45 protein-coding genes (1 of these 45 cut by a window edge) are annotated in these 56,741 nt (G+C 73.6%); 21 read left to right on the forward strand and 24 right to left on the reverse strand.

The window, feature by feature from the left end:
* Positions 1 to 162 precede the first annotated feature (162 nt).
* A complete protein-coding gene (locus tag ACFY4B_RS08390) occupies positions 163 to 4,140 on the reverse strand; it encodes a hypothetical protein (protein WP_387966904.1) in 3,978 nt (1,325 codons plus the stop codon).
* Between the two features lie 178 nt (positions 4,141 to 4,318).
* On the opposite strand from ACFY4B_RS08390, the gene ACFY4B_RS08395 reads away from it, so the two are divergent.
* Positions 4,319 to 5,620 carry a cytochrome P450 gene (locus ACFY4B_RS08395; protein ID WP_387966905.1) on the forward strand — a complete coding sequence of 434 codons (1,302 nt, stop codon included), beginning with the start codon at positions 4,319 to 4,321 and terminating at the stop codon, positions 5,618 to 5,620.
* 72 nt (positions 5,621 to 5,692) lie between these two features.
* On the opposite strand, the gene ACFY4B_RS08400 is transcribed toward ACFY4B_RS08395, so the two are convergent.
* Together ACFY4B_RS08400 and ACFY4B_RS08405 are read right to left on the reverse strand one after the other, a co-directional pair.
* A complete protein-coding gene (locus ACFY4B_RS08400) occupies positions 5,693 to 6,313 on the reverse strand; it encodes an L-threonylcarbamoyladenylate synthase (protein WP_049650747.1) in 621 nt (206 codons plus the stop codon).
* A 113-nt stretch (positions 6,314 to 6,426) separates the two neighbouring features.
* Positions 6,427 to 6,840, reverse strand: a complete 414-nt coding sequence (locus ACFY4B_RS08405) for a Fur family transcriptional regulator (RefSeq protein ID WP_387966906.1) — start codon at positions 6,838 to 6,840, stop codon at positions 6,427 to 6,429.
* Between the two features lie 301 nt (positions 6,841 to 7,141).
* On the opposite strand from ACFY4B_RS08405, the gene katG reads away from it, so the two are divergent.
* Positions 7,142 to 9,358, forward strand: a complete 2,217-nt coding sequence (gene katG, locus ACFY4B_RS08410; protein WP_049650745.1) for a catalase/peroxidase HPI — start codon at positions 7,142 to 7,144, stop codon at positions 9,356 to 9,358.
* 72 nt (positions 9,359 to 9,430) lie between these two features.
* Here the strand turns inward: katG and ACFY4B_RS08415 are convergent, their stop codons facing one another.
* A complete protein-coding gene (locus tag ACFY4B_RS08415) occupies positions 9,431 to 10,126 on the reverse strand; it encodes a response regulator (protein WP_387966907.1) in 696 nt (231 codons plus the stop codon).
* Complete coding sequence (locus tag ACFY4B_RS08420) at positions 10,123 to 11,367, reverse strand: sensor histidine kinase (RefSeq protein WP_387966908.1); 1,245 nt, start codon at positions 11,365 to 11,367, stop codon at positions 10,123 to 10,125. The genes ACFY4B_RS08415 and ACFY4B_RS08420 overlap by 4 nt, the downstream gene beginning before the upstream one ends.
* Before the next feature lie 209 nt (positions 11,368 to 11,576).
* Here ACFY4B_RS08420 and ACFY4B_RS08425 point away from each other — a divergent pair, with 209 nt between their 5' ends.
* Both ACFY4B_RS08425 and ACFY4B_RS08430 read left to right on the forward strand, forming a co-directional pair.
* A complete protein-coding gene (locus ACFY4B_RS08425) occupies positions 11,577 to 12,344 on the forward strand; it encodes an ABC transporter ATP-binding protein (protein ID WP_387966909.1) in 768 nt (255 codons plus the stop codon).
* Positions 12,341 to 14,719 (forward strand): FtsX-like permease family protein, encoded by a 2,379-nt coding sequence (locus tag ACFY4B_RS08430; protein WP_387966910.1) that lies wholly within the window; start codon positions 12,341 to 12,343, stop codon positions 14,717 to 14,719. Before ACFY4B_RS08425 ends, ACFY4B_RS08430 begins: the two co-directional genes overlap by 4 nt.
* 89 nt (positions 14,720 to 14,808) lie before the next feature.
* Here ACFY4B_RS08430 and ACFY4B_RS08435 read toward each other — a convergent pair whose 3' ends face one another.
* The 5 genes from ACFY4B_RS08435 to ACFY4B_RS08455 all read right to left on the reverse strand — a co-directional run bounded on the left by ACFY4B_RS08435 (position 14,809) and on the right by ACFY4B_RS08455 (position 20,983).
* On the reverse strand, positions 14,809 to 15,309 hold the full coding sequence (locus ACFY4B_RS08435; RefSeq protein WP_387966911.1) for a histidine kinase: 501 nt from the start codon (positions 15,307 to 15,309) through the stop codon (positions 14,809 to 14,811).
* 81 nt (positions 15,310 to 15,390) lie between these two features.
* A complete protein-coding gene (locus tag ACFY4B_RS08440; protein ID WP_387966912.1) occupies positions 15,391 to 15,855 on the reverse strand; it encodes a DUF6193 family natural product biosynthesis protein in 465 nt (154 codons plus the stop codon).
* 158 nt (positions 15,856 to 16,013) lie between these two features.
* Positions 16,014 to 17,051 (reverse strand): JmjC domain-containing protein, encoded by a 1,038-nt coding sequence (locus tag ACFY4B_RS08445; RefSeq protein WP_380780232.1) that lies wholly within the window; start codon positions 17,049 to 17,051, stop codon positions 16,014 to 16,016.
* Positions 17,052 to 17,117: 66 nt separating this feature from the next.
* Positions 17,118 to 18,164 (reverse strand): cytochrome P450, encoded by a 1,047-nt coding sequence (locus ACFY4B_RS08450; protein WP_387966913.1) that lies wholly within the window; start codon positions 18,162 to 18,164, stop codon positions 17,118 to 17,120.
* Between the two features lie 539 nt (positions 18,165 to 18,703).
* The gene (locus tag ACFY4B_RS08455) at positions 18,704 to 20,983 is read right to left on the reverse strand and encodes a M9 family metallopeptidase (protein ID WP_387966915.1); all 2,280 of its coding nucleotides are present in this window, start codon (positions 20,981 to 20,983) and stop codon (positions 18,704 to 18,706) included.
* A 399-nt stretch (positions 20,984 to 21,382) separates the two neighbouring features.
* On the opposite strand from ACFY4B_RS08455, the gene ACFY4B_RS08460 reads away from it, so the two are divergent.
* Positions 21,383 to 21,985, forward strand: a complete 603-nt coding sequence (locus ACFY4B_RS08460) for a superoxide dismutase (RefSeq protein ID WP_049649981.1) — start codon at positions 21,383 to 21,385, stop codon at positions 21,983 to 21,985.
* 266 nt (positions 21,986 to 22,251) lie between these two features.
* Positions 22,252 to 23,280, forward strand: a complete 1,029-nt coding sequence (locus ACFY4B_RS08465) for a glycosyltransferase family 2 protein (protein ID WP_387966916.1) — start codon at positions 22,252 to 22,254, stop codon at positions 23,278 to 23,280.
* A gap of 50 nt (positions 23,281 to 23,330) precedes the next feature.
* On the opposite strand, the gene ACFY4B_RS08470 is transcribed toward ACFY4B_RS08465, so the two are convergent.
* Positions 23,331 to 24,806: a PLP-dependent aminotransferase family protein gene (locus ACFY4B_RS08470; RefSeq protein WP_387966917.1), complete on the reverse strand. Its 1,476-nt coding sequence runs from the start codon at positions 24,804 to 24,806 to the stop codon at positions 23,331 to 23,333.
* Positions 24,807 to 24,951: 145 nt separating this feature from the next.
* On the opposite strand from ACFY4B_RS08470, the gene ACFY4B_RS08475 reads away from it, so the two are divergent.
* The 3 genes from ACFY4B_RS08475 (at position 24,952) to ACFY4B_RS08485 (ending at position 28,113) form a co-directional block, all read left to right on the forward strand.
* Positions 24,952 to 26,187: a Tm-1-like ATP-binding domain-containing protein gene (locus ACFY4B_RS08475; protein ID WP_387966918.1), complete on the forward strand. Its 1,236-nt coding sequence runs from the start codon at positions 24,952 to 24,954 to the stop codon at positions 26,185 to 26,187.
* 52 nt (positions 26,188 to 26,239) lie between these two features.
* On the forward strand, positions 26,240 to 27,064 hold the full coding sequence (locus tag ACFY4B_RS08480; RefSeq protein WP_387966919.1) for a phosphoenolpyruvate hydrolase family protein: 825 nt from the start codon (positions 26,240 to 26,242) through the stop codon (positions 27,062 to 27,064).
* Between the two features lie 239 nt (positions 27,065 to 27,303).
* On the forward strand, positions 27,304 to 28,113 hold the full coding sequence (locus ACFY4B_RS08485; RefSeq protein WP_387966920.1) for an aminoglycoside 3'-phosphotransferase: 810 nt from the start codon (positions 27,304 to 27,306) through the stop codon (positions 28,111 to 28,113).
* A gap of 266 nt (positions 28,114 to 28,379) precedes the next feature.
* On the opposite strand, the gene ACFY4B_RS08490 is transcribed toward ACFY4B_RS08485, so the two are convergent.
* On the reverse strand, positions 28,380 to 29,570 hold the full coding sequence (locus ACFY4B_RS08490) for a methyltransferase domain-containing protein (protein ID WP_387966921.1): 1,191 nt from the start codon (positions 29,568 to 29,570) through the stop codon (positions 28,380 to 28,382).
* Positions 29,567 to 29,737, reverse strand: a complete 171-nt coding sequence (locus ACFY4B_RS08495; RefSeq protein ID WP_375874852.1) for a hypothetical protein — start codon at positions 29,735 to 29,737, stop codon at positions 29,567 to 29,569. Before ACFY4B_RS08495 ends, ACFY4B_RS08490 begins: the two co-directional genes overlap by 4 nt.
* A gap of 310 nt (positions 29,738 to 30,047) precedes the next feature.
* Between ACFY4B_RS08495 and ACFY4B_RS08500 the strand changes: the two genes are divergently transcribed.
* Genes ACFY4B_RS08500 through ACFY4B_RS08510 form a run of 3 tightly spaced genes read left to right on the forward strand, consistent with a single transcriptional unit; the run spans position 30,048 to position 32,098 of the window.
* Positions 30,048 to 30,899 (forward strand): helix-turn-helix domain-containing protein, encoded by an 852-nt coding sequence (locus tag ACFY4B_RS08500; RefSeq protein WP_387966922.1) that lies wholly within the window; start codon positions 30,048 to 30,050, stop codon positions 30,897 to 30,899.
* Between the two features lie 14 nt (positions 30,900 to 30,913).
* Entirely contained in the window at positions 30,914 to 31,483 is a 570-nt protein-coding gene (gene cyaB, locus ACFY4B_RS08505) for a class IV adenylate cyclase (RefSeq protein WP_387966923.1), read from the forward strand.
* Positions 31,484 to 31,516: 33 nt separating this feature from the next.
* The gene (locus ACFY4B_RS08510) at positions 31,517 to 32,098 is read left to right on the forward strand and encodes an HD family hydrolase (RefSeq protein WP_387966924.1); all 582 of its coding nucleotides are present in this window, start codon (positions 31,517 to 31,519) and stop codon (positions 32,096 to 32,098) included.
* A 73-nt stretch (positions 32,099 to 32,171) separates the two neighbouring features.
* Here ACFY4B_RS08510 and ACFY4B_RS08515 read toward each other — a convergent pair whose 3' ends face one another.
* The 4 genes from ACFY4B_RS08515 to mutA all read right to left on the reverse strand — a co-directional run bounded on the left by ACFY4B_RS08515 (position 32,172) and on the right by mutA (position 38,574).
* Positions 32,172 to 33,254, reverse strand: a complete 1,083-nt coding sequence (locus ACFY4B_RS08515) for a hypothetical protein (protein WP_387966925.1) — start codon at positions 33,252 to 33,254, stop codon at positions 32,172 to 32,174.
* Between the two features lie 236 nt (positions 33,255 to 33,490).
* Positions 33,491 to 34,477: a methylmalonyl Co-A mutase-associated GTPase MeaB gene (gene meaB, locus ACFY4B_RS08520; protein ID WP_387966926.1), complete on the reverse strand. Its 987-nt coding sequence runs from the start codon at positions 34,475 to 34,477 to the stop codon at positions 33,491 to 33,493.
* Between the two features lie 12 nt (positions 34,478 to 34,489).
* Positions 34,490 to 36,709, reverse strand: coding sequence for a methylmalonyl-CoA mutase (gene scpA / locus ACFY4B_RS08525; RefSeq protein ID WP_074002557.1), 2,220 nt, complete (start codon positions 36,707 to 36,709; stop codon positions 34,490 to 34,492).
* A complete protein-coding gene (gene mutA / locus ACFY4B_RS08530; RefSeq protein WP_387966927.1) occupies positions 36,706 to 38,574 on the reverse strand; it encodes a methylmalonyl-CoA mutase small subunit in 1,869 nt (622 codons plus the stop codon). Before mutA ends, scpA begins: the two co-directional genes overlap by 4 nt.
* Before the next feature lie 562 nt (positions 38,575 to 39,136).
* On the opposite strand from mutA, the gene ACFY4B_RS08535 reads away from it, so the two are divergent.
* The gene (locus tag ACFY4B_RS08535; RefSeq protein WP_074002559.1) at positions 39,137 to 40,222 is read left to right on the forward strand and encodes a C40 family peptidase; all 1,086 of its coding nucleotides are present in this window, start codon (positions 39,137 to 39,139) and stop codon (positions 40,220 to 40,222) included.
* 86 nt (positions 40,223 to 40,308) lie between these two features.
* Here ACFY4B_RS08535 and ACFY4B_RS08540 read toward each other — a convergent pair whose 3' ends face one another.
* The gene (locus ACFY4B_RS08540; RefSeq protein ID WP_387966929.1) at positions 40,309 to 40,824 is read right to left on the reverse strand and encodes a MarR family winged helix-turn-helix transcriptional regulator; all 516 of its coding nucleotides are present in this window, start codon (positions 40,822 to 40,824) and stop codon (positions 40,309 to 40,311) included.
* A 55-nt stretch (positions 40,825 to 40,879) separates the two neighbouring features.
* Between ACFY4B_RS08540 and ACFY4B_RS08545 the strand changes: the two genes are divergently transcribed.
* The 3 genes from ACFY4B_RS08545 to ACFY4B_RS08555 all read left to right on the forward strand — a co-directional run bounded on the left by ACFY4B_RS08545 (position 40,880) and on the right by ACFY4B_RS08555 (position 44,592).
* On the forward strand, positions 40,880 to 41,956 hold the full coding sequence (locus tag ACFY4B_RS08545) for an ABC transporter substrate-binding protein (protein WP_387966930.1): 1,077 nt from the start codon (positions 40,880 to 40,882) through the stop codon (positions 41,954 to 41,956).
* 126 nt (positions 41,957 to 42,082) lie between these two features.
* On the forward strand, positions 42,083 to 43,576 hold the full coding sequence (locus ACFY4B_RS08550) for an APC family permease (RefSeq protein ID WP_387966931.1): 1,494 nt from the start codon (positions 42,083 to 42,085) through the stop codon (positions 43,574 to 43,576).
* Positions 43,573 to 44,592: an acetamidase/formamidase family protein gene (locus ACFY4B_RS08555; protein ID WP_387966932.1), complete on the forward strand. Its 1,020-nt coding sequence runs from the start codon at positions 43,573 to 43,575 to the stop codon at positions 44,590 to 44,592. Before ACFY4B_RS08550 ends, ACFY4B_RS08555 begins: the two co-directional genes overlap by 4 nt.
* A 171-nt stretch (positions 44,593 to 44,763) precedes the next feature.
* On the opposite strand, the gene ACFY4B_RS08560 is transcribed toward ACFY4B_RS08555, so the two are convergent.
* The 3 genes from ACFY4B_RS08560 to ACFY4B_RS08570 all read right to left on the reverse strand — a co-directional run bounded on the left by ACFY4B_RS08560 (position 44,764) and on the right by ACFY4B_RS08570 (position 48,886).
* A complete protein-coding gene (locus ACFY4B_RS08560; protein WP_049650008.1) occupies positions 44,764 to 45,132 on the reverse strand; it encodes a BlaI/MecI/CopY family transcriptional regulator in 369 nt (122 codons plus the stop codon).
* A 215-nt stretch (positions 45,133 to 45,347) separates the two neighbouring features.
* Complete coding sequence (locus ACFY4B_RS08565) at positions 45,348 to 48,089, reverse strand: FtsX-like permease family protein (protein ID WP_387966933.1); 2,742 nt, start codon at positions 48,087 to 48,089, stop codon at positions 45,348 to 45,350.
* Entirely contained in the window at positions 48,086 to 48,886 is an 801-nt protein-coding gene (locus tag ACFY4B_RS08570; protein ID WP_117486990.1) for an ABC transporter ATP-binding protein, read from the reverse strand. Before ACFY4B_RS08570 ends, ACFY4B_RS08565 begins: the two co-directional genes overlap by 4 nt.
* Positions 48,887 to 49,246: 360 nt before the next feature.
* Here ACFY4B_RS08570 and ACFY4B_RS08575 point away from each other — a divergent pair, with 360 nt between their 5' ends.
* Entirely contained in the window at positions 49,247 to 49,981 is a 735-nt protein-coding gene (locus tag ACFY4B_RS08575; RefSeq protein WP_387966935.1) for an MgtC/SapB family protein, read from the forward strand.
* A gap of 86 nt (positions 49,982 to 50,067) precedes the next feature.
* Positions 50,068 to 50,745 carry a YoaK family protein gene (locus ACFY4B_RS08580; RefSeq protein WP_387966936.1) on the forward strand — a complete coding sequence of 226 codons (678 nt, stop codon included), beginning with the start codon at positions 50,068 to 50,070 and terminating at the stop codon, positions 50,743 to 50,745.
* A gap of 163 nt (positions 50,746 to 50,908) precedes the next feature.
* Here the strand turns inward: ACFY4B_RS08580 and ACFY4B_RS08585 are convergent, their stop codons facing one another.
* Positions 50,909 to 51,565: a hypothetical protein gene (locus ACFY4B_RS08585; protein ID WP_387966937.1), complete on the reverse strand. Its 657-nt coding sequence runs from the start codon at positions 51,563 to 51,565 to the stop codon at positions 50,909 to 50,911.
* A gap of 417 nt (positions 51,566 to 51,982) precedes the next feature.
* On the opposite strand from ACFY4B_RS08585, the gene ACFY4B_RS08590 reads away from it, so the two are divergent.
* Genes ACFY4B_RS08590 through ACFY4B_RS08600 form a run of 3 tightly spaced genes read left to right on the forward strand, consistent with a single transcriptional unit; the run spans position 51,983 to position 55,421 of the window.
* A complete protein-coding gene (locus ACFY4B_RS08590; protein WP_049656925.1) occupies positions 51,983 to 52,507 on the forward strand; it encodes a PadR family transcriptional regulator in 525 nt (174 codons plus the stop codon).
* Positions 52,504 to 53,196 (forward strand): ABC transporter ATP-binding protein, encoded by a 693-nt coding sequence (locus ACFY4B_RS08595; RefSeq protein ID WP_387966938.1) that lies wholly within the window; start codon positions 52,504 to 52,506, stop codon positions 53,194 to 53,196. The genes ACFY4B_RS08590 and ACFY4B_RS08595 overlap by 4 nt, the downstream gene beginning before the upstream one ends.
* Positions 53,193 to 55,421 carry an FtsX-like permease family protein gene (locus ACFY4B_RS08600; RefSeq protein WP_387966939.1) on the forward strand — a complete coding sequence of 743 codons (2,229 nt, stop codon included), beginning with the start codon at positions 53,193 to 53,195 and terminating at the stop codon, positions 55,419 to 55,421. Before ACFY4B_RS08595 ends, ACFY4B_RS08600 begins: the two co-directional genes overlap by 4 nt.
* A 26-nt stretch (positions 55,422 to 55,447) precedes the next feature.
* Here the strand turns inward: ACFY4B_RS08600 and ACFY4B_RS08605 are convergent, their stop codons facing one another.
* The gene (locus tag ACFY4B_RS08605; RefSeq protein WP_387966940.1) at positions 55,448 to 55,990 is read right to left on the reverse strand and encodes an NUDIX hydrolase; all 543 of its coding nucleotides are present in this window, start codon (positions 55,988 to 55,990) and stop codon (positions 55,448 to 55,450) included.
* A gap of 21 nt (positions 55,991 to 56,011) precedes the next feature.
* Positions 56,012 to 56,741, reverse strand: the 3' portion of a protein-coding gene (locus ACFY4B_RS08610) for an SDR family NAD(P)-dependent oxidoreductase (RefSeq protein WP_074002653.1). 722 nt of this gene lie beyond the right edge of the window; only the last 730 of its 1,452 coding nucleotides appear in the window; the start codon falls outside the window, past its right edge — the gene reads right to left on this strand; it ends in the stop codon at positions 56,012 to 56,014.

Below are 56,741 nucleotides of genomic sequence, written 5' to 3' on the forward strand. Positions count from 1 at the left end.
TGCCGCGGCCTCAGTGCCGGGCCGTGCCGGCCCGGCCGTCCGCGGCCCCCCCCCCCCCGCCCGACCGCCTCCCCCGGCCCCCTATTGGGGGGGGGGGGCGGGGGGGGCGGGGCCGCCGGGGGTGGGGGCGCCACGGCAGCGTTCGTGACGGGCGGGACGGGGTCAGGCCGTGAAGTAGCCGCTCAGGTCGGCGATCACGTGGGTGTCACCCCAGTTGTTGAAGAACGTCACCCGGCCGTCCACGACCGGGACGACGACCAGGTTGGCCCTGGTCTGCCCGGCCGTGAAGTTGAGGTTCGACACGCCGGGGCGGTCGGTGCCGTGCGGGTAGACGATCAGGTGGCCGTCCGCCGTCGGCTCGGTGACCGTGACGTTGAGGACCACGGCGGTGACGCCGCTGACCGGCACGCCTTCCAGGCCCGTCACCCGCATGCTGACGACGCCGCCGCCGCTCACCGCTCCGGCTCGGGCGCCGACACCGTTGCGGGTGTCCAGCAGCCGGACGGGGGTGGTGGGGGAGTAGGTCGAGCCGGAGTCGCCGTAGTAGCCGGTGACGTCGGCGATCAGGTCGACGTCGCCCGCGCTGTTGCGCAGGTCGACCCTGCCGTTGACGACCGGGACCGTCACCAGGTTGGCGACGATCTTTCCGGCTTCGTAGTTGAGGTTGGAGACGTTCGGCAGGGGCCGGCCGTCGGGGTAGACGATGATGTGGCCGGAGCCGGTCGGGTTGACGGCGGTGACGTTCATGACGACGGCGGTGACGCCGGTCGCCGGGACGCCCTTGACGCCGGCGACCTGGAGGCTGACCACGCCGCCCGCGCCGACCCGCTGGGCGGGGGCGCCGGTGCCGTCCCGGGTGTCCAGGAAGCGGGCCGGGGTGATCGGGGAGAAGGCCGATCCGGCGGCCCCGTCGGTGTAGTAGCCGGTGACGTCGGCGATCAGGTCGACGTCGCCCGCGCTGTTGCGCAGGTCGACCTTGCCGTTGACGACCGGGACCGTCACCAGGTTCGGGACGATCTTTCCGGCTTCGTAGTTGAGGTTGGAGACGTTCGGCAGCGGCTGGCCGTCGGGGTAGACGATGATGTGGCCGGAGCCGGTCGGGTTGACGGCGGTGACGTTCATGACGACGGCGGTGACGCCGGTCGCCGGGACGCCCTTGACGCCGGCGACCTGGAGGCTGACCACGCCGCCCGCGCCGACCCGCTGGGCGGGGGCGCCGGTGCCGTCCCGGGTGTCCAGGAAGCGGGCCGGGTCGATCGGGACGAACCGGCTCTTGGACGGGGTGGTGGCGGCGGTGACGGTGAAGGCGTCGGGGAGCGAGACCCCGTAGACGCCGTCGAGTTCGATGTTGTACTTACCCGGCGCCAGGCTCCTGGTGTCGAGCAGCACGTCGAGCGCGGTGCCGTCGGCGTTCACCGAGACGGTCTCCAGGAACTGCGTGCCGGAGGCACCGCTGCCCACCAGCTTCGCCTTGCTGCCCAGGGTCAGTCCGGTGCCCCGGATGACGGCCTGGACCCTCGTCCCGGCGGCCCCGGTGGAGGGGCTGACGGACGCCAGGACGGGCTGCGGCCGCGGTATCGGGCAGGAGGAGTCGCAGAGGCCCTGCAGGCTGTACTCGATCGGAAGGGCTGTTGTGACGGGGCTCATGATCAGCACGGCCTGGCCGGTGTCGGCGTTGTTCGTCGTCTGGCACACGCCGAACTGGCCGGAGTTCGAGCACTGGTGACTGTAGTAGCTGCGGTTCCAGTGGGCGCCGCTCAGCAGGTCGACATAGGGCTGCGGGCCGGTGGTGGCGCTGCTGTTGCCAACGATCTTGAAGGACTGCGAGGGCTTCATGTCGATCACCGCGCAGTACGCGGTCGAGTCTTCGGTGAACACTCCGCTGCGCTGTGGGAAGCCGTCGATCGAGACCGGATGGGCGGTGCACTCCGGCGCCCAGCCGTCGGTGGTGCCGACCTTCCAGGTGTCCACGCTGGTGTGGATGGGCTTGTCGTCGTACCCGGCGGCGAACAGGACCATGGTGTACGAGGTCGAGCCGGTGGCCAGGCAGCTGGTGCCCCACTGGGTGCAGACGTTCTTCCGGTCGGCGTCGAGCACGGCGGCGAGCACTCCCGGGCCGTACACGTTCCGGCCCGGCCGTGAGCCGATCCAGAACTTGTCCGTGGCTGCGGCTTCGACCCGGACGCACCGGGCGTCCAGGGCCGAGGTCAGGTCGAACCGGAGGGACGGGCCGCCGACGTTCGTCGAGGACGGGGTCAGGCACTGCGCGGTCGGCGAGACGTCACGCCGGGCGAGCTTGTAGCTGTCGGCCTCCCACGTCCGGATCGGGACCAGCAGCGCGGTGTACGGGACACCGGCGGTCAGGGCGCACGTCTTGGCGGAGTTGCCGTACGCAATGAACGCGCACGCCTCGCGCCCTGCCCCGTCCAGCACCTTCAGTTCGGCGGTGAGCTGGTTCTTGAGGTTGCTGTAGTCAATGACTTCGGACGTGGAGTGCTGGCCGGCCGGCAGGCTCAGGCAGACGGCCTGGTTCGAGCCCTGCGGCATCGGGACCTCGACGCCCCAGGTGCCGTCGAACCCGGTCTGAGGCCAGGCGGTGCAGCCGCCGGTCTCCTCGGTCCGGTGGACCACCAGTCCGTAGGCCTTGGACGGCGTGCCGGTCAGCAACACGCGGAACGGGGCGGCACCGGTCAGCTGGCAGATGCCGGTGGAGTCGCCGAAGTCGCACTGCTTGGCGCCCGAGGCGTCGACCACCTGACCGACGACCGCCGCGCCGTCCGCGGGCGGCCGGTTGAGCAGGTAGACGCCCTTGCCGGAGGCGGTCGGCAGGGTCAGGCAGAGCTGCTGGCCCGGCCCGCCGAAGGTGCCGGTGGCCGGACCGGCCGTCAGACCGGTGTCGTTGGCCGCGACGCAGCCCCGGGTCTCCTTGGCCGAGTGGAAGGCCATCCCGAACGCGCCGACCGGGGCCGTGTACGCGTCGACGGCCCAGGTGTAGTCGCCCGGTGCCAGGTCGCAGGAGCCCAGCGGGCAGAGTCCGCCCTGCACAGTGCCGTCGGTTGCGAACAGTTTTCCGGCGACGTAGCCCTCGTTCTTGACCGGGCCGAAGTCGTACCGCGCGGCCTCCGGGACGCGCAGCGTCCGGCACCGTGCGGTGGAGGTCAGGTCCGGGGAGACGCCGAAGGCCTGGGGCTCGACCAGCATGCAGCCGTCTGGGTGGGAGAGCCGTGCCGCGGAGAGGTCGTATGTCTGGGCCGCACCGTTGTAGCGCTGGGCGGTGATCCGGAACGGCGCGGTGCCGGTGAGCCGGCAGTCGGGGTAGGTCGACTTGTCGCAGACCTGGGCGCCGGTGGCGTCGTAGACGACGGGGGTCACGCCCGCCTGGGTGGCGTCGGTGCGGAGCACGTCGCCGGCGACGAGGTCGTTCACCCGGTAGCAGTCACCGGCCGAGCCGAGCGCCAGGGAACCGTGGAAGACGGTCGGGGCGCCCAGGGCGAGGTCGGTGGCGCTGACCGTCCGGCAGGCCGTGGTGGAAAGCAGCGGCAGGTACGAGAGCGCGAGACCGGTCGGCGAGCTGCTGCCGTTGCCGGCCTTCAGGGTGTACGTGCCCGCCTGGGTGGTGGCACACCGCAGGGTCTTGTTGCTGCCCCAGTTCGGGCCGACCGGGTCGTCGCAGGCCACGGTGGTGCCGTCCGGTGCGACCACGGTCGGGGTGACCGATCCCTGGGCGGGGACGATCTGCAGGAGCAGCAGGTCCTTCTGCTGCGGCAGGTCGAGGCTGAAGGCGGCGGTCGTGTTGGCGTCGACGGTGCAGTTCGCCACGGTGTTGGGCTGCAGCGCGGTCGGGCACGGGCCGCTCGGGTCGGCCTGCCGCAGCTGCTGGGCGAGGGCCTCCTGGTCGGCCTTCCGGTCCGGTGCGGCTGCCGTGGCGCCCGCGCCCCCGGTCGTGCTCGCAGCCGGGCTCGGGTCCGCCGGAGCGCCCGCCTGCGGCGAGGCGGCGGCTGGTGCCGGTGCCGCCGCTTGGGCCGGTGCGGCCTGGCCCATCAGTGAGGCCAGGACGGCCAGCAGGAGGGCTCCGGAGGCGGCTGTGCGGCCGCCGCCTCGCTCCTGTCTTACTTGTCTGCCGATCGGCAGCACGTTCATCTGATTTCCCCACCTTGGACAGGTCGTGCGCACGGAAAGCGCACATGTGATCGAGCGGGCGGAGTCTAGCGGGGCGTACACGGCTGGTGCCACGGGATAGAAGGCCCTGACCAGCCGGTTCCGATCCCTATGCCGAAGCCGTTCCGGCCGCCGGTGGCGTGACGTACCGTCCGTCGGTATGGCCCTCGATCAGGCGCACGTGAACCAGCTCTTCCTCCCGGACACCTACGCGCACGGCGTGCCGTACGAACTCCTGCGGGAACTCCGCGAGTTCGCCCCCGTCTGCTGGGTCGAGGAGCCCCCCGTCGGCGGGTGGCCGGGTGGGCCGGGGTACTGGGCGGTGCTGCGGTACGCGGACGTGAAGCACGTGCTGCGCAGTCCCGAGCTGTTCTCCTCGCACCTGGGGGCCACGCAGATCCGTGACCCCGACTCCCCGGCGGACCTGGCGTTCGCGCGGGCGATGATGCTCAACCAGGACCCGCCCGACCACTCCCGGCTGCGCCGGATCGTCGCCGGGGCGTTCACCCCGCGCGCCCTGGCGGAGCTGGCCGGGGCTGTGGACGGGCGGGTGCGGGAGCTGGTGGAGGAGGTGCGTCCGGCCGGTCGCGCGGACTTCGTGCGGCTCGCCGCCGACCTGCCGGTGTGGACGCTGGCCCGGGTGATGGGTGTGCCGGAGCAGGACCGGGGGTTGCTGCTGGACTGGGCGAACCGGGTGATCGGCTACCAGGACGCCGACTACGCCCACTCCGGCACCGCCGAGCCGGCCGCGCTCACCGAACTCGGCCGTGCCGCGCTCGCCCGCCGTCCGACCACTCGGACCGGTCCGGACGGCCGCCCGGTCAACCCCCGTTCCCGCGCCGCCCTGGCGGACATGTTCGCCTACGCCCACGGCCTGGCCCGGCGGCCCGCGCCGGGCGGCCTGTTCTCCCGGACGCTCGAAGCGGGGCTGACGGTCGAGGAGTTCGAGACGATGTTCTTCCTCTTCGCCGTCGCCGGGAACGAGACCGTCCGCAACGGCCTGCCGGGCGGCCTGTACGCCCTGCTGAGCCATCCGGAGCAGTACGAACTGCTATGCGAGAGAACGGAGTTGATCCCCACCGCCGTCGAGGAGATGCTGCGCTGGTGGCCGCCCGTCATGGACTTCCGCCGCACCGCGACGCGGGACGTGGAGCTGGGCGGACGGGCGATCCGGCGGGGGGACAAGGTGGTGGTCTACCACGCCTCCGCGAACCGGGACGGGGTGGTGTTCCCCGACCCGGACCGCTTCGACGTCACCCGTAGCCCGAACGACCACGTGAGCTTCGGGTACGGTCCGCACTTCTGCCTCGGTGCCCAACTCGCCCGCCTGCAGCTGAGGTCGGCGCTGCGCTGCCTGGTCGAGCGGCTGCCGGGGCTCGGGCTCGTGCCGGGGCGGCCGCCGCGGCGGCTGGTCTCCAACTTCCAGAACGGGCTCAAGTCACTGTGGGTCCAGTGGGGTTGAGACCGCCCTCCGGATGCGCCCGGTGTGCCCGGTGCGCCCGGTGCGCCCGGTGCGCCCGGTGCGCCCGGTGCGTCACTCGAAGCGCTCGGGGTCGCCGGCCCCGCGCCGGGTGATCTCCGCCTCGCCGCTGGAGAAGTCGACGACCGTCGTCGGCACCGTGCCGCAGTCGCCGGAGTCCAGCACGGCGTCCAGTTGGTGGTCGAGCCGCTCCTTGATCTCCCAGCCCTGGGTCATCGGCTCGTCCTCGCCGGGGAGGAGCAGGGTGCTGGAGACCAGGGGCTCTCCGAGCTCGGCGAGCAGGGCCCTGGTGACGACGTGGTCGGGGATCCTGACGCCGACCGTCTTCTTCTTCGGGTGCAGCAGGCGGCGCGGCACCTCCTTGGTGGCGGGGAGGATGAAGGTGTAGCTGCCCGGCGTCGCGGCCTTGATCGCGCGGAAGACGTTGTTGTCGATGTGGACGAACTGGCCCAGTTGGGCGAAGTCCATGCACATGAGGGTGAAGTGGTGGCGGTCGTCGAGGCGCCGGATCGACCGGATCCGTTCGAGGCCGTCGCGGTTGTCCAGCTGGCAGCCCAGGGCGAAACAGGAGTCGGTCGGGTACGCGATGAGGTCCCCGGAACGGAGGCCGGCGGCCACGGAGCCGATGGTGCGCGGCTGGGGGGACTCTGGATGCACGTCGAAGTACTTCGCCATTGGTCGACCCTAAGCGATCCCGGCCCCCGATCGGTGCACGGCGGGCCAGCGGGTACGGGCAGCAGGTACGGCCAGCGGGTACGGGCAGGGCGGACGGCCGGCCGCCGGAGCGGTCAGCCCGTGCAGTCCGGGCACAGCCCCCGGTAGGTGACCTCCGCCTGCGCCACGACGAACCCGAAGCGCTGCTCGGCCGGCAGGTCGGCCAGCGGGTCGCCCTGCGGGTGGACGTCGCGGATGGCGCCGCAGCCCGTGCAGACCAGGTGCTGGTGCGGGTGGTGCGCGTTCGGGTCGTAGCGCTTGGCGCGCCCGTCGGTGGCAACCTCGACGACCTCGCCCAGGGTGACCAGTTCGCCGAGCGTGTTGTAGACCGTCGCCCGGGAGATCTCCGGGAGGCGCTCGGCGGCCCGGGCGTGCACCTCGTCGGCGGTCAGGTGCACGTGCTCGCCGTCCAGGACCTCGGCCACGACACGCCGCTGGGAGGTGAGGCGCCAGCCGCGCCCGCGCAGCCGCTCCAGGAGGTCACTCATATCGGTTCACCTATTCAGGTAATGGGGAGGACCGGAGTTTACCAATGCGCTTCCGGTGCCCTCCGGATCCCGATCGGATATGGGCTTGGTGTCTTTCTTGACTTGGATTCCGTCCACCGTAGGATCGGCTCCGGCGCTAGCCTGGACAGCAGCAGCACGTGACTCCCGTCACCACTCCCGTCACCGCCGTGCGCGGTGCCGAGCGGGAACGCCACGGGGCGCACCAGGCCAGACCGCAGCAGTAGGTGCCGTAGGTAGCAGATGATGACACCGTGATCCGCCTTGTGAGGGAAGGATTCCCATGTCTGACAACCACGATGCAACCGGCGTAGAGGCGAACGCGGAGGGCTGCCCGGTGAACCACGGGCGCGCGCCGCACCCCACCCAGGGCGGCGGGAACCGCCAGTGGTGGCCGGAACGGCTCAATCTGAAGATCCTCGCGAAGAATCCCGCCGTGGCCAATCCGCTCGGCGCGGAGTTCGACTACGCCGAGGCCTTCAAGACCCTCGACCTCCCGGCCGTCAAGCGGGACATCCAGGAGGCCCTCACCACGTCGCGGGACTGGTGGCCGGCCGACTTCGGCTACTACGGCCCCTTCATCATCCGGATGGCCTGGCACAGCGCCGGCACCTACCGGATCAGCGACGGCCGCGGCGGCGCCGGCGGCGGCCAGCAGCGCTTCGCCCCGCTGAACAGCTGGCCGGACAACGCCAGCCTGGACAAGGCCCGCCGCCTGCTGTGGCCGGTGAAGAAGAAGTACGGGCGCGCCCTGTCCTGGGCCGACCTGATCATCCTGTCCGGCAACGTGGCCCTGGAGGGCATGGGCTTCCGGACCTTCGGCTTCGGCGGCGGCCGGGTCGACGAGTGGGAGCCGGACGAGGACGTCTACTGGGGCCCCGAGACCACCTGGCTCGGCGACGAGCGCTACACCGGCGACCGGCAGCTGGAGAACCCGCTGGCCGCCGTCCAGATGGGCCTGATCTACGTCAACCCCGAGGGCCCCAACGGCAACCCCGACCCGCTCGCCGCCGCCCGCGACATCCGCGAGACCTTCTACCGGATGGCGATGAACGACGAGGAGACCGTCGCGCTGATCGCCGGCGGCCACACCTTCGGCAAGACCCACGGCGCCGGCCCGGCCGACAACGTCGGCCCGGACCCCGAGGCCGCCCCCATGGAGCAGCAGGGCCTCGGCTGGAAGAGCAGCTTCCGCACCGGCGTGGGCGCCGACGCGATCACCAGCGGTCTGGAGGTCACCTGGACGGCCACCCCGATCACCTGGGACAACAGCTTCTTCGAGACGCTGTTCGGCTACGAGTGGGAGCTCACCAAGAGCCCGGCCGGCGCCTGGCAGTACAAGCCCAAGGACGGCGGCGGCGAGGGCACCGTGCCGGACGCGCACGTCCCGGGCAAGCGGCACGCCCCGAACATGCTCACCACCGACCTCTCGCTGCGCTTCGACCCGGTCTACGAGCCGATCTCCCGGCGCTTCCTGGAGAACCCGGAGGAGTTCGCCGACGCCTTCGCCCGCGCCTGGTACAAGCTGACCCACCGCGACATGGGCCCGGTCGTCCGCTACCTCGGCCCGGAGGTCCCCGCCGAGCACCTGCTCTGGCAGGACCCGCTGCCGGAGGTCACGTACCAGCGGATCGGCGCGGCCGACGTCGCCGACCTCAAGCGGCGGATCACCGCCACCGGCCTGTCGGTGTCCGAGCTGGTCTCCACCGCCTGGGCGGCCGCCTCCTCGTTCCGCTCCAGCGACAAGCGCGGCGGCGCCAACGGCGGCCGCATCCGGCTCCAGCCGCAGATCGGCTGGGAGGTCAACGAGCCCGACCGGCTGGCCACGGTGCTGCGCGCCCTGGAGGGCGTCCAGCGGGAGTTCAACGCGCAGGCCGGCGAGAAGCAGGTCTCGCTCGCGGACCTGGTGGTGCTGGCCGGCGGCGTCGGCGTCGAGCAGGCCGCGAAGGCGGCCGGCCTGGCCGTCGAGGTGCCGTTCGAGCCCGGCCGGGTGGATGCGCCGCAGGAGCTGACCGACACCGAGTCCTTCGCCGCGCTGGAGCCCAAGGCGGACGGCTTCCGCAACTGGGTCGGCAAGGGCAACCGGCTGCCGGCCGAGTACCTGCTGCTCGACAAGGCCAACCTGCTGGGCGTCAGCGCCCCCGAGCTGACCGTGCTGGTCGGCGGCCTGCGCGTGCTGGGCGCCAACCACGGCGGGTCCGCGCACGGGGTGCTCACCGGGACGCCCGGTGTGCTGACGAACGACTACTTCGTCAACCTGCTGGACCTGGGCACCAGTTGGAAGGCCACCTCGGAGGACGCGCACACCTTCGAGGGCCGGGACGAGTCCGGCCGGGTGAAGTGGACCGGCACCCGCGCCGACCTGGTCTTCGGCTCGAACGCCGAACTGCGGGCCGTCGCCGAGGTGTACGCGAGCGACGACGCCAAGGAGAAGTTCGTCGAGGACTTCGTCGCGGCCTGGGCCAAGGTCATGAACGCGGACCGCTTCGACCTGGCGTGATCCGCACCCGCGGCTGACGCGGCCGGCACGGCGGGAGCCCGGGGGCGTCAACCCCCGGGCTCCCGCCACGCGTTACCGCCCCTCGGCCGCGGACCCCACGCTCACCAGTCCGGTCTCGTACGCCGCGACCACCACCTGGGCCCGGTCCCGCAGGCCCAGCTTGCCGAGGATTCGGGCCACGTGCGTCTTCACCGTCGCCTCGGACAGCCCCAGCCGGGCGGCGAGTTCGGCGTTGCTGAGGCCGCGGGCGAGCAGCGCCATCACCTCCAGCTCGCGCGGGGTGAGCGTGCCCAGCTCCCGGTGCGGGGCGACGGCGGCGGCGCCCGGGTCGTCCGGGCGGGCGAAGCGCTCGACCAGGCGGCGGGTGATCGCCGGGGCGAGCAGCGCGTCCCCGGTGCGGACCAGCCGGACGGCGGCCGCCAGGTGCTCCGGGGTGACGTCCTTCAGCAGGAAGCCGCTGGCCCCGGCGGCCATCGCCGCGTAGACGTAGTGGTCGAGGTCGAAGGTGGTCAGCATGATGATCCGCGGCGGCTGCCGCGCCCCGTCCGCCAGGATCCGGCGGGCGGCCTCCAGCCCGTCCAGGCCGGGCATCCGGATGTCCAGCAGCACCACGTCCGGCCTGGTGCGCCGGACGGCGGCGACGGCCTGTTCGCCGTCCTCGGCCTCGGCCACCACGTCGATGCCCTCCGACTCCAGGATCAGCCGGAACCCGGTGCGGACCAGGGCCTGGTCGTCGGCGACCACCACCCGCAGCGGCTGCTCGTTCATGAACTCTCCAGGGGGACAAGGGCCTTGACGCGGAAGCCGCCGCGCGGCCGGGGGCCGGTGTGCAGGGTGCCGCCGTAGACGGCGAGGCGTTCGCGCAGGCCGAGCAGGCCGCGTCCGTTGCCGGTGGCGGCGGCGCCGGTGGGGCGACCGCCGGTGTCGGTGACCTCGACCAGCAGCCGCTCGGGGGCGTACTCGACGGTCACCGCGGCGTCGGCGCCGGACGCGTGCTTGACGGTGTTGGTGAGCGCCTCCTGGACCACCCGGTAGGCGGCCAGCTCGACCCCGGGCGGGACGGGCCGGCGCTCGCCGCGGACTGTCAGCTCGACCGGCAGCCCGGCCTGCCGGACGCCGTGGACCAGCGCCTCCAGGCGGCCGAGGCCCGGCTGCGGGCTGAGGTCGGCCCCGGCGGCCGGGTCGCCGGCGCTCTCCGAGTCGATGGTCAACAGGCCCATCACGTGCCGCAGTTCGGTCATCGCCGCGCGCCCGCCGGACTCCACCGCGGCCATCGCCTCGCGGGCCTTGTCCGGGGCGGTGTCCAGGATCTTGCGGGCCGCCCCGGCCTGGATCGTCATCATGCTCACGTTGTGGGTGACGACGTCGTGCAACTCCCGGGCGATCCGGGCCCGTTCGAGCTCCACCGCGCGCTCCAGCGCGGCCAGCTGCCCGCGCTCCAGGGCGGAGAGCCGCTCCCGCCCCTCGTCCACCCGGCGGCGCCACATCCGCAGTTCGTAGGCAACCGCGAACACCGGCACCAGGACCAGGACGGCCATCACCCCGTTGGGGAAGTGCGGCAGCTTGGCCGCGGCGAAGAGCACCACGAGGGCGGCGGTCGCGGCCGGCAGGCTCAGCAGCAGGGCCGTCGCTCGGCGCCCGTACGCGGCGGCGCTGTACGCGGCGACGATCACCGCCACGCCCGCCGCGTACGCGATGTCCTCCGACTCGTGCCGGACCAGCAGCGCGGCGGGCAGGACCACCCAGAGCACCGCCAGCGGGTGGCGCCGGCGCAGCACCAGCGGCAGCGGGACGAGCGGCACCAGCAGCAGCAACAGGCTGTGCCGGTCCGGATGGCCGGGGTTCTGCGCGATGGTCGCGTAGCGCCCGCCGGTGAGCGCGAGGAAGAGGGCCAGGGCCAGGTCGAAGGCCAGGCCGCGCCGGGTCGGCCGGGGCGGCGGCGGTCCGCCCGGGCCGCCGGCCAGCCGGACCGCCGCGCGCAGCCGCCGCACCGTCGGATGGTTGATCACCGGGACATTGTGGGGGCCGCGGGCGCCGGGGGACAGCCCCGCGGGTGGCGGGCGGCGGGTACACCCGGCGACTACGTCGGAAGGATGACGCCGCGCCCGGGTCCGCCGGACGTGGTAGCGATGGTGCGGCGGACGGCTGACGCGGGCGCGGGCCGCCCGTTCGTACCTTCGTCCTCGTCAGCAGGCGGGCAACGACGAGGAGCGGGGACATGAGCGGCGATCCGGTGATCGAACTGAACGGGGTGAGCCGTCACTACGAGGGCGCCCGGGCGGCCCTGGACGGGGTCACGCTGAGCGTGCGGGCGGGGGAGTCGGTGGCCGTGCTCGGCCCGTCCGGCAGCGGGAAGTCCACCCTGCTGAACCTGGTCGCCGGGCTGGACCGGCCGAGCGCCGGGACGGTCACCGTGGCCGGGGTGCGGGTGGACCGGCTGGGCGAGGCGGCCTCGGCCCGCTACCGGCGCGGCACGATCGGCATGGTGTTCCAGTTCTTCAACCTGCTGGACGACCTCACCGTGGCCGACAACGTGGTGCTGGCCGGCGAACTGGCCGGCGTCCCGCGCGCCGAGGCCCGGCGCCGGGCCGCCGAACTGCTGGAGAGCCTCGGCATCGACCGGCACGCCCGCGCCCACCCGGGCCGGCTCTCCGGTGGCGAGCGCCAACGCGTCGCGGTGGCACGGGCGTTGATGAACCGGCCGACACTGCTGCTCGCGGACGAGCCGACCGGGGCGCTGGACTCGGCCTCGGGCGAGGACGTCAAGGAGCTGTTCCGGGAACTGCACGAGGACGGGCAGACCGTCCTGCTCGTCACCCACGACCTGACCCTGGCCGAGGACTGCGCCACCCGCACCGTGCGGATGCGGGACGGCCGGGTCGAGGCGGACTCGGGTCCGGGTTCGACTTCGGGGCCGGACGTGGCTTCGGGTGCGGCCGCGGCTTCGACTTCGGGTACGGCTCCGGGCCCGGCGGTGACGGCATGAGCGCGCTCGGCAGGGTCGTCCGGGCCGGTGTGCGCAGGCGCCGGACGCAGTCCGTCGCGGTCGGGCTGGCCGCCCTGGTGGCCACCACCTGCTCCGTCCTCGGCGGCTCGCTGCTGGTCGCCTCCCAGGACCCCTTCGACCAGGCCTTCGACCACCAGCGCGGCGCCCACCTCACCGCGCGCTTCGACGGCGCCCGGGCGAGCGCCGACCAGCTCGCCGCCACCGCGCACGCCCCCGGGGTGGCGGCGGCCGCCGGGCCGTACCGCACCGTCACCGTCGACCCCGAGCCGGGCCCCGGCCTGGGCATGCCGCCCGGGGTGACGATGGGGCCGATGACCGTCGCCGGGCGTGGCTCGGCCACCGTCGGCGTCGACAACATCACCCTGGTCCAAGGGAGTTGGCCGCAGCAGCCGGGCGAGGTGGTGGTCGACGCCGGATACCACGACCAGCCGAGGGGTCTGGGCGGCAGCCTGCGGGTGCCCGGCCTGCCGGGGGCGCCGACCCTCAAGGTCGTCGGCCTCGCCCGCTCCGTCAGCCGTACCGCCGACGCCTGGGTGACCCCGGAGACCGTCGCCGCCCTCACCGCGCCCGGCAGCACCCCCGGCTACCAGATGCTCTACCGCTTCAGCGACGCCGGCAGCGCCGACGCCATGGCCGCCGACCGGGCCGCCGTCACCGCCGCCGCCCCCGCCGGGGCGCTCACCGGCGCCCAGTCCTGGCTCACCGCCAAACAGGGCTCGGACCGCAACACCGCGCTGTTCCTGCCCTTCATGGTCGCCTTCGGCCTGCTCGGCATGGCGATGTCCGTGCTGGTCGCGGGCAACGTGGTGGCCGGTGCGGTGGGCACCGCCACCCGGCGGATCGGCGTGCTCAAGGCGCTCGGCTGCACCCCCGCCCAGGTGGTGCGGGCGTACGTCGCCCAGGCGCTGGTCCCGGCCGCCGTCGGCACCCTGCTCGGGGTCGTCGTGGGCAACGCGCTGACCGTCCCGGTGCTCGCCACCACCGGCTCGCTGTACGGCACCGACACCTCCGGCCTCGCCCCCTGGGTGGACGTCGCGGTGGCCGGCGGGACCCTGGCCGCCGTCGCGCTGGTCGCCTGGGCCGCCGCCGCCCGGGCCGGCCGGCTGCGCACGGTGGACGCGCTCGCCGTCGGCCGGACCGCGGGCGGCACCCGGCGGGACGTCCTGGCCGCCCGCGCCGCCGCACTGGCCGCCCGGCTGCCGCTGCCCAGGCCGCTCAGCCTCGGCCTCGCCCAGCCCTTCGCCCGCCCGGCCCGCGCGGCCGGAATGCTCGCGGCGGTGCTGTTCGGCACGGCGGCGGCCGTCTTCGCGGTGGGCATGGGCGGGACGATGAGCTGGGTGCAGGAGGCGAAGACCCGCGACGCGGGGGACGTCGCGGTGCACCCGGTCCGGCCGGACGGCCCGCCCGGAACGGCGCCGGCCAGTCCCGTCCCGGCCGACCGGGCCGTCGTCACCGCCGCGCTGGACGCCCAGCCGGGCACCGCCGGGTACCTCGGCAACGGCACCGAGGACGTCACCGTCCCCGGGGTGGCCGGCGCCACCACGGTGACCGCCTTCGACGGCGACTCCTCCCGGGCGGGCTACAAGATGGTCAGCGGCCGCTGGTACCGGGGCCCGGGCGAGGCCGTCGCCCCGTCCACCTTCCTGACCGAGGCCTCCGTCAACCTCGGAGACCAGGTGACCTTCACGACCCACGGCCGGGCCGTCACCGTCCGGATCGTCGGCGAGGTCTTCGACCCGCACGTGCAGACCAACGAACTGCTCACCGACGCCGGCAGCTACCCGCCCGGAACGGCCCCGACCCCCGACTTCTGGTTCGTCAAGCTGAAGCCGGGCACCGACCGCGCCGGCTACGCCGCCGCCCTCACCGCCGCGCTCGCCCCGGCACACATGACCGCCGACACCGGCGGGCCGCACGGCTCCAGCGGCTCGATCGCCGCCCTGAACTCGCTCACCGCCACGCTCACCCTGCTGCTGCTCGTGGTCGCCGGGCTCGGGGTGTTCAACACCGTCGTCCTGGAGATCCGCGAGCGCACCCGGGACACCGGCGTCGCCAAGGCGCTCGGCATGACCCCGGCCCAGACCGTGGGCGTCGTCCTCGCCTCGGTCCTGCTGACCGGTGCCGTCGGCGGCGCGATCGGCCTGCCGGTGGGGCTGCTGCTGCACGGCCTGACGGTGCCCGCGATGGGACACAGCGCCGGGCTGAACTTCCCGCCCGCCGCGCTGGACGTCTTCGGCACCCCGGCGCTGGTCCTGCTCGGCCTCGGCGGCGTGCCGATCGCCCTGCTCGGCGCGCTGCTCCCGGCCGTACGGGCGGCGCGGGCGCGCACCGTGGACGCGCTACGGGCGGAGTGACGGCGGGGGCCGTGCGGGACCGGACGCCCGGTCCCGTACGGCCCCTGCGGCTCAGAAGGCCCCCCGCGGCTCAGGAGGCCCCGTGCCGCTCAGGAGGCCCCCGCGTCGTCCGCCTTCTGCTCGGCCGCCCGGACCCGCTCGGCGAACTCGCGCGCGTCGATCCGCTCGACCGAGGCCCCGTGCCGGGCGGCCAGCTCGTCCGCCGGGGCGGGCGAGGACTCCCGGAGCTCCAGGGCGAGCAGTGCCCCGCCGTCCGGCACCCGGGGCGAGAGCATGATCAGCCCGGCGCCGCCCTCGCTCGCCTGGTGCTCCTCGGCCGCGTTGCCGAGCGCCGCGCCGGCCGCGAAGCCCAGCAGCACGCCGACCGGCCCGCCGAGCAGCCCGATCAGGCCGCCCAGCACACCCGAGCCGACGGTCGCCACCCCCGCGCCCCGGGTGAAGGTGTCCGCGACCTCCAGCAGCCCGTCGGCGCTGCGCTCCATCGCCGCCACCATCCGCAGGCCCGGCAGGTGCTGCGCCTCGTCGAAGGCCGGGCGCCAGGCGGCGGCGTCGGGGAAGGTCAGCAGGACGACGTTGTGCTGGTCGCTCATCGCGCTCCGATCGGGCCGGGGCCGGAGGTGGCCGGGCTTCCATCGTGACCCCCGGTGCGGGGCGCTGCCACCCCGGCGGCCTCAGCGTGGTTCGTCCGCCGGGTGGTTGAACACCGGCCCGAGGTCCGGCGGGAGGTGGTCGACGAGCAGGGCGACGGCCTCCTCCGGGGTGGCGGGCGTGCCGAGCACCCCGGCGCCGCCCTGGCCGCGGACCTGGTAGCCGCCGCCGTCCAGCGGCACGGCGAACGGTACGCCCGCGGCGGTCCACGGGGCCGAGGTCGACAGGCTGAAGTGCAGGTCGTGGTGGCTGGTCCAGGGGAAGAGCCGGCCCAGCCGGGGCTCGGCGCGGGCGGCCTTCAGCAGCCGCACCAGGCCGTCGTGGCAGCTGCCGGGGCCGTGCCCGATGTCCTGCTGGAGCCACTCCCAGGACAGGACGATCCCCTCCCAGCGGGCCTCCACCGCGGCCTCGGGACCGATCGCGCGGGCGGCGGCGACGTCCGGCAGGACGGGCTTGGGCAGGGCGCCCCTCTGATCTTCTGATCGCATGGTGAGCAGTCTGCCCCAGCGCCGCCCGGAACGGAGAGGGTCGTCGAGTCGGGGCGGCTTCGCTGGTCGAACGTCAGTCAGTCCGAGGCAATCCTGTCGGTCGATCAGATCATCGAGGCGGATTCCTCGCGCCGGGCTGTCGCTGCCGTCGCCGCAGGCTACCCGGCCGCGCCGCGCAGGCGGCGCCAGGTGCGGCCGACGGAGGCGAGCCCGGAGCGGCCGTCGGCGGGGGTGGCGGACTCCCAGGTGCGGGCGGCCTCAGTGAGGGTTTCCGCGGGTTCGGCCGGGGCTGCCGGGGCATGGGGGGTGCCGGTCCGGGCGGCGCGGGCGGCGCGCAGGAGGTCCTCCGGTCCGAGCGCGTCGAGCCTCGTCCGGGCGTGGGCGAGCAGGGCGGCGCAGGCGTCGGTGATCGCGGGCTCGCCGAGCGGGCGGGCGGGCAGGCCGAGGCCTTCGGCCAACTGCCCTTCCAGGGCCGTGCGCAGGTCCTGGACGGAGAGGTCGCGGACGGTCAGCGACAGGTGGGCGGACAGGCCCCCGGCGCCGACCGCCCGGTGGGCGAAGCCGCGCGGGATGTAGAGCACGCCGCCGGGTTCCAGGACGCCGTGCAGGCGCAGCGGGGAGCGCTCGTCCTCGGGGAGTTCGCCGAGCCGCCAGTCCGCGGTCGTCGGCGCGTCGTGGACGTACCAGGTCTTGCGTCCGGCGGCCTGGAGGACGAACACGTCGGCGTCGTCGCGGTGCACGGCGAGACCCTGGGCGCCGGCCGGGGTGACGAAGAAAAAGGCCTCCACCCGCCGGTCGAGCTCCTCGGAGAGCCGCGCCACCAGTTCGCCGGTCGGGCGGTGCCACTGGTCGACGCAGCGCAGCAGCAGGGTCGCCCCGCGGCGCAGCTGGGCGAGCACCTTCGCGCGGTCCGCGAAGCCGTGGTGCGCCGTGCCGTTGACGGTGCGCGAGGTGGTGAAGGCCTCCGGCGGGATGGTCACCTTGTCGGAGCGGACCATCTCCAGGTAGGGCGTGCGCAGCAGCCCGCCGTCGAAGGCGGCGTCGAGTTCGTCGAGGTCGAACGGCGAGGCGGGCGCGGCGGGCGAGGTGGGCGCCTCCGGGGCCTTCCGGGGGAAGAGCGCGGGCTCGCGCTGCCACTGGCGGCCGGTGAAGCCGTCGACGTCGCCGACCCAGTCGGCCAGTGTGGGCGATTCCATGGTGTGTCCCGTGGTGTCAGGGGTCTTCCGGGGCGGCGGGGGTGTTCCGGAGGCGGCGCCGGGGCGTCAGGCCCGGACCCGCGCCTCGAACCGTACGGCGAGCAGCGAGCGCAGCGGCACCTGCGCGTCCTGCCGCGGGCTGTGGACGACCAGCCGGTTGTCCAGGGCCGCGGTCAGCAGCTGCTCGGCCAGCGGCACGATCAGGTGCTTGGCCCAGCAGCGGGCGCCGTCGAAGCCGAAGGGCATGAACCCGGGTGTCTTCTCCGGGTCCGCGACGCCGTCCCAGCGCTCGGGGCGGAAGTCCAGCGGGTCGGACCAGTAGTCGGGGTGGCGGTGCATCAGCAGCGGGAAGAGCGCGACGTCGTCCTCGGGCCGGATCTCGGGGTGGAGTTCGGTGTAGGCCGCGCCGCCGTTGCGGTAGAGCATCCAGGCGGGCGGGAGCAGGCGCAGGGTCTCCCAGAGGACGTCGGTGAGCTTGGCGCGGTGCTCCGGCAGGTCCCGTTCCGGGCCCATGAGCCACAGGGCGTTGCCGGCCAGGGCGGCCACGCCGTCGCAGAGGGTGGCCGTCGCCCGGCGGTACATCGCGATGGCCTGCTTGCGTTCCAGCGTCTCGTCGGCGCCGCGGATCAGTCCGGCCAGTTCGGTGCCCCCGTCCTGGTCGGCGGAGCCGGGCCAGGCGGTGACGGCGCGGTCGACGAGCCGGGAGAGGGTGTCGGAGCGGGTGACGCCGCGCTTCGACAGCAGGGAGACCGGCAGCGGGTCGTCGGAGAACAGCCAGCGGCGCAGGTAGGAGGTGCCCGCGTAGGGCCAGGAGCCGGCCATGCCGCGCGCCGGGGGCGGCGGCTTGCGGATGCCCGCCATGGCGTCCTGCCCCAGCGCGCGGATGGTGCGCGTCGCGCTGTCGTGGGGGATGTCGGAGCCGGCGGCGGGCTTGTAGACCGATCGCTCGGTGGAAAGGACGGGGCGGGCCGCGACGATTTCGGCCATCAGCCGGGAGTCCGAGACGCCGACCTTCGACGGGTCGATCCGGAACACCTTCTCGTCCCTGGCCAGCAGCTCCTGAATCCTCGGGGCGAACACGAGGGAACGGCTGCGCGCGGTTGCCGTCGCCATTTCTTCCACGGGAATCCGGCCTCCAATGCGCAATGGCAGGTCAGTGTGTTCGGCGTGGCGCGCGGAGGAATCCCGGACGCGCCGTGGCGCCGGCGGGGGCACGGCCGACCCGGCCCCCGCCAGCGGCTGGACACGTTAGATAACGTGCAGCACCCACGCGTGGTTCGCGAGGTCGTCGTTCTTCTTGAACTTCTTGACGAGCGCCTTGACCATCTTCATGACTAACTCTCCATTCCGGGGATTGGCGGGTGTGGCGAGAATGCCGCACCCGAGCCGTCAGAGATATTCGGCATTCCGTTGCCGGAGGCCGAACCGGTTGATCTGTTCATGGACACTAACCGAAACTTCGCCGCCCGGACACCCCCTCGGCAGAGGAATATGCGATCTCTTACGGGCCGTTGACGGCCTATTCGATGGCCGAATCGTTATAACCCCTGGATATCCCCGGGCGGGGGGGTCGGAACGGGAAAGCGAAAGGGCCCCGCGAAGTCGCGGGGCCCTGCTGCCTGCGGCAGTCGGTCGGTCGTGGGGCGTCGGTGTCAGTTGTAGGTCGTGGTGACGGTGACGCCGCCGAAGCCCTGCTGGGCGTAGAGGCTGAAGAAGACGTAGCCGGCCGGCGGGTTGGTGATGGTCAGGGTCTCACCGTTGCCGCCGGTGGCGGACTTGGCCGTGGAGGAGCCGGTGGTGGCCCAGGAGCCGGCGTTGTAGTAGAGGTCGGCGTTGCCGGTGCCCCCGCTGGTGGTGATGGTCAGCTGCTTCACGCCGGCCGGCAGGTTCAGGAAGCTGTAGCTGTAGTTCCCGGTGGTGGCGGCGACGTTGTCGCGGCGGCAGTTCTTGTCGTACTGCCGGGCGTCGGTGGCGGTGCAGAGCGGGGCCTTGGGCTGCTCGGTGGTGGGCAGCGAGCCGCAGTTGTCGGCGGCGCAGGCCTTGAGCCAGGTGGCGAAGTCGGCGTCGTACGCGGTGCCGATGGTGGTCTTCAGCAGCGTGCGGGCGCCGTTCCAGTCACCGGCGCGGTACTTGGCGAGCAGCGCGTCGACGTCCTGCGGGTGCGACTGGAGCATGTAGCGGACGGCCAGGTAGCCCCAGTTGTAGATCCGGGTGGAGTCCGCGTTGTCGTAGGTGGTGTCGAACAGGGTGCTCAGCGCGTAGGTGCCCTTGCCGGCCTGGGCGACCGCGTCGTCGTAGTGGGCGCCGCGGTAGCTGTAGGAGACGTACTCGGCGAGGCCCTCGACCCACCAGATGGTCGGGGTGGTCATGCCGGCCTCGAAGTCGCCGTACATGTCGTAGCGGCCGTCGAGGTAGTGGGTGTACTCGTGGTTGAGGTTCCAGATCTGGAACTGGGGGCGCAGCCAGGAGGCCTCGTGGGCGATGAAGCGGGCCTGGTTGCCGACCGTGGCCGGGTTGCCCTCCTCGTACATGCCGCCGTTGTCGACCTCGATCTTGTACATCTCCCAGGCGTACAGGCTGTAGTTGTAGTAGTCGTCGAAGACGACGACCTCGAGGTTGGTGTTGTTGTCGTTCGGGACCGGGCCGTTGTCCTTGACCACCTTGTGGAAGAACGCGTCCTGGTTGACCAGGCTGGTGCAGGTGTCGGCGAGCTGCTGCGCGGTCATGTCCTGGGCGCGGATGCGCAGGTTGGCGTTGCAGGTGTGGTCGACGGTGAGCACCAGCGGCACGAGCTTGGCCGGGACGTCACAGGTGCCGTAGTAGGAGCAGTTGCCGGCGTCCTTCTTCTCCGTGAACCAGAGCAGGTTCATGGTGAGCGGACCGGTGTTGCCGACCAGCGGGTAGCGGTTGATCAGGTCCTTGACGATCGGCCGGCCCTGGGCGCGCAGCGCGTCGTTGGCGACCAGGTTGCCGAGCTGGATGCCGATCTTGGTGACGGTGTCGCCGCCGTTGAGCTGGCCGCTGTTGCGGGTGACGAAGGACGACACGGTGGTCGCGAAGGCCGGGTCGGCCTGGAGGGCGGAGACGAACTCCGGCAGGTCGAAGCCGCGCTCGATGACGGTCTCGGTGTTGGCGACGGCGGTGGCCATCGTGGCGGGCCAGCTGCCGGTGTAGTCGTTCAGCAGCCGCTTGACGACGCCGGTGTAGCGGGCGTTCTCCTGGGCGCTGTCGATCAGGGTGACGGCCTCGGCGAGGGTGGCACCGTTGGCGTCGGTGGCGTCCTTGCTGTGCGGGGCGGCGTAGAAGGCATCCAGCGCACCGCGGATGGCGGTCTGGAGGCCGGTGCCGTACGGGCCGACGACGTCCTTGTTGTACCACTGCACGTAGTAGCCGGCCCGCAGGAAGAGCACCAGCTGCCCGGCGGAGGTGGAGTTGTCGCCGGGGTAGGTGGCGGCGGTGTCGCGCAGGGCGTTGGCGACGGTGACCATCTGGGCCTCGTTGAAGGCGCCCTTGGCGTCGTTGCCGGTCAGCGTGAACAGGGTGTTGACGCAGTCGAGCCCGGCCCCCTTGACCTGCTGGACCAGCGCGGCACCGGACTTGCCGGTGAAGGCGGAGACGTCGCAGGCGGCGGCGGTGAGCGCCCGTGCCGACCTGGCGGCGCCGACGGTGCTGCCCGCCGTCGGGGCGGTGGCCTTGGCCTGCGGGTCCGAGACCAGCGGACGGGCGTCCTTGGGGGTGTCGGGGGACTTGGGCACCGGGATCGTGCGCGGTGCGGCGGTCTGGCCGGCCGAGGTGGCGGGCTGACCGGCCGGGGCGGCCGCGGGGGCGGCGGCCTGCGCCGCGGGTGCGAACAGGCCGAGCGAGAGGAGGAGGGCGGTGCCGAGCGCAGGGAGTCTGCGCGCGCCGTCCTTCGCTATCGAGGAGGGACGCATCTGTGGGGGCCTCCGGGGCCGTTGAGGGTGGGGGTGGCCGCGCTGCGTGGGGCGCACGGGCCTTGCTGTGTGACATGTAAAATGGCACAACGGCGAACACGGAGGGAAGCCCCGGGAACGGATTGCCGGTCTACGAGACCGAAACGTTGCCGGAGGGGCGCCGGTGCGGCGGAGTGACGGGCCGCCGGGGTGACGGGGCGTACGGGCCGGGCAGGTCGGCCGGGTCGGGCGGGCGGGGCGAGTCGGCTGGGCCGGACGGGTGGTCAGCGGCGGTCATTGTGCCCGACGGGACGTGCGGGAATAAGCAGGAGCCCATGCTTCGTTCTTGCAACTGATACGCAATAGTGTTGTCCCGGCACGATCACCACCGTTCAACCCGCCGAAAGGGGCCGTGTCCTGATGGGCACCTACACGCTTCCCGACCTGCCGTACGACTACTCCGCGCTGGAGCGGGCGATGTCGGCCGAGATCCTGGAGCTGCACCACTCCAAGCACCACGCCGCGTACGTCAAGGGCGCCAACGACACCCTGGACCAGCTGGCCGAGGCCCGCGACAAGGAGCAGTTCGGCGGCCTGGTCGGCCTGCAGAAGACCTTCGCGTTCCACCTGTCGGGCCACGTGCTGCACTCGCTGTTCTGGCAGAACCTCTCGCCCGAGGGCGGCGACCGCCCCGAGGGCGAGCTGGCCGACGCCATCACCGAGCACTTCGGCAGCTTCGACGCCTTCAAGAAGCAGCTCACCACCGCCACCACCGGCGTGCAGGGCTCCGGCTGGGGCATCCTGTCCTGGGAGCCGCTCGGCCAGCGCCTGATCGTCGAGCAGGTCTACGACCACCACGGCAACGTCGGCCAGGGCACCACCCCGCTGCTGGCCTTCGACGCCTGGGAGCACGCCTACTACCTGCAGTACCGCAACGTCCGCCCGGACTACGTCACCCGCCTGTGGGACGTCGTCAACTGGCAGGACGTCTCGGACCGCTTCGCGGCCGTCAAGAGCGCCTGACCCGGTTCGGGTGACGGAGGGCCCCGGACCGGTCGGGCGGTCCGGGGCCCTCCCCTTGCGCCCCAAGGGGCGTCCCGCGCGGGCGCGTTGACGCCGGGCGCGGCCGACGCCCCGGCGGACCGGTGATTGCACCGTTCCGCTCGCTCGATTCAACCCGGCGTTCGCCCGCGGGCCGCATACGGTCCGTATGCTCGGGCCACTGTCGGTGACCGGCGGTCGACGGCCGCCCGGCCCGTCCGCTCGTGTCCTGAGCGAAAGGCCGTGCGATGGCCCCGCGTCTCTCCCTCGTCGTCCCGATCTACAACGTCGAGCGCTACCTCGGGGAGTGCCTGGACTCGATCGCGGCCCAGACGTTCGAGGACTTCGAGTGCGTCCTGGTCGACGACGGCTCGACCGACGACGGCCCCGTCATCGCCGAGGAGTACACCGAGCGGGACGGGCGCTTCCGACTGGTCCGGCAGCGGAACCAGGGCCTCGGCGCCGCCCGCAACACCGGCTGGCGCCACCTCACCCCCGGCACCGAGTACCTGGCCTTCGTCGACAGCGACGACATCGTGCCGCCGCACGCCTACCAGCTGATGATCAGCACCCTCGACGGGACCGGCTCCGACTTCGCCGCCGGCAACGCCCTGCGGCTGCGCACCTCCGGCCTCAGCCCCTCGCACGCCCACCGCCGCCCGTTCCACGAGACCCGGCTGCGCACCCACATCGGCGAGACCCCCGCCCTCGTCACCGACCGCACCGCCTGGAACAAGGTCTACCGGCGCTCCTTCTTCGACGGCGCCGGCCTGACGTACCCCGAGGGCATCCTGTACGAGGACGCCCCGGTCAGCGTGCCCCACCACTTCCTCGCCGCACGCGTCGACGTGCTCGCCGACCCGGTCTACCACTGGCGGGTGCGCGAGGACGGCGACCTCTCCATCACCCAGAAGAAGACCGACCCGCGCGGTGTCGTCGACCGGGTCCGCTCGATGGAACTCGTCCGCGAATGGCTGCTCGCCCGCCCCGAACCCGCCTTCGCCGAGCACCTGCGCGCCTACGACCGCAACTGCCTGGTCGAGGAGATCCCGATGTTCTTCTGGACCGTCCCGGACGGCGACCGCGCCTACCGCGCCGCCTACCAGCAGCACGTCGCCCGGCTCCTCCGGGCCATCGGCCCCGAGGCCCAGACGGGGCTCAGCCCCCAGCTCCGCCTCAAGTACCGGCTCACCCAGGCCGACTCCATGCCCGCCTTCGTCGCCGTCCAACGCGCCCACCGCCTCGCCCGCCGCACCCGCCAGGCCCTCCGCCGCTGAGCCGGGGGGCGTTGGTCGGGCGGGTCGGGCGGTTCCGCGGGTACGGCGGCTCAGCGGACGGGACCGGCGCGGTCGGCGCTGTGCAGGAGGACGGGCAGGGCGGCGGCCAACCGGTCGTACTGGTCGTGCGGGTCACGCTGGTCCTGCCGGGCGGCGAACGGCAGCCGCAGGCGGCTGCGGAAGCCGTCGACGGCGGAGAAGGCGGGCCCGGGCACCACCAGGACCCTGGCCCGGCGAGCCAGTTGGGCGGTGGCCTCGGCGTCGGTGCCGGGGAGCTCGACCCACAGCGCGGAGCCGCCGGCCAGCCGCTCCCAACGCCAGTGCGGCGCCTGCGCGGTGAGCAGCCGCTCGGCCGCGGCGAGGCGCTCGCGCAGCTGCGCGCGGCGCCGGGCCCGCGCCTCCGGCAGCCCCTGGAGCAGCCGCACCGCGAGCAGCTGCTCCACCACCGGGCAGGAGAGGTCGACGGACTTGCGGAGCTCGGCCAGGCGGTGGATGACCGGGCGGGAGGCGCGGATCCAGCCCAGCCGCAGGCCGCCCCAGTAGAGCTTGGAGAGGGTGCCGATGGTCGCGGTCGTGCCGTCCGGCAGCTGTGCGGCAAGCGGGGGCGGCGCGCCGTCCTCGGACAGGGACAGCTCCGCGTACGCGTTGTCCTCGACGGTGTACAGGCCGCGCTCGGCCAGGACGGCGGCCCAGGCCCGTCGGGTCGGCCCGCTCATGGCGCGCCCGGTCGGGTTGTGCACGGCCGGCTGGAGGTACACCAGGCGCGGGCGGATCCGGCCGGTCAGCCGGGCCAGGGCGGCGGGCCCATCGTCGTGCACGTCGGTGGCGCGGGCCGCGTCGGAGCGGGAGCCGTACGCGGGCAGCGGCACCAGGCGTGCGCCCCGGGCGCGCAGCGCCTCCAGGGCGCCCCGGTAGGTCGGGTCCTCGACGACCACGGTGTCGCCCGGCTCGACCAGCCCCTGGGTGATCAGCCAGAGCGCCTGCTGGGACCCGGCCGTGACCAGGATCTGGTCCGGCGAGGTCGGCAGGCCGGCCGCGCGGTACTGCTCGGCCAGCAGCTCGCGCAGCCGCGGCAGCCCGTACGGGAGGTAGCCGTCACCGGCGAGTGCGGCGGCGAGGTCCCGGCCGGACAGCGAGTCGAGGGCGTCCGCCACGGCGGGCAGGCCCTCCAGCGCCCCGCTGGAGAGGTCGACGACGCCGTCCCGGGTGCCGAAACTGGCGAGCCGCCCCTCGCCGACGGGCTCGCCGACCGCCCCCGAGGCGCGCAGCCGCGAGCCGCTGCCGTGCCGGCTCTCCAACCGCCCCTCCGCCTCCAGCAGCCCGTACGCGGAGGTGACGGTGGAGCGGCTGACCCCGAGGGCCGAGGCCAGCGCCCGCTGCGAGGGCAGCGCGGTGCCGGGGGCCACGTCACCGCGCTCGGCCAGCTCGCGCAGCGCGTCCGCGAGCAGCCGCGGCAGGGCCCCCGGGCCGTCGGCGGCCCAGCCGGTGAGCAGGCGCGACAGGCGGGTGGCGGGGATCCGGTCCATGCCGTCCATGATGCCCCGGTGGCCCCGGCCGCCATCCGGCCCGGTGACCGGGGCCGACGGCAGGCCACTTGCCCGCAAGTGGACTTTGCCGCCGTCCCGGGCCCGCCGGATGATCGGGGAACCGTCCGTTCAAAGGAGCAGGGACATGGCGACCGTCGTACTGGTCGGGACACTGGACACCAAGGGCGCGGAGTACGCGTGGCTCGCCGAGCGGCTGCGGGAGGACGGCTGCGAGGTGGTCCTGGTCGACGCCGGCGTGCTGCCGCCGCCCCCCGGCACGCCCGCCGCCGACCTCGGCCCGGAGGAGGTCGCCCGGGCCGCCGGGCACGACCTGGCGGCGCTGCGCTCCGCGGGCGACCGCGGGGCGGCCGTGACGGCGATGGCTCATGGCGTCGAGCGGCTGGTCGGCGAGCTGTACCGGTCGGGCCGGCTGCACGCCGTCCTGGCGGTGGCGGGCAGCGGCGGGTCGTCCATCGCGGCCCGCGCGATGCAGGCGCTGCCGGTCGGCGTGCCCAAGCTGCTGGTGTCCACCATGGCGGGCGGGGACGTGGCACCGTACGTGGGCAGCAGCGACGTCACCCTGATGTACAGCGTGGTGGACGTCGCGGGCATCAACTCGGTGTCCTCGCTGATCCTCGGGAACGCGGCGGCGGCCGCCGCGGGCATGGCCGTCCGGCACGAGCGGGTGCTGGCCGCCCCGCGTCCGCACGGCCGCCCGCTGGTCGGCGCCAGCATGTTCGGCGTGACCACGCCCGCGGTCGACGCCGCCCGCGAGCGCCTGGACGAACTCGGCTACGAGGTCCTGGTGTTCCACGCCACCGGGGCCGGCGGCCGGGCGCTGGAGAAGCTGGCCGCGGGCGGCTTCCTGGCCGGCGTCCTGGACCTGACCACCACCGAACTCGCGGACGAACTGGTCGGCGGCGTGCTCAGCGCCGGGCCCGACCGGCTGACCGCGGCCGGACGGGCCGGCATCCCCCAGGTGGTCGCGCCGGGCGCGCTGGACATGGTCAACTTCGGCCCCCGGGAGACCGTCCCGGAGCGCTTCGCCGAGCGCCGGCTGCTGGTCCACAACCCCACCGTGACCCTGATGCGCACCACCGCCGAGGAGATGTCCGCCGTCGGCGCCGACCTCGGGCACAAGCTCAACGCGGCGCGCGGCCCGGTGACGGTGCTCTGGCCGCTCGGCGGGGTGTCCGCCGTGGACGCGCCGGGCGGGCCGTTCCACGACCCGGCCGCCGACCGGGCCGGCCTGGCGGCGCTGCGCTCCGCGTTGGCCGGCGGCCCGGTCGAACTGCGCGAGCTGGACGCCCACCTGAACGACCCGGCCTTCGCCGTCGCGGCCGCCGACCGGCTGCACCAGCTGATCACCGCGCACGCCTGACCGTTGCCGTTACCCCCCACCGAACGACACCCACCGAACGAGGAGCCCACCCGTGAACCGCACCGAAGCCCTGGCCCGCCTGACCGCGCAGATCACCACCGGGAAGCCGGTCATCGGCGCCGGCTCCGGCACCGGCCTGTCCGCCAAGTGCGCGGAGGCCGGCGGCGTCGACCTGCTGATCATCTACAACTCGGGCCGCTACCGGATGGCCGGCCGCGGCTCGCTGGCGGGCCTGATGCCGTACGGCGACGCCAACGCCATCGTGCTGGAGATGGCGGGGGAGGTGCTCCCGGTGGTCCGCGAGGTGCCGGTGCTCGCCGGGGTGTGCGGCACCGACCCGTTCCGGATCATGGGCAACTTCCTGGACCAGCTGAAGGCCGTCGGCTTCACCGGGGTGCAGAACTTCCCCACGGTCGGACTGATCGACGGCACGTTCCGGGCGAACCTGGAGGAGACCGGGATGGGCTTCGGCCTGGAGGTCGACATGATCCGCCAGGCCCACGAGCGCGAACTGCTCACCGCCCCCTACGTGTTCGACCCGGAGCAGGCCGCCGACATGGCCCGGGCCGGCGCCGACGTGCTCGTCCCGCACGTCGGGCTCACCACCAAGGGCTCCATCGGCGCGGCCACCGCGCTCACCCTCGACCAGGCGGCGGCGGCCGTACAGGAGATGCATGACGCCGCGAAGCGGGTCAACCCGGAGATCATCGTGCTCTGCCACGGCGGCCCGATCGCCGAACCCGAGGACGCCCGCTACGTGCTGGAGCACACCACCGGGATCGCCGGGTTCTTCGGCGCCTCCTCGATGGAACGGCTGCCCACCGAACGCGCCATCACGGAGCAGGCCCGCGCGTTCAAGTCCCTGCCGCTCGGCTGAGACCGACGGGCGGTGGCCGGACGGCGGCGTACCCGGGAACGGGAGCGCCGCCGCCCCGCCCTCCCGGCGGCGGGAGATCCCGGCGGCAGGAAATCCCGGCGCCGGCGCGGTCCGCGTCCCGACCGACGACCGGTCGGTCGAGGACCTCGCCCAGGACATCCTCCGGGCCGCCGCCTGGTAGCGGCGGAACCCCGCAAAACGGTTGGCAGGCTGCCACCCGCCCCGGTGAGAATGGGCGGATGATCGCCGCCGCGCCCCAGGGCCCCGTCCAGCCGCCACCCGTCGTCACCGAGCTCGCGGCCGGACGGCCGGTACGGGCCGTCTGGGAGAACGAACTCGGCGGACTGACCTTCCAGCTCGGCCACGGCGACACCCGGCAGTTCGTGAAGTGGACGCCGGCCGGCAGCGGCAGCGGCATCGACCTCGCAGCGGAGGCGGTCCGCCTGCGCTGGGCCGCGAGGTTCGCCGTGGTGCCACCGGTCATCGGCGAGGGCGCCGACGAAACCGGATCCTGGCTCGTCACCCAGGGCCTGCCCGGCCGGTCGGCCGTGGACGACCACTGGAAGCGCGACCCCGCCACCGCCGTCCGCGCCATCGGCGCCGGCCTGCGGGCCCTCCACGACGCACTGCCCGTCGCGGACTGCCCCTTCGACTGGTCCGCCGAAACACGCCTGACGAACGCCCGGGCCAAGGCGGAAGCGGGCCGCACCGACCCGGCCGACTGGCCGGAGGAACTGCGCCACCACGGCACCGTCGAACGCGCCCTGGCCACCCTCGCCGACATCCCCCCGATCGACCACCTAGTCGTCTGCCACGGCGACGCCTGCGCCCCCAACACCCTGATCGGCGACGACGGCACCCACACCGGCCACGTCGACCTCGGCACCCTCGGCCTCGCCGACCGCTGGGCCGACCTCGCCATCGCCACCTGGAGCACCCAGTGGAACTACGGCCCGGGCTGGGAGCAGCCGCTGCTCGACGCCTACGGCATCGCCCCCGACCCGGAGCGGACCGCCTACTACCGGCTGCTGTGGGAACTGACGGACTGAGCCCCGCATCGGCCAGGAGGTAGCCGCTGCGATTCTCGAACAACCGGGGCCTGGCGAGATCCCGTACCGCATCCGCGCATGAGCGATAGGTGGTGGCCGTCCTCTCGGAGTGGCCGGACATGGTCGAGTTCCGGCTCACTGCCGTCCAGGCGGGCATCCGGCGCGTCCGGCTGCCACCGCAGCCGGACGCGCTCAACAGGTACCAACTGCTCCGGAACCCAGAGCCGAGGGGGCGCGCAGGGGTGTGCCCGGGAGCGGGTGCGGTCCTACCGCAAGGGCCACCCGTTCGCCGGGTCGTCGAGCCAGGCGGTGTGCCCCTCGGGCGTGACGGTCAAGCCGAACCGGTCCGGCCCGGGGCGGTCGTTGTCGAGCCACCAGCGGTGAGCGGCCTCGACCTCCTCCCAGAGCCGGCGCCGGCCGTGCTGCCACACCGTGTAGCGCTCGGTGTTCTCGTGGCCGTCCCAGTCGACGGCCGCCCAGGAGCCGCCGTCGGTCGTTGCCACCCAGAGGCGGGTCACCACGCCTTCGACCTCGGGGCCGTGGTGCCAGGCGTACCAGAGGTCGCCGAGGCGGTGGCCGAGGGCGAACTGGGTCTCGAAGGCGGAATCCGCGACAGCCCACGGGTCGAGGGCGGTCGTGGACTCGGTGGGCACGTGCTCGTCCAGGGCGACGTCCCGGAAGAGCCGGAGGTCGAGGCGCTGGGTACGCATCAGCATGAAGGCGCTGTCAGGGGAGTAACGGCCGTTGGCGGTCCCGTCGTCGCCGACGGTGAGGCGGAGCAGTCCGCCGTGACTCCAGTCGTCGCACCACGGGGTGAGGATGACTCCGCCAGGCCGGCTCTGGCGGATCCAAGCGTACGGAACCCGCCGTACCGAGCACGTGGCCACCACACGGTCGAATGGCGCTTGGACGCCCCAGCCGAGACCTCCGTCACCCCGGACCACGGTGGGGGCGTAGCCGGTGGCCTTGAGGTTGGAACGAGCGAGTTCGGCGAGGACGGGATCGATCTCGATCGTGGTCACGTTGGCGTCACCCAGCCGGTGGGACAGGAGAGCTGCGTTGAACCCGGTGCCCGTGCCGATTTCGAGGATTCTCATCCCCGGTTCGACGTCCAGGAGTTCGAGCATCCGGAAGACGATCGACGGGGCAGAAGCCGAGGAGGACGGAAGGGCGTCGGACGGGTCCTTCACCTCCTGCCCGTCGTTGATCTGCGTCACGACCGGCTCGTCCGCGTAGGCGGCGGCCAACCACCGGTCGGGCTCGCGTCCACGGTCGCACGGTGTGAGGGAGCCGCCGTCGGGCCCCAGCCAAATGTGGTCAGGGAGGAAACGGTGGCGCGGGGCCGCTTCGGCCGCCTTGCGCCACTCCGGGGCCACGTCGTGGCCGAGCTGGCGGGAAACAGTCTGCAGCAGGCCGGTCGTTCCGGCCTGCCGAAGACTCTTCTGGCTGGTGGTCACTTCTTGTCGTTGTCCTTGCCGTGCTTGCTGGTGGACTTTCCCGACTGGTGATCCTGGTTCTGCGGCGTCGTGTTGAAGTCCTTCTTGCCGGCGTGCTTGCCCTGACCGCCGTCGTTGGCGCCGCTGCCGCCGCCGGAGCTTCCGCCCTTGCCGAGGCCCCATCCCATGGGAATCTCCTACCTGGTCGTGGTGGTCGTCGTGGAGTCGCGGCCGGTCGGCCCGCTCACCGGCATGTCCGGCCCGGGGCCGGGAGGCGCCGGCGGCCTCGGGGGCTTGGGCTGTGGGGTGGTCATGTGTCCGCTCCTGTCGTTCGCCGCGTCCGCGTGTCATGGCCGTTCTGGGACTACCGGGTTCGATCCGGGTCGCCCTCGTCCGCACTGGCGGCCGCGCATCCAGAATCGCGTCACCGATCGCAGTCGGCGATATCCAGACGGTAATCTCACGGTGGAATGGATCGATTGACGAGGGGTTCGCCTCATGGGCACTGCGCTCGAACCGATCAGGCTGGCCGACCTCGTCTGGCAGAACGAGCAGGTGCGGTGCGCGCTGCGGGACCGCGATGTCGCCGCGCTGTTCCGCTATGTGCAGCACCACAGCGGCGCGAGTCAGGCCCGGTTGGCGGTTCAGGTGGGTATGACGCAAGGCCGGGTGAACGAGATCCTCAACGGCCGTCGGCTGGTGACGAAGCTGAACGTCTTCGAGCGGATCGCCGACGGGCTCAACCTTCCCGACGATGCGCGGCGGCTACTCGGGCTGGCACCACGGCCGGACGGCCGACGGGCGTCCGGATCAGCCTTTGATCTGGCAGCGTTCCCCGAGATCGTCCGTGTGTACGGCGACCAGGAATCGGCCTCCGCCGAGATCCAGTGTGCGGCGGGATCGGCAGCCGAACTCGACGTCCTGGCCGTGCGTGGCCTTGGTCTCCTCGCCCTGCGGGATTCCCTGTTGCGTCAGCACCTGCGCCGCGATGGCGGCCCCGCCCCCCGTCTGCGGGTGCTGCTCCTCGATCCGGAGTCGCCGGCTGCCGAGTTCCGTGCCGCCGAGATCGGAGAATCCACGGCTTCGCTGGCCGGAGGTATCCGACTGGCGGAGGCCCGGCTGCGGGAGCTGTCCGACTACGGACAGGTCGAGGTCTACCGGTACCGCACGATGCCTGTGTGGCGGATCATCCGGCTGGACCGCACCCTGTTCGTCGGAGCCTTCGACGCGGATTGGGAAGGGCACGAGTCGGCAACCTATAAGGTGCTGCCCACTCCGCACGGCCCCTTGTACCGGGGCTGGTGTCGGCAGTTCGATGCCATGGTGGACAGTGCCGAGCGTGTGATCTGAGGGAAGGCAGAGGGATGGCGATCGAAGCGGAGCTCAAGGCGATCGTGCGGGACCCGGAGGGCGTGCTCAAGCAGCTGGAGGAGCGGTACGGTTCCGGCCGGGCCGAGGTCTACCGGGACACGTACTATGACGCGCCGGACGGCAGTCTGATGGGCGCTGACCGGGAGCTGCGGATCCGTACCGTGCACAGCCAGGACGACACGCGCACCGTGCTGACGTACAAGGACGCCCGGGTGGACGAGGTGTCCGGGTCGAAGCCGGAGGCCGAGACCAGGGTCGCGGATGCCGACGCGATGCACGAGATCGTCCGAGGCCTCGGCTTCACCCCGCGAATCGCGTTCGAGAAGCGGTGCCGCAACTACAGCTTCCAGCAGGACGGGTGGCCTGTGCTGGCCACGCTCGTTCGCGTTCCGGAACTGGATGGCGCGACGTTCATCGAGGTGGAGACATCGGCTGCGACGGCGGCCGAACTCGCCCCCGCCCTCTCCCTGGTCCGTGCCGTACTCGGAGAACTCGGCATCAGCGAGGACGACTTGACCACCGAGTTGTACACCGATGCGGTTGCGGCGGCCCGGCCCGCGTAACGTCGGTCGTGGCGTGGATGAGAGGAGTCGGCAGTGACGGACGACCTGGGCTCGGTGGCGAGGTTCCTGTTCGAAGCCGGGACGCTCAAGCAGACCAAGCGCACGGGCTGGTGGATGGCCGGTGTCCGCGACCCCGAGTCGGTCGCCGAACACTCCTGGCGGACCGCGTTGATCGCCTCGGTCATCGCCAGGCTCGAAGGCGCCGATCCGGCGCAGGCCGCGTTCCTGGCGGTCTGGCACGACTCCCAGGAATCGCGCACCGGGGACGTCAACCACCTGGGCAAGAAGTACGCGCCGAGTGCGGATCCGGTGGCGGTGACGGCCGACCAAGTCGGGGGAATGCCGGACGTCCTGGCCTCGACCATCAGGGACCTCGTCGCGGAGTACGAGGCGAAGGAGTCGTTGGAGGCGGTCTGCGCCCGGGACGCGGACAAGCTGGAATGCCTGATCCAGGGCGTCGAGTACAAGGCGCAGGGCTACGCGAACGCGCAGCGGTGGATCGACAACAGCCGCGGCCGGCTCACCACGAAGACCGCGAACGACCTCGCCGATGCCGTCCTGGCGACCGACTCTCTCGACTGGCTGCGGGCCGCTCTCGGTGAGAAGCCGATGTGACGCGGTCAGCGGCGGGCTCCCTCCGGCCAGATCACCCCGACCGGGACGCCTTCATGATGCGGAGGCTCATGGCTCACGCGGCCTTCTGCCGCGCGACCTCGCGGGTGCGCTCCCGGAGTCGGCGCACCGTGCCGTTGGCGGCGTGGGCCGAGAGGGCGGTGTTCAGGGCGCGGAAGTGCTCGTCGCCGCGGACGGAGCTGAGCGTGACGTAGTCGTCCAGGAAGGTGTCCCAGGTGGCGCAGGCGGCTTCGACGTGGCCGAGTTCCATCTGCCGACGGGCGAGCAGGCCGTTGCCGTGCACGCGGCCCTGCTTCTCGTTGGCAGGACGGGCCCGGTTGGAGAGCTGGAGCTCCTTGACCGCCCCCGGGAGGTCGCCGAGTTCGTACAGCACGTGGGAGACGTGGAAGTGGTACGCGGTCTGGTCGTAGCCGCCGATGGAGTCGTTGCGGCCGTCGGCCTGGGCCAGCGCCGTCTCGGTCTCGGCGAGGCGTGCGAAGGCCTGGCGCCGGTCCTTCACCATGGCGGCGCCGTGCGCCTGTTGGCCGGCGAGGAAGGCCCGCAGGCGGGGGCCGGAGGCCGGAGCGGCCTCGGCGGCCGAGTCGGCGAGTTCGAGGGCTTTTGGACCGTAGCCGAGGTTGGAGGCCTGGAGTGCCATGCCGCGCAGGGTGCGGCAGTACGTCACGTGGTCCTGGGCCTCCCGCGCGAGCTTGAGGGCCTGGACGTAGTACTTCTGGCCGAGGCCGTGGGCGGTCTCGTACATCGCCATCCAGCCGGTGAGGTAGGTGAGATCGGCGGCGGCCGACAGCAGGTCGGCCTTCACCTGGGTCGTGCCGGACGCCTGGAGCCACGGCCCGACCGAGTTGACCAGGAACGCCGCAGCCATCGGGCGGGCATGGGCGGCACCGAGCTCGTCGAGGATTCCGGCGATCCGGTCGGTCACCGTCCGTACGGTCTGGACCTCGCCGTCGCCGACACGCACGGTTCGGCCCGCGGCGGCACGGGTGATCCGCTCGGGGCTCTCGTCGAACTCCGGCAGAGTCAGGGTCAGTGAGTAGAGACCGGCGGTCAGTACGCCACGGCGTGAGGGGTCCATGTCGGACCTGCCGATCGACCGTGCGGCGAGCTCGGGGTTGGGTGTGCGCGGTCGAGGGGTCATCGCGGTCCCGTCCTCTGTGCGACCGGTTCAACGGCTGCATCAGCATCTCCGGTTCTCCACGTCGATGTACCCGAGTTGACTCGTTGTCAGCCGTTCGGGCGACGGAAGAGGGCCAGAACGGGCCTGGCATGGCGTGGAGTTGTCGAGCTGCGACCGGATGGGATTCCCAGGAGAACCCGAGAAGCGCCGTGCCCCACGCGGGGGTGGGGCACGGCGCTCGGTCTGCGAGACCTCGGTCAGGCGAAGAAGGCGTCCAGGATCTGTTGGGCCGCCAGCCCCGCCGGGAGGGTGCCGGCGCGGACCTGGGTTTCCAACTCGGGGGTCAGGCGCCGTACTTCGGGGTTCTCGTGGAGGCGGGCGTAGAGCTGGTCGTGGACCATGGACCAGGTCCATTCGACCTGCTGGTCGCGGCGCTTCGCCGCCAGCGCGCCCGTGGCGTCCAGCACCTTGCGGTGCTGCTGCAGCCGCTCCCACAGGACGTCCAGGCCCGCGCCGTCGAGGCCGCTGCAGGTGAGCACCGGCGGCGTCCAGGCGGCGTCCGGGGTCTGCAACAGGCGTAGCGCGCCCGCGAGTTCGCGGGCCGCCGCCTTGGCGTCGCGCTCGTGCGGGCCGTCGGCCTTGTTGACGGCGATGACGTCCGCCAGCTCCAGGACGCCCTTCTTGATGCCCTGGAGCTGGTCGCCGGTCCGCGCCAGGCTGAGCAGCAGGAAGGTGTCGACCATCCCGGCCACCGTCGTCTCGGACTGGCCGACGCCGACCGTTTCGATGAGGACGACGTCGTACCCCGCCGCCTCCATCACCACCATGGACTCACGGGTGGCCTTGGCGACTCCGCCGAGGGTCCCCGAGGTCGGGGACGGCCGGACGAAGGCGGCAGGGTCGACGGCGAGGCGCTCCATCCGGGTCTTGTCACCCAGGATGGAGCCGCCCGTCCGGCTGGAGGTCGGGTCGACGGCGAGTACCGCGACCCGGTGGCCCTGGCCGGTCAGCATCGTCCCGAAGGCGTCGATGAAGGTCGACTTGCCGACGCCGGGAACGCCCGTGATGCCCACCCGGACCGCGCCGCCGGCGTGCGGCAGCAGCCGTTGGAGCAGCTGCTGCGCGAGTGAGCGGTGGTCGGGTCGGGAGGACTCGACGAGGGTGACGGCGCGCGCGATCCAGGCGCGCGAGCCGTCGAGTACGCCCGTCACATAGCTGTCGAGGTCGATCGTCCGCGGAGGCATGCGTTCAGGCAATCACAGCTCGTGGCCGAGGTCGGCCGCCAGGGACTTGAGCAGGTCGTACGCCGCGTCCGGGATGACCGTTCCCGGGGGGAAGACCGCCGCGGCGCCGGCCTCGTACAGGGCGTCGAAGTCCTGCGGCGGGATGACTCCGCCGACCACGATGGTGATGTCCTCCCGCCCCGCCGCGGCGAGTTCGGCGCGCAGCGCGGGCACCAGGGTGAGGTGTCCGGCGGCGAGCGAGGACACGCCGACGATGTGCACGTCGGCCTCGACGGCCTGGCGGGCGACCTCGGCCGGAGTCTGGAAGAGCGGGCCGACGTCCACCGTGAAGCCGAGGTCGGCGAAGGCGGTGGCGATCACCTTCTGGCCGCGGTCGTGGCCGTCCTGGCCCATCTTGGCGACCAGGATGCGCGGACGGCGGCCCTCGGCCTGCTCGAACCGCTCGACCAGGTCGCGGGTGCGCTGGAGGGAGGCCGACGGGCCCGCTTCGTCTCGGTACACACCGGAGATGGTACGGATCTGGCCGGAGTGGCGGCCGTAGACCTTCTCCAGGGCGTCGGAGATCTCGCCGACGGTGGCCTTGGCCCGGGCCGCGTTGACGGCCAGGTGCAGCAGGTTGCCGTCCAGTGAGCCGCCGCGCTGCGGGCCGGCCTCGGCGGCGGCCGTCAGCGCGCGCAGCGCGTCCTGGCACGCGGCCTCGTCGCGTTCGGCGCGCAGCCGGCGCAGCTTCTCGACCTGCCGTGCCCGCACCGAGGAGTTGTCGACCTTGAGCACGTCGATCTGCTCGTCGTTCTCCACCCGGTACTTGTTGACGCCGATCACCGGCTGGCGGCCGGAGTCGATCCGCGCCTGGGTGCGGGCGGCGGCCTCCTCGACGCGCAGCTTGGGGATGCCCGCGTCGATGGCCTTGGCCATGCCGCCGGCCGCCTCGACCTCCTGGATGTGCTCCCAGGCCCTCGACGCGAGGTCGTGGGTCAGCTTCTCGACGTAGGCGGAGCCGCCCCACGGGTCGATCACCCGGCAGGTGCCCGACTCCTGCTGGAGCAGCAGCTGGGTGTTGCGGGCGATCCGGGCGGAGAAGTCGGTGGGCAGGGCGAGGGCCTCGTCCAGGGCGTTGGTGTGCAGCGACTGGGTGTGGCCCTGGGTCGCGGCCATCGCCTCCACGCAGGTGCGGGTGACGTTGTTGAACACGTCCTGGGCGGTGAGCGACCAGCCCGAGGTCTGCGAATGGGTGCGCAGCGACAGGGACTTGGGGTTCTTGGGGTCGAACTGCTTGACCAGCTTGGCCCAGAGCAGCCGGGCCGCGCGCAGCTTGGCGACCTCCATGAAGAAGTTCATGCCGATCGCCCAGAAGAACGACAGCCGCGGCGCGAAGGCGTCCACGTCCAGGCCCACGTCCAGGCCCGCGCGCAGGTACTCCACCCCGTCGGCCAGGGTGTAGGCCAGCTCCAGGTCGGCCGTCGCACCGGCCTCCTGGATGTGGTAACCGGAGATGGAGATCGAGTTGTACCGGGGCATCTTCTGCGAGGTGTACGCGAAGATGTCCGAGATGATCCGCATCGACGGCTGCGGCGGGTAGATGTAGGTGTTGCGGACCATGAACTCCTTGAGGATGTCGTTCTGGATGGTCCCGGCGAGCTTCTCCGGTGGTACTCCCTGCTCCTCGGCCGCGACGATGTACAGCGCGAGGACGGGCAGCACGGCGCCGTTCATGGTCATCGACACGGACATCTTGTCCAGCGGGATGCCGTCGAAGAGTTGGCGCATGTCGTAGATCGAGTCGATCGCCACGCCCGCCATGCCGACGTCGCCGGTGACCCGCGGGTGGTCGCTGTCGTAGCCGCGGTGGGTCGGCAGGTCGAAGGCGACGGACAGGCCCTTCTGGCCGGCCGCGAGGTTGCGGCGGTAGAAGGCGTTGGACTCCTCGGCGGTGGAGAAGCCCGCGTACTGGCGGACGGTCCAGGGCTGGTTGACGTACATGGTCGGGTACGGCCCGCGCAGGTACGGGGCGATGCCCGGGTAGGTCTCCAGGAAGTCCAGCCCGGCGAGGTCGGCCCCGGTGTACAGCGGCTTGACGCCGATGCCCTCGGGGGTGTCCCAGAGCAGCTCGTCGACGTCCTTGCCGGTGGACTGGCGCCAGGCGGCCCGCCACTGCTCGTCGGTGACGCCAGGGCCGCCCGTGAGGCTGCCGCCGGCGCCGTCCAGCCCGATTCCGGTGAAGTCGGGGATCATCGAGCGGCTCCGATCTGGTCCAGCAGGGAGGTCAGGACGGCGACCGCGTCGCCCCCCGCGAAGATGAACTCGTCCACGCCGTCGGGTACTTCGGCGGGTCGCCCGGCGAGCAGCACCCGTTCGGCGCCGGCCGCCTTCAGGGCGCCGGCGACCGGGGCGGCGTGCTCGGCGTACAGCGCGTCGCTGGAGCAGAGGCAGGCGACGGTCGCGCCGGAGGCCCGGAAGGCCTCGGCGAAGGCCGCCGGGTCGACGGACTCGGCCGAGACCGTCGCGATGCCGCCCGCCTGGAAGAGGTTGGCGGCGAAGGTGGTGCGCGCGGTGTGCGCGGAGGCGGTGCCGATCGAGGCGAGGAAGAGGTTCGGGCGGGCGCCGTGCGCGGCGGCGTGGGCGTCCGAGCGGTCCCGCAGCGCCTCGTAGGCCTCGGCGCGGCGCACCCGCGGCAGCCCGCCGCCGGGTGCGGCCGGGGCCGGTTCGCGGACCAGCGGCTGCTCGTCCAGGTGCGGGAACTCGCTGACGCCGGTGACGGGTTCGCGCCGCTTGGCGAGCCGTACCGAGCGCTCGGCCCAGGTCGCGGCGATCCGCTCGCCGACGAGGCCGGACTCCAGGGCGGCCTGCTGTCCGCCGGCCCGCTCGATCTCCTGGAACCAGGCCCAGGCGGTCCGGGCCAGCTCCTCGCTCAGCTGCTCGACGTACCAGGAGCCGCCGGCCGGGTCGATCACCCGGGCCAGGTGGGACTCCTCCAGCAGGATCGCCTGGGTGTTGCGGGCGATCCGGCGGGCGAAGGCGTCCGGCAGGCCGAGTGCGCTGTCGAAGGGCAGCACGGTGACGGCGTCCGCGCCGCCGACCCCGGCGGCCAGGCAGGCGATCGTGGTGCGCAGCATGTTCACCCACGGGTCGCGGGCGGTCATCATCACCCGGGAGGTGACGGCGTGCTGGCGCTGCGCCGAGGCGGCCGCACCGGCCCCCGAGACCTCGGCGACCCGGGCCCAGAGGCGGCGCGCGGCACGGAACTTGGCGATGGTGAGGAACTGGTCGCCGTCGGCGGCGTAGCGGAACTCCAGCTGGCCGAGCGCGTCGTCGACCGGGAGGCCGGCGGCGGTCAGCGCGCGCAGGTAGGCGACGCCGGTGGCCAGCGAGCAGCCCAGTTCCTGGGCGGGGGAGGCGCCCGCCTCGTGGTACGGCAGGGCGTCCACCGTGAGCGCCCGCAGGCCCGGGTACCCGGCGGCGCAGCGGGCGGCCAGCGCGGTGGCCTCGGCGAGCAGTGCCCCGGTGCGGTCGGTCCGGCCGGTGCGGGCCTGGAGGCCGAGCGGGTCGGCGCCGAGGTTGCCGGCGGCGGCGCCGGGGGAGACCTCGCGCTCCTCGTACAGGTTGAACAACTGCTCGGCGGCGTCGGTGAATTCGGCGCCGGCGTCGAGCGCCACGGCGGCCAGGTCCAGGTACACGCCGGTGAGCGCCTCGGGCAGGGCGTCCACGGGGAGGCCCGCGCCGCCCAGCTCCAGCCAGAGCGAGCTCACGCCGTGCTCCAGGTCGGCCAGGACGGCCTCGTTGGCGCGCCGGCGGTCCGGGTCGGCGTGCCGCTGGCGGACGTCCCAGCCGGCCACGGCGGAGCCCTGCGGCCGGCCGCCGCGCACGAACGGCGGGAAGCCCGGGTAGCCCGGGTCGGCGTCGGTGTCCTCGGCGGTGTACAGGGGGCGTGCGCTCAGCCCGTCCTGGAGCCGGGTGGTGAGCGCCTGCTCGGCGGCGGGACCGTCCTCGGGCTGGGCACCGGACTTGCGCAGCACGCCCTGGACGAGCTGCTGCCACTGCTCTCGGTGCGCGGCCGGGAACTCGGCAGCGAGGGGGAGCCCTTCGGGCGGGACCTTCATGTGCGCAGGTTAGCGCCCGTGCGCGGGGCTGCAGGAGAGGAATCTCATGTGACCTTTCCCTCGGTTCGGCCGCTCGCGAGCACTCTCCGGGGCGGGGGGTGCCATGGCGTGCGGGGACGGCTGGCACCCGCGGCCGATAGGGGTGTCGGCAGGGGGTCGGAGGTCAGGGGGTCGGAGGCGCCGGGTGGGGTCGTCCGGGGTGTCCGCGGAGGCGGGCGGCGCGGTCATCCGAGCGCGTCGTCCGGGGGGCGTCCGGGCCGTCGTCGGTGATCCGACCGGCGGTCGTCGGGTGGTGGGAGGTGTCCGCGGTGTCCGGAGGTGTCCGAGGTCAACGCCGATGGCACGGAACGCGATCGATGTCCTGTCATGCTGTCAAAACGTCATGATCAGGGGGATTGCGGAACCCGGCCCCTCATCTATTAAGTTACTTCGAAGAAGGTGGGCGGGGCAGCACCCCCCCGTTGCTCGTCCTGCCCGCCTTCGTCGTCCCCAGGCACCGGCCGAGCCGTCCCCCCGCTCCGCCCGGACCGTCCCGAGATTCCCCCGAAGGAGAGCGACCGCCATGGGAAAGCGCCGCAAGCCCAGCCCCCCGAGCCGGGCCCGCATGGCGGTCCTCACCACGGCCATGGCGGCCGGCGGCGCGGTCCTCGCCTCCGGTACCGCCCACGCCGAGCCGACCCCGAACCTCGCCACCGTCAAGGAGCAGGTCGACCAGCTCAACGAGGACGCCGAGCAGGCGATCGAGAAGTACAACGGCTTCCAGGCGAAGCAGCAGAAGCTCCAGGGCGAGGCCAACCAGATCCAGGAGAAGGTCGTCCGGGGCCAGGAGGCGATGAACGAGCTGCGGACCCGGCTCGGCGCGGTCGCCGCCGACCAGTACCGCACCAACGGCATCGACCCGTCGGTCCAACTGATGCTCGACTCCGACCCGGCCGCCTACCTGGAGCGCGCCTCGGTGCAGAACCAGGTGTCCGACTCCCAGGCGAGTCTGCTCAAGCAGGCCCAGGACGAGCAGCGCAAGCTCGACCAGGACCGCGCCGAGGCCACCGCCACCCTGGCCGCGCTCGACTCGGTGGGCACGCAGCTGGCGGAGCAGAAGAAGGACATCCAGACCAAGCTGGCCCAGGCCCAGGGGATGCTGAACAAGCTCAGCGCCGAGGACCGCGCCAAGATCAACGCCCAGCAGAACGCGGAGAAGGCCAAGGCCGAGGCCCAGCAGGCCGCCGCCGCGGCGGCCAAGGACCGCGCCTCCCGCTCCAGCGACCGCCCGGACATGAACGCCCCGGTGCCGTCGGCCAGCGGCCGGGCCGGCGCCATCATCGCGTTCGCCCAGGCCCAGCTCGGCAAGCCCTACGGCTGGGGCAAGACCGGCCCCGCGACCTTCGACTGCTCCGGCCTCACCAGCCAGGCCTACCGCGCGGCGGGCGTCACCATCTCCCGGACGTCCGAGGAGCAGTGGAAGGACGGCCCGCACGTCGACCGTGCCAACCTCCAGCCCGGTGACCTGGTGTTCTTCTATGACGACCTGCACCACGTCGGCCTGTACATCGGCGACGGCAAGATGATCCACGCCCCGTACACGGGCAAGAACATCGAGGTCCTGCCGATCTCCGTGATGCCCTACAAGGGCGCCGTCCGCCCGGCCTGACCGCGTCCGATCGCGCGCCGCGACGGCCCGCTCCCGCTTCGGCGGGGGCGGGCCGTCGTCGTGTGCCTGAGGCGGGGCCGGGCCGGTCAGAGCGCGGCGAGCCGCCGCAGCACGTGCGCCGGGTCGGTGAGGCCGCAGGCCCGGCGCACGGCGGCGTCGTGGGCGGCGGCGAGGGCGTCCAGCCGGGTCAGCCGGGTGCGGCCCTGGCGGGAGAGGTGGGCGGTGATCCGACGGCGGTCCTGGTCGTCCTGGCGCCGGTAGACCCAGCCGGAGTCGGCCAGCGAGTCCACCAGCCGGCTCAGGCTCGCCTGCGGGATCAGCAGGGCCTGGGCCAGCTCGCCCATCGCGTGCCCCCGGTCGTCCGCGAGGACGCGCAGCAGCCGCCACTGGTCGACGGTGCAGTCCTCCTCGGCGAGGGCGGCGGCGAGGCCGCCGGAGAGCCTGCGGTGGGCCAGCGTGACCAGCTCGACCAGCAGCGGCTCCGGGGCGGCCGGGGGGCGCGCCGCGGCGCCGACGGTCTGCTCGGCGGCCGGGGCGGCGGTCCGGGTGGCGGGATCGCCGGGACGGCCGTCGACCCCCGGTGCGGCACCAGCTGCGGTCATCGGACCCTCCCGTTCCGGCCTTCCCCGATATCGGCGGTACGACGATACTCGCACCGTGAGCATCGAGGTGAGGGTGATCGATCCGCTCGATGCGCTGCACTCGGCTCGGGACGGGGCGGCGTTCCGGGTGGGCCTCGTCGTGCCGCAGTCCGGCCCGCTCGGGCTCACCGGCCCGTCCGCGCTGGACGGCGCGCTGCTCGCCGCACACGAGGTCAACGCGGGCGGCGGGGTCCTCGGCCGCCCGCTGGAGCTGGTGCTGGTGGACGGCGGCGGCGCGCCGGGCCCGGTCGCCGGGGAGGTGCGGCGCCTGCTGGACGCCGGGGCGCTGGACGCGCTCGCCGGGTGCCACACCAGTGATGTGCACCGGGCGGTCGAGACCGTTGCCGCGGGCCGTCTCGCGTACGTCTTCACCCCGCCGCACGAGGGCGGCTCCCGGCTGCCCGGCGTGCTCTGCACCGGCATCGATCCGTCCCGCCAATTCGGCCCGGCGATCCAGGAGTTGACGGACCGTCACGGGATCGGCCGGTGGGCGCTGATCGGCAACGACTACATCTGGCCGCGCTCCGTCCACCGGGCTGCCGAGGGGCTCGCGGCGCGGGCCGGCGCCCGGGTGGTGCTGGAGCGGCGGGTCCCCTTCGGGGCGGTCGAGGAGGCGCTCGACCCGCTGCTGGACGCGCTGCGTTCGGCCCGCGCGGACGCCCTGCTGCTCAGTCTGATCGGGCGCGACCTGGTGCAGTTCAACCGGGCGCTGCGGCGCAGCGGGCTGGACCGCGGGCTGGTGCGGCTCTCCGGCTCCCTGGAGGAGAACGGCCTGCTCGCGCTCGGCGGCGACGACACCGGGACGCTGTACGCGGCGATGCCCTCCTTCGCGACGCTGGCCGAGGAGCGCCGGCAGCGCCTCGCCGAGCGGCACCGGGCCCTGTGCGGTCCGTGGGCGCCGGTCCTGGACGCCTACGCGGTGGGCCTGTACGAGGGCCTGCGCCTGCTCGCCGACCTGGCGGCCCGTCGGGCCCTGGCCCCGGACGGCCTGCTGGCGGCCGCGGGCCGGCTGCTGCACGGCGGGGCCGCGGGCCGGGCGCCGATCCACCTCGCCCGGGCCGAGGGCCTCGGCTTCGCCGTCCTGCCCCGGTAGGTCAAGCCGGCTCCGGGTACTCCGTTCTCGTCAGGTGGAATGTCGGAACGAAACCCTTCCATCTGGAAATAGTTCCCTCTACAGTCTCCCCACACCCCCTCAGGGTCGTCACGGAGAGAGAGCACCATGGCCGACACACCCGCACCCCAGGGCATCGAGAGCTACGGCTACCAGCAGGAACTGCGCCGTTCGCTCGGCTTCACCGACCTGCTCGTCTACGGGCTGGTGTTCATGGTGCCGATCGCACCGTTCGGCATCTTCGGCGGCGTCTTCCAGGGCTCCGGCGGCATGGTCGCCCTGGCCTACGTCCTCGGCATGGTGGCGATGATGTTCACCGCCCTGTCGTACGCCCAGATGTCCCGGGCCTTCCCGATGGCCGGCTCGGTCTACACCTACGCGGGCCGTGGCATCGCCGCCCCGGTCGGCTTCCTGTCCGGCTGGATGATCCTGCTCGACTACGTGCTGGTGCCCGGGCTGCTGTACCTGATCGCCGGTGTCGCGATGAACTCGCTGGTGCCGTCGATCCCGGTCTGGCTCTGGCTGATCGGCTTCGTGCTGCTCAACACCGTGGTCAACTACCTGGGCATCGAGACCACCAACCGGGTCAACAAGGCGATGCTGATCGGCGAACTCGTCGTGCTGGCCCTGTTCGTGGTGGTCGGCGTGATCGCCCTGGCCAACGGCAAGGGCCGGGGCTTCGACTTCACACCGCTGTACAACGGGCACACCTTCTCGTGGAGCCTGGCCTTCGGGGCGGTCTCGATCGCGGTGCTCAGCTTCCTGGGCTTCGACGGCATCTCCACCCTCTCGGAGGAGAACCGGGACTCCGCCAAGGCCATCGGCCGGTCCATGGTCGCCGCGCTGCTGCTCGCGGGCACACTGTTCATCGTGCAGACCTGGGTCGCCTCGCTGCTGGTCGCCGACCCCGACGCGCTGATCCGGGACGGCGACCCGAACGGCACCGCCTTCTACGACGCGGCCCGCACCGCCGCCGGCGGCTGGCTCGCCACACTGACCGCCGCCTCCACCGCCGTGGCCTGGGGCTTCGCCAACTCGCTGGTCGCCCAGGCGGCCACCTCCCGGCTGCTGTACGCGATGGCCCGCGACCGCCAGCTGCCCGCCTTCCTGGCCCGGATCCACCCCACCCGCCGGGTGCCGGTCAACGCGACCCTGCTGACCGCCGGGATCTCGCTGGTGCTCGGCCTCTACACGGCCTCGCGCGAGGACGGCATCACCCTGCTGAGCACCCTGGTCAACTTCGGCGCGCTGACCACCTTCCTGGTCCTGCACGTCGCCGTGGTCGTCCACTACCTGGTCCGCAAGCGCAGCAAGGACTACTGGCGGCACCTGATCGCCCCGGCGCTCGGCTTCGCGATCCTCGCGTACGTGGTGGTCAACGCCAACATCGCCGCCCAGCGGCTCGGGTTCGTCTGGCTGCTCGTCGGCGGGATCGTGCTCGCCGGGCTGGTGGCGACCGGGCGCAGGCCCCGGCTGGCCGTCGCCGAGACCGATGCCGAGGCCGCCGCCACCGGTGCCACGGCCGGGAACGCCACCACCACGACCACCACTGCCGCGAACAGCACCGCCATGAACAGCACCCCCGCCGAGGAGAAGCAGTGAGCCTGCCCGAGACCGTCCGGCTGTCCCCGACCCCGGAGGACTACGCCTACACCTTCGGCGGCCGCGCCCCGCTGGTCACCGTCCAGCCGGGCACCGTCGTCGAGTTGACCACCGAGGACTGCTTCGGCGGCAAGGTGCGCGGCACCGGGGACCTGCCCAGCCAGGTGTGCGTCTTCCCCTACCTCAACCCGGTCACCGGCCCGATCGCGGTGGCGGGCGCCGAGCCCGGGGACGTCCTCGCGGTGCACTTCGCGGAGATCACCCCGGCCCGGGAGTACGGCGTCTCCAGCACCTTCCCGCACTTCGGCGCGCTGACCGCGACCCACGCCACCGCGATGCTGCACGCGCCGCTGGAGGAGCGGGTCTGGGTCTACGAGCTGGACGCCAAGGCGGGCGTCTGCCGGTTCCGGGCCCGCAACAGCGGGTTCACGGTGGACCTGCCGCTCGACCCGATGCACGGCACGGTCGGTGTCGCCCCGGCGGCCGGCGAGGTGCTGGCCTCGATCACCCCGGGCGCGCACGGCGGCAACCTGGACACCCCCGAGATGCGGGTCGGCACCACCGCCTACTTCCGGGTCAACGTCGAGGGCGGCCTGCTCGCCATCGGTGACGGCCACGCCCGCCAGGGCGAGGGCGAGGTGTGCGGCACGGCGGTGGAGGCGGCGATGCGCACCACCGTGATCGTCGACCTGGTCAAGGGCGGGGGACCGGCCTGGCCCCGGCTGGAGAACGACGACTTCCTGATCAGCACCGGCTCCGCCCGTCCGCTGGAGGACGCGTTCCGGATCAGCCAGCACGACCTGGTCGGCTGGACCGGCGAACTGCTCGGCCTGGACCAGCTGGACGCCTACCAGCTGGTCAGCCAGGCCGGCTTGGCCCCGGCGGCGAACGTCTGCGACACCAACTACACGATGGTCGCCAAGCTGCCGAAGACCCTGCTCGGCCGGGCCCGCGCCTACGACGGGCTGCACGACCGGCTGCGCCGGACGGCGGAGGCGTACCTGCGGCACCGCTGACGACGAGGCGCCGCCGGCAACGCGGGCCCGGCCGCGCGGGTTCAGGCGCGCGGGTCAAGGCCACGGCAAATCCCACGAACCCCCACCCCCCACCCCCACCCGGGGCCCGTCGGCACCCCCACGCCGACGGGCCCACGGGGGCGTGTTCGGGGACGGATCCGAGCGCGAGGACTACCCGGCCTCCCGGGACCTCGCGTGTTCGAGGGCGGCGAGCAGGGCCGAGGCCTCCGCCCCGCTGATCCGGTCGACGAAGTGGAGCAGCGCGCCCGCCCGGTCGGGGGTGGTCTCCAGCGCCCGGTGCATCAGCCGGGCGGTGTACTCCTCGCGGGTGCAGCTCGGCCGGTACACCCAGGCGCGGCCGACCTTGTCGCGGCGCAGCCAGCCCTTGGTGTGCAGGATGTCCGCGACCGTGGTGACGGTGGTGTACGCGACGGCCCGGTCCCGCTGGAGGTCGTCGACCACCTCGCGCACCGTGGCGGGCCGGTCCCAGGACCAGAACCGGTCCATGATCTCGGCCTCCAGGTCCCCGAACCCCCGCAGCACCGCCCTCTACTCCCTCTGCTCCCTCGCCGAACCGGACGCCGACGCCCTTGGCCCGCCGGATCGCGGCCCATGGTACGGCGAGCGCCGGGCGCCCGCCCCCGGGTGAGGGGGACGGACGCCCGGCGCGTAGCGGTCGGTGCCCGGGTGGTGCCCAAGCGGTGTCAGCCGGTGGTCGGTACGTGTGCAAGACGTGTCCGAGGCCGACGGGGCCGTCAGGACAGCCGCCGCCCGAGCGGGATGCGGGAGCGGGTGAGCAGCGCCGCGAGCAGCCCCGCGACCACCGGCAGCACCAGCACGATCAGCAGCAGCTCGCCCCAGGGCGCGGTGATCAGCGCCGGTTTGGCCCCGAACCCGCTGGCCCGGGACTTCAGCAGCCCCACCGCCGGCACGAACCCGTTGACCGCCCCGAGCAGCGCGCCCAGCAGGGCGATCAGGGTGCACTGGAGTCCCGCCATGCTCCGCCGGATCCGCGGCGGCGCGCCGACCGCGGCCAGGGTGGCCTGGTCCTGCCGGGAGTCGGCGGCTGCCAGGCCGGTGGCGATCCCGGCCGCGCCGAGCACGACCAGCGCGGCGAAGCCGGTGAGCGCCAGGCTGAGCGCGTCGCCCGTGGGCTGGTAGCCGCGCTCCACCTCCAGGGTGGCGAAGCGGTCCAGCCGGACGGCGGCCGCCGCGGCGCGCTGCTGGGCCTTGCGGTCGGGCGGCGTGGCGGGCAGCCAGACCGAGCCGGACGGCCGGGACGTGAGCCCGAGCGCGGGCAGCGCGGAGGGCAGCGCCAGGCCCTGGGCGAAGTCGGCGGCGGCCGGGTTGTCGACCAGCACCGCGTCGACCGGAACCTCCTGGACGTCCGGCTTGGGCACCTCGCCGGGCTGCAGCGGAGCGCCGCCCCCGCCGCGCAGGACCATCACGGCCTTGCCGTCGGCGCCCACCAGGGACCGGTCGAAGACCAGCAACTTACCGGCGGCCAGCGCCTGTTCGGCGGCCGGGTCGTGGACGGCGAACAGGTTGTGCAGCACGGTGACGTCACCGGCGGCGATGTGCGGCGGCGAGCCCAGGCCGCGGCGCTCCGGCGGGCCCTGGAGCTGGACGACGCTGGAGCAGTTGTCGCAGAAGCGGTACTCCACCTGGCCGAGGTCGCCGCGCGGGCCGAGCCCGGACAGCTGCTTCTCCAGCTCGGCCCGCTCCTCGGTGAGCCGGGGCCCGTCGACGTACGTCATCAACTGGACGGCGCCGTACGGGGCCTGCGGCCGGTAGTCGCGCCGGTCCTCGGCCTCGGTGCTGGTGGAGTAGACGCCGATGGCGACGGCGCCGGCCACCGCGGCCATCACCGCGGCCACCGCCGGAGCGGTGCGCGAGCGGTGCCGGGCGGCGTCGCGCAGCGCCAGCCGGGGGCCGAGCGGCAGCCGCCCGGCGGCCCGGCCGATCAGGGCGACCAGCATCGGGGTGCACAGCAGCAGGCCGATCTCGGCGGTCACCGAGCCGCCCAGCACGGTGAGCGTACGGGTGTCGTAGCCGCCCGCGCCCGGCTGGTCGCGCTTCACGGCGCCCGCGCCGTACATCGCGAGCACGGCGCCGAGGACGAGCAGTCCCAGGCCGGCGAAGGTGACCAGCCGGCTGGGGGCGCGGACGGTGTCCCGGCCGGTCAGCCCGGCGGTGACGCTGCGCCGGGCGGCCTGCAGCGCGGGCAGCGCGGCGGCGAGCAGCGCGGTGAACAGGCCGATCCCGGCGATCGCGAGGAGGTCCAGCGGCGGCACGGCGAAGTGGCCGAAGCGCACGCCGCCGAACTGCTCGATCCGCGGCCGCAGCAGGGCGACCACCGCGGTGCCGAGCACCACGCCGACCACCGCCCCGGTCGCGCCGAGGACGACGCCGCCGCCGAGCACCACCGCGCCGACGTGGGCCCGGCTCCCGCCGGCCGCGCCGAGCAGGGCGAGCTGGCGGCGGGAGCGGCGGGCGCCGACCGCGAAGGCGGGCCCGGCGAGCAGCGCGATCTCCAGCAGCGCCATGCCGCTGACGACGGCGACGACCATCTTGGTGTTGTTGGCGGCCGTCGGGTCGTGGTAGCGGTACGCGTCGCGGTAGTAGGGGACGGCCTGCTCGGGCGGCGGAGCGATCGCCACCGAGCGCGCGGTCAGGGTGTAGCCGTGGGCGTTGAACCGCTGGACGGCGGCCCAGTCGAGGGAGGCCCCGGACGGCAGTCGGACCAGCCAGCCGGACCGGGTGGCCGAGGGCTTCTCCGCGACGGGCCCGCCGGCCGCCAGCGCGGTGTTCAGCGGCTCGATCAACTCGCCGGGCCGGGCGACGAGTTCGACCCGTCCCAGCTCGCTCGGGTGCTCCACCACACCGGTGATGGTGTAGGTGGTGCGCTCCAGGCCCTGGAGGGTGGTGGTGGCGCCGGTCTTGAGCCCGGAGCGGTCCAGGAAGGCCCGGGTGACGGCGACTTCGTGCGGGGCGCTCGGGGCGCGGCCCTCGACCAGGTCGAGCCGGCCGCGCCAGATCGGGTCGCCGAGGTCGGCCTCGGTGGTGAGGGTGCGGACCAGGCCCTCGGGCGAGTCCGCGCCGGCCTCCGGCCCGGGCCGGGCCGGGGTGAGCGCGCTGCCGGGCGGCAGCAGCGCGGCGACCAGGGCGGCCGGGTCGGTGCTCGCGCCCTTCTCCTGCTCGGCCGTCGGCTTGTCGCCGGGGCGGGCCGGGACGGTGAAGGCGCCGTCCTCGGCGATCGGGGCCTGCTCGACCGGTGTGCCCGGGGCGAGCGAGGTGACCAGGGCGTCCGCGCCGCCCACCACCCGCTCGACCCGTTCGGCCGGGGTCAGCTGCCCGCTGCGGTGGACCACGTCGGCGCCGGTGACGCCGAGCACGGGCAGCGCGATCATGGCGGCGATCAGCGCGCTGCGGCCCTTGGCGCGCAGCGCGTCGCGGCGGGCGATGCGCAGGGCGACCCGCCAGGCTCCGAACCTCACTGCGCCACCTCGCCGACCGCACCGGAGGGGTGCACCGCGGCGAGGCGGGCGGAGGAGCGGCGGCCGGGGGCCTCCGAGGCGACCGCGCCGTCCCGCAGGTGGACCACCCGGTCCGCCCAACTGGCGTGGGCCGCCTCATGGGTGACCATCATCGCGGCGGCGCCGGCGTCGCAGCGGGCGCGCAGCACGGCGAGCACCGCCTCGCCGGTGGCCGAGTCGAGGGCCCCGGTGGGCTCGTCGGCGAGCACCAGCCGGCGCTCGCCGATCAGGGCGCGGGCGATGGCGACGCGCTGCTGCTGGCCGCCGGACATGTCGTCGGGGAAGCGGTCGGCGAGCTCGCCGATGCCCAGCTCCTCCAGCGCGGCCAGTGCCTCCCGGCGGGCCCGGCGGCCCGGGACGCCGTCGAGTTCGCGCGGCAGCGAGATGTTCTCGGCGGCGGTCAGGGCCGGGATCAGGTTGTAGTCCTGGAACACGTACCCGATCGAGCGCCGCCGGAGGTCGGCGAGCCGGCCGCGGCCGAGGCCGCCGAGGGCGACCCCCTCCACCAGCACCTCACCGTCGCTGGGCTGGTCCAGCCCGCCGGCCAGGGTCAGCAGGGTGGACTTCCCGGAGCCGGACGGGCCCATGACGGCGACGAACTCGCCCGGGTGGACGGCCAGGTCGATGCCGCGCAGGGCGTGCACCTCGGCGGCGCCCCGCCCGTGCACGCGGGTGACGTTGGCCAGGCGCAGGACGGGTGCGGGCCGGTTCGGATCGGTGTGGGACACACTTCCCCCTCGTGAGCTGCTCAACTGCATATGTCGGTGAACTATATATGTCGGAGGACGTGACGCAAGGCGGGCCGGTTCCCGGGCGGCGGTGATCGGGTTCGGTCAAACTTCTACAAAGCTGTCGAGGAAGAGCGGGAAACCCCTGCCCCGGTCGTTCGGAGGCGGTCTATGCTCGGGACGGCTCACGGCTCCGGAGGCGCCCGAGACCCCCGATGCGCCGACGCGCCGTCACGTTGTCCGGGGCCGACCGCACGGCCGGCCCCCGCGCCCTGCGCGCCTCCCCGCCGACCACCGTGGCGATGGCCATCATCGAGGTCGCCCGGCCTGCCGGGAGCATCGACCGCGTGCCACCGTCCGTACCCCTCCTCCCGTGAAGGAGGTGCCGTCGTGCACACCCTGACCACCGTCGACTTCCTGGTACGGCTCGCCACCGGCGTCGCCTGCGGCGCGCTGATCGGCGTCGAACGCCAGTGGCGGGCCCGGATGGCCGGCCTGCGCACCAACGCCCTGGTCGCCGCCGGCGCCACCCTGTTCGTGCTCTACAGCGAGGCCGTCGGCGACGCCGGCAGCCCCACCCGGGTCGCCTCCTACGTCGTCTCCGGCATCGGCTTCCTCGGCGGCGGCGTCATCCTGCGCGACGGCGCCGGCGTACGCGGCCTCAACACCGCCGCCACACTGTGGTGTTCGGCCGCCGTCGGAGTCCTCGCCGCCTCCGGCAAACTGCGGTTCGCCGTCCTCGGCACACTCGCCGTCCTCGTCGTCCACCTGGTCCTGCGCCCCGCCGGCCGACTCCTCGACCGGGCCCCGCAGGCCGGCAGCGACCCCGACTCCACCACCCGCGCCACCGTCCACCTGGAATGCGACCGCAAGTCCGAGACCCACATCCGGGCCCTGCTGCTCCAGGCCCTCGCCGGCTCCGGGCTCTCCCCGACCGGCCTGCGCGCCCGCCGCACCGACAACGGCGACGCCACCAGCCTGCGGGCCACCGTCGCGATCACCGGGCAGGTCGCCCCGGCGCTCGAACAGGTCGTCACCCGGCTGTCGTTGGAGCCCGGCGTACGCGACCTGCACTGGCACCTGGAGGACGAGTCGGAGGACCCCGGCAACCCGGCGCTCGCCTGACGGGCGGCGCGGACATACCGTCACCACCCGGACCGCGTCGCCGGACCGCGTCACCCGAACCCCCGCCCGAACCGACTGGAGGCAGGATGCCGACCCCCGATCCCGAGCACGGGCCGCTGGTGCCGATGCTGCTGGTGCTGACCGTGGTCACCGGAGTGGTGGACGCGGTCAGCTACCTCGAACTCGGCCACGTCTTCGTCGCCAACATGACCGGCAACGTGGTGTTCCTCGGCTTCGCCCTGGCCGGCGCGGCCAACCTCTCCGCCACCGCCTCGCTGGCCGCCCTCGCCGCCTTCCTGCTCGGCGCCCTGGCCGGCGGCCACCTCGCCCGCCGCCTGCCCGGCCACCGCGGGCACCTGCTGACCGCCGCCGTCGCCGTCCAGTCGGCGCTGGTCGCGGCGGCCACCCTGCTGGCGGCGGTGGCCGGCCACACCTCCGAGCCGGCCCGCTACACCCTGATCGGGCTGCTCGGCTTCGCCATGGGCGGCCAGAACGCGGTGGTCCGCGCCCTGAAGGTCCCCGACCTCACCACCACCGTGCTGACCATGACCATCACCGCCCTCGCCGCCGACCGCACCGGCCCCCGCCGGCTGGCCTCCGCCGTCTGGATGTTCGCCGGCGCCCTCCTCGGCGCCCTCCTGGTCCTCCACGCCGACATCCCGCTCGCCCTGGCCCTGGCCCTCGCGCTGCTCCTCGCCGTCGCGGCCCTCACCCACCGCGCCGCCAGGACCGTCCCCGCCCCCGCCTGGACCCACCCGCGCTGACCGGGCATCCGGTGATCCGCCGCCCGTCCGCGACCGGCGCCCGGCACGGACGGTGTCGAACCCCCGTGTTCCTCGGGGGGTTTCGGGCTGCCGGCCGGCGGCCCTCGGCCCGGACGGCGTTCCGGGCGGCCTCGACCTCCGGCGACCGGCCGGGGTGAGCGGCTCAGTCCTCGCTGCGGTGCCCGGCGCGGCCGCTCCAGAGGGGTTCGAGGCGCTCCCACTCGGTGCTCCAGGCGGCCTCCGCCCGGCGGTCGAGCGCCTGGAGGCGCAGGCGGAGGGCGAGGGCGAGCAGGGCCAGCAGGACGAGGAGGCCGCCGGTACCGGTGCAGGCGGCGGAGACGGCGAGGGCCACCCGGTCGGCCGGGGCGACGGAGACGGTGCCGGCCGCGTCGACCCAGACGGGGATGCGGCTGCCGGTGACTGCGGAGTGCGGGGCCTGGACGGTGCCGTGGCGCGGGCTGCCGTCGGGGGCGGTCCAGTCCGCGTCGACGTCCACCTGGTTGCTGTAGCCGCCGGCGAAGCGGCTGCCGGTGGCGGTGGTGCGGTCCGGGACGCCGCTGACCACGGCGTCGACCTGCTGCAGCCGCCCGCGGTCGGCGTCGGCCCGGTGCGCGGTGGCGCGGTAGAGGAGCAGCGAGCCGCCCGCGCACAGGGCGAGGGCGAGCACCACGCCGAGCACGGCGGACAGCCAGGCGCGGGCGCGGGAGCGGTCGAGGGGGCGGGCGAGCGGCTCGTGCCGGGCACCGAGTGCCCGCCGCAGCCGCCGGCCGGTGCGCCGCGGGAGCGACGCGGGCAGGGCCGGGCGGGGAGTGCTGGACACGGTGAGGGCTCCTCAGGGGCGCGGGGACGCTGGGCGGTTACGCCCCAATGTCCACCCGGCGGCCCCCCGCGCACAAGAGTCGTGCGCGTTCGGAGGACCGCCGGTACCTACCGGTCAGGGCCGGTCGGCCCAGTGGCCGGGACGTTCGGCCCTCGGCATCCGCACCCGGTCCGGGCAGGCTGGGGTGTGGCGGCGTCCTCCCGGTGCTTGGGCGCGGCCGTGGCCCGGTCGGCCGTGGGGGCGCCGGGCCGAGGTACGGGGCAGGGGGTGGTCGTGGGGCCACCCCCTGCCTGTGCCGTGTCCGGCTCCGGCCCGTTCTCCGGCCTTTCCTCGCCGATGGACTGACGATGTCCCAGGTCGGGGCCGTATTCTGCCCAGATATACACTCGGGGTATACGCCGGGTGTATGTTTCCCCCATGAGTGTTCCTTTGACCCTTCTGGGGCTGCTGGAGCGAGAGCCGAGCCACGGCTACGACCTCAAGCGCGACTACGACGCCCTCTTCGGCCGCGGCAAGCCCCTTCCGTACGGCCAGGTCTACTCGACCCTCGGCCGGCTGGCCCGCGACGGCAAGGTGGTGGCCGGCGAGGCGGAGCCCGGCGACGGGCCCGAGCGCAAGCGGTACGTCATCACCGAGACCGGGGCGACCGAGTTCGAGACCTGGCTCCAGGAGCCGGTCGCGCCCGAGCCCAACCTCCAGTCCGTGCTGTTCACCAAGGTGGTGCTGGCCCTGATGCTGGGCCGGGACGCCGAGCACTACCTGGACACCCAGCGCGCCGCCCACCTGCGCCGGATGCGCGAGCTCACCGAACTGCGCCGCACCGGAGCCCTGGTGGACGCCCTGCTCGCCGACCACGGCCTGTTCCACCTGGAGGCCGACCTGCGCTGGATCGACCTCACCGCCGCCCGCCTGGACGCGCTCGCCGCGGAGGTGAACGCGTGACCGCCGTGATCGAGGCCCGGGACATCGCCCTCGCCTTCGGGGAGACCCCCGCCCTGCGCGGGGCCAGCCTGTCCGTCCAGGCCGGCGAGGTGCTCGCCATCATGGGCCCCAGCGGCTCCGGCAAGTCGACGTTACTGCACTGCCTGGCCGGCATCCTGGTGCCCGACGCGGGGGAGGTGCTGTTCGACGGGCAGCGCCTGGACACCATGCCGGAGGCCCGGCGCAGCGCCCTGCGCCGGGACAAGTTCGGCTTCGTCTTCCAGTTCGGCCAGCTGGTGCCGGAGTTGACGGCCGAGGAGAACGTCGCGCTGCCGCTGCTGCTGAACGGCGTGCGCCGCTCCGCCGCGCTGGCCCAGGCCCGTCCCTGGTTCGCCCGGCTCGGCCTGGACGGCTTGGAGCAGCGCCGCTCCGGCGAGCTGTCGGGCGGTCAGGCGCAGCGGGTCGCGCTGGCCCGCGGCCTGGTGGCCCGGCCGCGGGTGCTGTTCGCCGACGAGCCGACCGGCGCGCTGGACTCGCTGACCGGCGAGCAGGTGATGGAGCTGATGGTCGCCTCCGCCAAGGAGCAGGGCACCACCGTCATCCTGGTCACCCACGAGGCCCGGGTCGCCGCGTACGCGGACCGCGAGGCGGTCGTCCGCGACGGCCGGGCCCGTACGCTCTCGGCCGGCGCCGGAACGGTGGCCCCGTGATCGCCTTCTCGCTCCGGCTGGCCGTCAGCGGCGGCCGGGAGGCGGTGGCCCGGCTGCTGATGATCGCGGCGGCGGTCGCGGTCGGCGTGGGGCTGCTGCTCTCGACCTTCGCCGGCGTGAGCGCGATCGACCGGGCCAACGAGCGGCAGCTCTGGATGAACACGGGCGTCAAGGGCGCGACCGCGGCCACCTCGGCGGACCCGCTCTGGTGGGGCGCCCGGATGGACTACTACCGGGGGAGGACCGTCTTCCGGGCCGATGTCGCCCCGACCGGTCCCGCCTCGCCGCTGCCGCCCGGCCTGAGCCGGCTGCCCGCGCCCGGCGAGTACTACGCCTCGCCCGCGCTGGAGAAGCTGCTGCGCGACACCCCGGCCGTCGAACTGGGCGACCGCTTCCCCGGACGGCAGGTCGGCACCCTCGGCGAGGACGGGCTGCCCTCCCCGGACACCCTGGCGCTGGTCGTCGGCCGCACCGCGGACGAGGTCAAGGCCCTGCCGAGGGCCACCACCGTCACCAGCCTCGCCACCGTCCTGCCCCACGACTGCGAGTACGACTGCTACGGCGCGGGCGTGCACGGCGACGCGATGGTCCTGGTGCTCACCGTGGTCGCCGCCGCGCTGATCTTCCCGGTGCTGGTCTTCATCGGCACCGCGACCCGGCTCTCCGCCGCCACCCGGGAGCAGCGCTACGCCGCGATCCGCCTGGTGGGGGCGACGCCCGGCCAGGTGTCGGTGATCTCGGCGGTGGAGTCCACCCTGGCCGCGGTGATCGGTACGGCCCTCGGCTTCGGCCTGTTCGCCGCGCTGAAACCGGTGGTGGCCGACGTGCCGTTCACCGGCGACCGCTTCTTCGCCGCCGACCTGAGCCTGACCCTGCCGCAGGCGGGCGGGGTGGTGCTGGGCGTGCCGGTGGCGGCCGCGCTCGCCGCCCGGTTCGCGCTGCGCCGGGTCACCGTCTCGCCGCTCGGGGTCTCCCGCAGGGTCACCCCGAAGCCGCCGAGCGCCTGGCGGCTGGCACCGCTGGTGGTCGGCCTCGTCGAACTCGGCTACTTCGTGGGCAACCGCCCGGAGACCACCGACGGGCAGTCCACGGCCTACCTGACCGGCTTCGTGCTGGTGATGCTCGGGCTGGTGGTCTCGGGGCCGTGGCTGACCATGGCCGCGGCCCGGGCGGTGGCCCGGCGCACCCGCCGTCCGGCCGCCCTGATCGCGATGCGCCGCCTGGCGGACGACCCGGGGGCGGGCTTCCGTTCGGTCGCCGGCGTGGTGCTGGCGCTGTTCGTGACCACCGCGACCCTGGCCATCATGAGCACCATCAACGCGAACCAGGGCATGCTCAACGGCGCCCCCGAGGTGCGCAAGGCGATCGTGGACGCCCCCTTCGGCAACCGGAACGACGCGGCCCTGCTGCCGTCGGTACCCGATCGCGTGCTGGCCCGGGCGCGGGCCGTCCCCGGGTTCCAGGGGATCGCCCTGGTGCACGAGGACCCGGCCGGTACGGGCCAGCGGAGCGGGCGGGGCATCGTGCCCGGCCTGGTGAGCTGCGCGGACCTCGCGCAGATCCCCGTGGTCGGCCACTGCGCTCCCGGCGCCGCCGTCGCGGCCGTCGACCCCTACCAGCTGGTCGGCCTGGTGGACGCCTCCGACCGCGAGTGGCCGGCCGCACCGGTCTCCGAGGCCGAGGCGGCCGGGCTCCCGGTGCGGATGCTCTACGCGACCACCGACGGCTCCAAGGCGGCCAAGGAACAGCTGCGGACCCTGTTCATGAAGGAGTTCCCGCACTACGAGGCGCGGCTGGCCGAGGACTGGTCCTCCGCCGGGCAGAAGAAGCTCCAGGGCTGGCGGCAGCTGGCGAACGTGGTGCTGCTGACCACCCTGCCGATCGCCGGGTGCAGCCTCGCGGTGAGCGTGGTGGCCGGACTGTCCGACCGCCGGCGGCCGTTCGCGATGCTGCGGCTGACCGGCGCACCGCTGCGGCTGCTGCGCAGGGTGGTCGGACTGGAGAGCGCGCTGCCGCTGCTGGTGGTCTCGGCGCTCGCGATCGGGACGGGCTTCGCCGCGGCGGCGATGTTCCTCAAGGCGCAGAAGGACTACGACCTGGTGTCCCCGGGCCCGGCGTACTACGGGCTGACCGGTTTCGGGCTGGCCGCCTCGCTCGGGATCATCGCCTCGACGCTGCCGCTGCTGAAGCGGATCACCGGACCGGAGGCGGCCCGCAACGGCTGAGCGCCGTCAGGCGGTCGGCTGCCCCGTCACCCGTTCCAGCGGGCGACGGGGTAGCCGTGCGTTCCGGCCAGCAGCCGCGGGGACAGCCGCGGCAGCCAGCTGCCGAGCACCAGCGCGGACGGGTAGAACATCGGCTCGGGCAGCGCGTCCACCGGGACGCGCTCCCAGCCGCCGCACGCGTGCGGCTCGGTGACCACGGCCTCGGCCAGGCTCGGCGGCGCCAGCACGGCGGCCGTCAGCCGGGGCCGGCCGAGCTCGTGGTCGAGGTGGACGGCGAGCACCCGCATCTCCTCGGCGGGCAGCACGATGCCGGTCTCCTCGGCGAGTTCGCGGGCCGCGGTCCGCTCGAAGGACTCGCCGGGGTCGACCTTGCCGCCGGGCAGGCTCCAGGTCGGCGGCTCGCCGGCCGTGGTCCGACGGCCGATCAGCACCCGGCCGTCGCCGGTGGGCACGATGACCCCGGCGCCGAGCAGCGGTGCGGTCGGCGGGACCGGCGCGGCGGGCGCGGCCGGCCCGGCGGGTCCGGTGGGCGCGGTCGGTCCGGTCGGTCCGGACGGTGCGGTGCTCAACTCGCCATCCCCTTCGGCTGGTTACCAGTTGGAGCGGTCGTAGTCCTTGAGGAAGCAGCCGTACAGGTCCTCGCCCGCCTCGCCGCGCACGATCGGGTCGTACACCCGGGCCGCGCCGTCGACCAGGTCGAGCGGGGCGTGGAAGCCCTCGTCGGCGAGGCGCATCTTGTCCGGGTGCGGCCGCTCGTCGGTGATCCAGCCGGTGTCGACGGCGGTCATCAGGATGCCGTCGGACTCGAACATCTCCTGCGCGCTGGTGCGGGTGAGCATGTTGAGCGCGGCCTTGGCCATGTTGGTGTGCGGGTGGCCGGCGCCCTTGTAGCCGCGCGAGAAGACGCCCTCCATCGCGGAGACGTTGACCACGTACTTGCGGCGGGACGCGGAGGCGGCCATCGCCGGGCGCAGCCGGCTGATCAGGATGAACGGCGCGGTGGAGTTGCAGAGCTGGACCTCCAGCAGCTCCATCGGGCCGACCTCGCTGACGGTCTGCACCCAGCTGTTGGTGTCCGCGAGGTCGGGCACCAGGCCGCCGGCGTCGATCGCGGTGCCGGCCGCGATCCGGTCGGGCGTCGCGGAGCCGGTGACCAGGGCCAGCGAGGTGACGTCCTCGGCGGTGATCCGCTGCGTGTCGCCGCCCGCCTGGTGGGGGAGGGCGGGCAGGTCGACGCTGCCGCTGCCGAAGCGGCCGATGGTGGTGGCCTGGGGCAGCTCGCCGGCCGGCAGCGGGGCGGACTCGGCGTTGACCAGCTCG

This window comes from Kitasatospora sp. NPDC001261, from assembly GCF_042896795.1.
Lineage (GTDB): Bacteria > Actinomycetota > Actinomycetes > Streptomycetales > Streptomycetaceae > Kitasatospora.

What these genes read in the sequence shown, in the direction of transcription:
- ACFY4B_RS08390 (WP_387966904.1), bottom strand. Translation starts at nt 4,140, where the DNA reads ATGAACGTGCTGCCGATCGGCAGACAAGTAAGACAGGAGCGAGGCGGC.
- ACFY4B_RS08395 (WP_387966905.1), top strand. Translation starts at nt 4,319, where the DNA reads ATGGCCCTCGATCAGGCGCACGTGAACCAGCTCTTCCTCCCGGACACC.
- ACFY4B_RS08400 (WP_049650747.1), bottom strand. Translation starts at nt 6,313, where the DNA reads ATGGCGAAGTACTTCGACGTGCATCCAGAGTCCCCCCAGCCGCGCACC.
- ACFY4B_RS08405 (WP_387966906.1), bottom strand. Translation starts at nt 6,840, where the DNA reads ATGAGTGACCTCCTGGAGCGGCTGCGCGGGCGCGGCTGGCGCCTCACC.
- katG (WP_049650745.1), top strand. Translation starts at nt 7,142, where the DNA reads ATGTCTGACAACCACGATGCAACCGGCGTAGAGGCGAACGCGGAGGGC.
- ACFY4B_RS08415 (WP_387966907.1), bottom strand. Translation starts at nt 10,126, where the DNA reads ATGAACGAGCAGCCGCTGCGGGTGGTGGTCGCCGACGACCAGGCCCTG.
- ACFY4B_RS08425 (WP_387966909.1), top strand. Translation starts at nt 11,577, where the DNA reads ATGAGCGGCGATCCGGTGATCGAACTGAACGGGGTGAGCCGTCACTAC.
- ACFY4B_RS08430 (WP_387966910.1), top strand. Translation starts at nt 12,341, where the DNA reads ATGAGCGCGCTCGGCAGGGTCGTCCGGGCCGGTGTGCGCAGGCGCCGG.
- ACFY4B_RS08435 (WP_387966911.1), bottom strand. Translation starts at nt 15,309, where the DNA reads ATGAGCGACCAGCACAACGTCGTCCTGCTGACCTTCCCCGACGCCGCC.
- ACFY4B_RS08440 (WP_387966912.1), bottom strand. Translation starts at nt 15,855, where the DNA reads ATGCGATCAGAAGATCAGAGGGGCGCCCTGCCCAAGCCCGTCCTGCCG.
- ACFY4B_RS08445 (WP_380780232.1), bottom strand. Translation starts at nt 17,051, where the DNA reads ATGGAATCGCCCACACTGGCCGACTGGGTCGGCGACGTCGACGGCTTC.
- ACFY4B_RS08450 (WP_387966913.1), bottom strand. Translation starts at nt 18,164, where the DNA reads ATGGCGACGGCAACCGCGCGCAGCCGTTCCCTCGTGTTCGCCCCGAGG.
- ACFY4B_RS08455 (WP_387966915.1), bottom strand. Translation starts at nt 20,983, where the DNA reads ATGCGTCCCTCCTCGATAGCGAAGGACGGCGCGCGCAGACTCCCTGCG.
- ACFY4B_RS08460 (WP_049649981.1), top strand. Translation starts at nt 21,383, where the DNA reads ATGGGCACCTACACGCTTCCCGACCTGCCGTACGACTACTCCGCGCTG.
- ACFY4B_RS08465 (WP_387966916.1), top strand. Translation starts at nt 22,252, where the DNA reads ATGGCCCCGCGTCTCTCCCTCGTCGTCCCGATCTACAACGTCGAGCGC.
- ACFY4B_RS08470 (WP_387966917.1), bottom strand. Translation starts at nt 24,806, where the DNA reads ATGGACCGGATCCCCGCCACCCGCCTGTCGCGCCTGCTCACCGGCTGG.
- ACFY4B_RS08475 (WP_387966918.1), top strand. Translation starts at nt 24,952, where the DNA reads ATGGCGACCGTCGTACTGGTCGGGACACTGGACACCAAGGGCGCGGAG.
- ACFY4B_RS08485 (WP_387966920.1), top strand. Translation starts at nt 27,304, where the DNA reads ATGATCGCCGCCGCGCCCCAGGGCCCCGTCCAGCCGCCACCCGTCGTC.
- ACFY4B_RS08495 (WP_375874852.1), bottom strand. Translation starts at nt 29,737, where the DNA reads ATGGGATGGGGCCTCGGCAAGGGCGGAAGCTCCGGCGGCGGCAGCGGC.
- ACFY4B_RS08500 (WP_387966922.1), top strand. Translation starts at nt 30,048, where the DNA reads ATGGGCACTGCGCTCGAACCGATCAGGCTGGCCGACCTCGTCTGGCAG.
- cyaB (WP_387966923.1), top strand. Translation starts at nt 30,914, where the DNA reads ATGGCGATCGAAGCGGAGCTCAAGGCGATCGTGCGGGACCCGGAGGGC.
- ACFY4B_RS08515 (WP_387966925.1), bottom strand. Translation starts at nt 33,254, where the DNA reads ATGACCCCTCGACCGCGCACACCCAACCCCGAGCTCGCCGCACGGTCG.
- meaB (WP_387966926.1), bottom strand. Translation starts at nt 34,477, where the DNA reads ATGCCTCCGCGGACGATCGACCTCGACAGCTATGTGACGGGCGTACTC.
- scpA (WP_074002557.1), bottom strand. Translation starts at nt 36,709, where the DNA reads ATGATCCCCGACTTCACCGGAATCGGGCTGGACGGCGCCGGCGGCAGC.
- mutA (WP_387966927.1), bottom strand. Translation starts at nt 38,574, where the DNA reads ATGAAGGTCCCGCCCGAAGGGCTCCCCCTCGCTGCCGAGTTCCCGGCC.
- ACFY4B_RS08535 (WP_074002559.1), top strand. Translation starts at nt 39,137, where the DNA reads ATGGGAAAGCGCCGCAAGCCCAGCCCCCCGAGCCGGGCCCGCATGGCG.
- ACFY4B_RS08540 (WP_387966929.1), bottom strand. Translation starts at nt 40,824, where the DNA reads ATGACCGCAGCTGGTGCCGCACCGGGGGTCGACGGCCGTCCCGGCGAT.
- ACFY4B_RS08550 (WP_387966931.1), top strand. Translation starts at nt 42,083, where the DNA reads ATGGCCGACACACCCGCACCCCAGGGCATCGAGAGCTACGGCTACCAG.
- ACFY4B_RS08570 (WP_117486990.1), bottom strand. Translation starts at nt 48,886, where the DNA reads ATGCAGTTGAGCAGCTCACGAGGGGGAAGTGTGTCCCACACCGATCCG.
- ACFY4B_RS08580 (WP_387966936.1), top strand. Translation starts at nt 50,068, where the DNA reads ATGCCGACCCCCGATCCCGAGCACGGGCCGCTGGTGCCGATGCTGCTG.
- ACFY4B_RS08590 (WP_049656925.1), top strand. Translation starts at nt 51,983, where the DNA reads ATGAGTGTTCCTTTGACCCTTCTGGGGCTGCTGGAGCGAGAGCCGAGC.